Source organism: Pseudomonas sp. BF-R-01 (assembly GCF_019946615.1).
GTDB classification, from domain to species: Bacteria; Pseudomonadota; Gammaproteobacteria; order Pseudomonadales; family Pseudomonadaceae; genus Aquipseudomonas; species Aquipseudomonas migulae.
Map to the genome: position 1 here is coordinate 1 of NZ_JAGYFX010000041.1, position 55,360 is coordinate 55,360.

A 55,360-nucleotide genomic window follows, 5' to 3' on the forward strand; every position below is an offset into this window, starting at 1 on the left:
GTTCGCGGTACACCGAGAAAAACGCCAGTGTCGCAAAACCGAAACGGCCACCGCCGCCCACCAGGCTGCTCTTGATGTAATCCTGCCAGGCCGCCGCGTGGCGACGGTCGTGCATCCACACGCCGAGCCAGAGCACCATGACCGCGGCGAACAACGCCGTCGCACCTTCCAGCAATTCACGCTGCGAGCCGCTGACATCAATCACGTACGCCGCCAGTGCCCAGGTCGCCAGACCGGCCAGCAACGCCAGGCCCCAACCAACGTTGACGCTGCGCACCGCCGATTGCTGGCCGGTGTTGCGCAGGAAGGCAAGGATCGCCGCCAGCACCAAAATCGCTTCCAGACCTTCGCGCAGCAGAATCAGCAGTCCGGAGATGTAACTCAAGGACCAACTCAGGCCATCACTGCCCAACAGGCCGGCAGACTCTTTCAACTTGGCTTTGGCCGCCTCCAGACGCTCTTGGGCCTGGGCCACCGGCAAACCGTCCTGCAAAGACTGACGGTACGCCATCAGCGATTTTTCGGTGTCCTTGCGCACGTTGGCGTCGACGTTGTCCAGCGAGCTTTCGACCAGTTCGAAACCTTCCAGGTACGCCGCCACCGACAGGTCATAGGCTTGGTCGTGATCGCCGGCACGATAGGCCGCGATACTTTTGTCCAGCGTTGCAGCGGTGTAGTCGAGCAACTGCGCCGGGCCACGCTTGACCTGCGGCGGTTGCGCACGCTGCGCACGGAAAGTCGCTGCCGCTTGCGGGCCTTCGGCAGCCAGCACTTCGGCTGGGGTCTGACGGGCCAGGTCGGCGATGTTGTAGGTCTTTTCAGATGCGGCTGCGGCCGGATCGGCACTGAAACCGGCGATGTAGGTCGCCAGGTCCCAGCACTGACGATCGTCCAGCTGGTCGGCGAAGGCCGGCATGTCAGTGCCTTCGACACCCATCCCCAAGGTGTTGTAGATCGCGTACAGGCTCAGGCGATCCAACCGCGCGGCATCGCGCAGATTGGCTGGCGGCGGCGTCAGGCCGACACCGGCTGGGCCATCACCGGCCCCCGCATCGCCATGACAGACCGAGCAATGCTGGGTGTACATCGACGCACCACGGGCTGGATCCGGTGTAATGATTGGCGCCTGACTGACCTCATAGGCCACCGCCAGCTTCGCACCGAGCTGCCGTGCCTGACGGGAAACGTCCGAGCCGTCCTGCCGCGCAGCAATGGATTTGCGCAGTGTGCTGACACCCTGCTCCAGCACCGCTTTTTCCGGCTTGGCCGGCAGGCCGGCGATCAGGCCTTGCAGGACCTTGCTGAATTCCAGCTGCTCGCGGTATTCAGACTCATTGATGACTTTGCCGGCCTCGACCGACTCCGGGTAATCGGCGCCGATGTAATCAAGCAAATGCAGCGCTTGCGGCGCACCTTCTACGGTGTCGGCCAGCAGATTGGAACTGCACAAGGCAAACAGCGGCAATACCAGCCAGGCCAAGAAACGGGACGGGGCAGTCATGAATGAATCTCAATTGGAAATACGAAGTAACACATTGTTCACTTCGAATGAGTTTCGCTCAAGCTTTGTTGTCTGAAACGCCGTCGCAGACCTCGAATGGTGTTTTTGCCAGATGATGGCATCTTTATGTTTAGCAGCAATCAAAAAGCCATTACTGCGCCACCTTCCCTGTCTATAATGACGAGCCTTCAATTGATCGATATGGCACTCAAAGCTCCTCTGCTTATGAGGAATTGGCAGGACGCCCGTCTGCGCCGATAGGTCCAAAAAGCCCGACCAGCAAGCGCGGCTGATCACCATTCACGGAAGAAGTACCTATGGCCTCCCGCGCCCTTGCAGTGATTGCGGTCAGCGCTGTCACGCTCCTCTCCGGCTGTTCGGTGTTTCGCAACTACGACTCGGAGCTCGCACAAACCAACATGCAGCTGGCTTCCGGCAATATCGATGCGGCGCTGACCCTGCTGGAAAAGAACAACTTCGGTGCAGACAAGGACCTCCTCTACTACTTCGAGAAGGGTGAACTGCTGCGCGCCAAGGGCGATCTGTCCGGCAGCCAGAACGCCTGGAACAGCGCCGATGTCGTGGTCGGTCAATGGGAAGAGTCGGTCAAACTCGATGCTGGCAAGTACCTCGCTCAGTTCGGCAGCTTCCTAGTGAACGACAAGGTCCGCCGCTACGAAGGCTACGACTACGAAAAAGTCATGCTGACCACGCAAATGGCCCTGAATCTGCTGGCCGTCAACGACTTCGACGGCGCACGTATCGCGATCAAGAAAACCCACGAACGTGAAGCGGTGATCGCCGACCTGCGCGACAAGGAATACCTCAAGAGCGAAGAGGAAGCCGATAAGGTAGGCATCAAGACCGAGTTAAAAGACTTGTATGGCTATCCCGTCGCCAGCCTCGACGCACCTGAAGTGGTTGGGCTGAAAAACAGCTACCAGAGTGCCTTCAGCCATTACCTGGCCGGCTTCGTCTACGAAGCCCTGGGCGAAAAAGGCCTGGCCGCACCGGGTTACCGCACAGCAGCCGAACTGCGCCCGAACACTCCGCTGCTGGAGCAGGCATTGAAGGATCTGGACCAGAAAAGTGCCGAGGACGAAGACAGCGACATCCTGATCGTCGTGCAAAGCGGGCTGGCGCCGGCCCGGGGCTCGATCCGCTTGCCACTGACTCTGCCGATCAGCAACGGCGTGGTGATCGCTCCGCTGTCCTTCCCGGTCATCAAGCCAGATACCTCCACCGCCCCGCTCACCCAGATTGGCGTGGACGGTCAGCAACTCACCCTGACGCAACTCAACAGCATTACCACCATGTCCCGCCGCGCACTGCGTGACGACATGCCTGGCATCATTGTGCGCACCACTGTTCGTGCGGCTACCCGTGGCGTGGCGCAGGAAAAGATCCAACAAGTCAGCCAGTTGGCGGGCATGGCAGTCGGTTACAGTTCAACCGTGCTCGAAGGTGCCGATACCCGTACGTGGCGCACCCTGCCGGACAACACCCATGTCGTGCGCCTGCGCCTGAAGAAAGGCGAGCACCAGGTCGCGGTTGGAACGACAGTGCTCAAGATCACCGTTGACCAGCGCTATCAAGTCATCAGCCTGCGCGCCGTGGGCAACCAGGTCTTCGCCAGCGGCCTGGCCGTTCACGCGACCCCGAGCGCCAGCCCGACAGCCGTGGCCAGCTTCAAACAACTTTAATTACGGAGTCTTCCCATGCGCTTCAAACTCATCGCTGTCGTCATCCTGGCCTTGTTGGCCGGTTGCGCCACAACAGCCGCCAGCAAGGTCGTGGCCTTGGGCAAGCTAAGGGACATTGAGGTCGACGCCATGCGTGTCGCCCGGGAAAACGGCTTCATTACGGTCAATACACAGCTGAGCAACACCAGCTCCGACAACAAGACCTTCTACTACCGCTTTGCCTGGCTCGACCCTGATGGCTTCCCGGTTGCCGAAGAAGAAACCTGGAAGAGCCAGATGATGTACGGCGAGCAGACCCGCTTCATTCAGGCCATAGCGCCCACCCCCAAGGCCGTGGATTTCCGCCTGGAAATCAATACGCCTTAACACCCTATTCGTTCAGCTTCAGAGAGCATTCCCATGTTTGTACGCTTTTCGATTATTGCCGCTATCGCCCTCCTGGCCAGTGGTTGCGCCAGCAACCACCCACCGACCCTGGGCAGCAAGAACACCAGCTATGGCGACACCAAGGCTGTGGAAACCATCACCAACGAGTTCAGCTCCACCGACCTGCAGATCATCGCCGAGTCCATGACCCGCTCTCTCGCCCAGTCCGGCATTCTGCGTGGACGCCCGGTGGTCCAGGTCTACGACGTGAAGAACAAGACCAGCGAATACATCGACACCCGTGAAATCACCACCACCATCAAGACCCAACTGATGAAATCGGGCACGGCACGCTTCTCCAGCGACAACGCCGACATGCAGAACCAGGTTGATCAGATCCAGCTGCAAAACCAGAGCGGTCTGTACAAGAAAGCCACCGTGTCCAAGATCGGCAACATGATCGCCGCCAAATACCGCCTTGAAGGTTCGATCAGCTCGATCGTCAAGCGCAGCAGCGAGTACAAGGACGTCTTCTACAAATTCAGCCTGCAATTGATCGACGTTGAAAGCGGTCTGGCCGAGTGGATGGACGAAAAAGAGATCCGAAAAACTACGGAGCATTAATCAATGCGCGCATGGATTGGGATGATGGCCCTGGCTTGCACGTTCAGCGTGCAGGCGGCCCCGAAAGTCGCAGTAACCGACCTGGCATACGAGGAGCGCGTGGAGCAGTACATCCACACCGTTTCGTCCAAGGACAATTACCGCGAGGGTGAGTACAGCTCCAGCGGTTCTTCGAGCTACGACTCGTTCGAATCCAAAACCAGTTACATCGAGCAAACCGAGCTGCGCAAATTCACCGGCGACATCAAGGGCCAGATGCTGCGCTCCGGAATGTTCCAGCTGGTGCAAGGCAAGCCGCACACCGCCGAATCCAAAGTCGATATCTATGACGTGATCGAGCGGATCAAGGCCGGCAACTTCGAGGGCGCCGACTATGTACTGTTCGGCACCTTGTCGGACGTAGACTTCAACAGTGATGTCAATGAGATACCCAACACCAACAGCTATTCCTCGGTGCTGGCACTGACCCTGGTGGCGGATTTCAGCCTGATCGACACCAAAACCTTCGAAATCACCTCGGCCTTCACGGCGATGGGCGAAGGCCAGGACACCAAGTTGACGAACCATCGGGACGCGAAGATCTCACAGAGTCGCCCACGGTTGGTACGTGAGGTGTCCAAGTCCCTGGGGGAAGATGTGGCTCGTCAGTTGAGCGAACAACTGGGTGGCAGCGGGAATGAGCAGCAAGAGCAGGCGCCGTTGAGCAATAACCTGCCAGAGGATACAGAGCCGGTCATTTTGCGCTGATCCCTTGAACGAAAAAGGCGACCTCAAGGGTCGCCTTTTTTGTGCCTGGCGGTTTTACACCGCCGCTTTGCGCAGCGTCGCCATAAACGCCGCAGCGCCAATGAACAGCCCGGCAAACGTGCGGTTCATGCGTCTTTGCTGCTTGGGCGTGCGCAACATGCGCAGCACTTTGGACGCCAGCCCGGTGTAACCGGCCATGACGATCAGGTCAACGCAGACCATGGTTACGCCGATGATCAGGTATTGAACCAGTAATGGCGCATGCGGGTCGATAAACTGCGGCAACACCGCCAGCATGAACACCAGGGCCTTGGGGTTGCTGATGTTGACCAGGAAACCGCGGAACACCAGGGCCATCGGCTTGCCGATCTGACGCACCGCCGCGTCATCGCTCATGTCGCTGGGCAGTGCGCGCCATTGCTTGATCGCGAGATAAACCAGGTACGCCACGCCGAACCATTTGATCGCATAAAAAGCGCTGGCCGACGCCGTGAGGATCGCGCCGACACCGGCACCGACAATCGCGATCTGCACCGCCAGGCCCAATTGCAGGCCCAGGGCATTCCAGTAACCGCGCCAGAAACCGTATTGCAGACCGCTGGACATCGACGCAATGGCGCCGGCGCCGGGGGACAGGCTGATCACCCAGCAGGCGGCAAAAAACGCCAGCCATGTTTGAAGCTCCATCGCACACCTCGACTCAGACTCGTAAACAGATGTCTAAGCTAATGCGGCTTTGGGCCGATGACCATCGTTTTTTTTGCAGGATATTGCGGCGACCGACCAGCGTTTGCAGCTTTGAGGGCTTACTTTTCAAACCCGCTGGAAGGGAATACATCCGTACCGCGCCAGCGTCGAACCGAGCGCTGGAAGAACAGGCTGTTAGGCACCTGAACCATCGCACTGCCGGTCCCAAGCTCTTCAGCTTCGATCAACGTGGTGTAAAGCAGATTGATCGCCACCACCCGACCTTTGACGCCAGGCTTGTCAGTGGTGTCCACCAACTCGACCACATCGCCGAGGCGAAACGGGCCGACGGTGAAGATCAGGATCGCGCAGAGCAGATTGGAGAGCACGCTCCACATGGCGAAAAACGCCACCGCCGCGACCGCGACGAAGCCGGACAACGCGGTCCAGAGCACCGTCGCCGACACCCCGAGGCGTTCCAGCACGAAAATCAGCGCACTGCCCATGATCAGCCAGCGCAGGCCGCCCCGCAGCGGCATCAGCAACTGCGGCGGAAACGGGTAGCGCTCGCCCAGGCGTGTCAGGCATTTCGCGACAAAGCGCTGGGTGAAGTAACCGGCCAACAGAATCAGCAGGATTTGCACGACGAGCCAGATCGGCTCGACCCACACCGCCGGCAGCGGCAGCCTGAACGCCTCCATCAGGACAGCGCCTCCAGCTCCGCCTGCATGCTTTCAAGCAATTCCAGGGCTTCCATCCAGGCTTCTTCCAGTTCGGCTTCACGCACTTTCAGCTTGGCTTGCTCGGCCAGCAGATCACGCAGGTCGTTCTTGCGCGCCGGCTCGTAAATGTCGCTGTCGCCGAGGCTGGTATCGATCTTCGCCAGCTTCTCGTGGAGCTTGCCCAGCTCGGCTTCGAGCTTGTCAGCCTCACGCTTGTGCGGTGCCAGTTGCTGACGCAACGCAGCGGCGGCCTGACGCTGGGCCTTCTTGTCAGTCTTGTCCGGATTGACCGGCGTGGTGCTGACCGGGGCGTTGCGCTGACGGTAGTCGACCAGCCAACGGGCGTAGTCTTCCAGGTCGCCATCAAACTCCTCGACCTTGCCGTCCGCCACCAGATAGAAATTGTCGGTGGTGCTTTTGAGCAAATGACGATCGTGGGAGACCACCAGTACCGCACCGCTGAATTCCTGCAAAGCCATGGTCAGCGCCAGGCGCATTTCCAGGTCCAGGTGGTTGGTCGGTTCGTCGAGCAGCAACAGGTTCGGCCGTTCCCAGGCGATCAACGCCAGGGCCAGACGCGCCTTCTCGCCACCGGAGAAGTTCAGCACGGGCTCGTCGATGCGCGCGCCGCGGAAGTCGAAACCACCGAGGAAGTCGCGCAACGTCTGTTCACGCTCGGTTGGCGCCAGACGCTGCAAGTGCAGCAACGGGCTGGCCTTCGAGTCGAGGGAATCGAGCTGATGCTGGGCGAAGTAGCCGACGACGGTGTTCTCGCCACGGGTCAGTCGACCGGCCAGCGGCGAAAGCTCACCGGCGAGGTTTTTGATCAGGGTCGATTTACCGGCGCCGTTGGGGCCGAGCAAACCGATGCGCGCGCCGGGGGTCAGTTGCAGCTTGACCTTCTCCAGCACGGCTTTGTCGCCGTAGCCCAGACGGGCATCGGACAGATCGATCAGCGGGCTGGAAATCTTCGTCGACTCGCGGAAGACGAAGTCGAACGGCGAATCGACGTGGGCGGCGGACAACTCTTCCATCCGCTCCAGCGCCTTGATCCGGCTCTGGGCCTGGCGGGCCTTGGTGGCCTGGGCCTTGAAGCGGGCGATGTAGCTTTCCATGTGCGCACGTTGCGCCTGCTGCTTCTCGTAGGCCTGCTGTTGCTGGGCCAGACGTTCGGCGCGGGCACGTTCGAAAGCGCTGTAACCACCGCGATACAGGGTGATCTTGCGTTGGTCGACGTGGGCCACGTGATCGACCACGGCGTCGAGAAAATCCCGGTCGTGGGAAATCAGCAGCAAGGTGCCGGGATAACTTTTCAGCCATTCTTCGAGCCAGATGATGGCGTCGAGGTCCAAGTGGTTGGTCGGTTCGTCGAGCAGCAGCAAGTCCGAGGGGCACATCAATGCCTGCGCCAGGTTCAGGCGCATCCGCCAGCCACCGGAGAAATCGCCGACCTGGCGATCCATCTGCTCATTGGTGAACCCAAGCCCGGCCAGCAGCTTGCGGGCACGAGCGTCGGCGGTGTAACCGTCGGCGCTGTCGAGTTCCGAGTGCAGGCGGGCCAGAGCGGTGCCGTCATGGGCGGCTTCGGCCGCGGCGAGGTCACGTTGCACCTCGCGCAGGCGCAGGTCGCCATCGAGCACGTAGTCGACCGCCAGGCGTTCGAGCGTCTCGATCTCCTGGCGCATGTGGGCGATGCGCCAGTCGGCCGGCAGGAAGCAATCACCCGAGTCCGGGTGCAGTTCGCCCCGGATCAAGGCGAACAGGCTCGATTTGCCGGCGCCGTTGGCACCGATGAGGCCGGCTTTGTGGCCGGCGTGCAGGGTCAGCTCGGCGTCTTCTAGCAGACGTTGCGGGCCACGCTGTAAAGTCAGGTTCTGAAGTCGAATCATAATGGCGGCGGAGTCTACCAGCTTCGCTCGCAACTGGCGCGAGTAGCACTATGTCCTCTGACCTGTGGAGCTTTTCCCTTGGCACTTACGCCCGTCCCGGCGTTGAAGCCGCGTGCCTGACCCTGCAATCGGCGGGGGTGAATGTGTGCCTGTTGCTGTGCGGGTTGTGGCTGGGCCAGCGCGGGATCGCCTGCAACGAACATCGACTGCGGCAGCTTCGCAACGTGGCGCAGCCTTGGGACGCGGATGTTGTTCAACCGCTACGCGCCTTGCGCATGCGATGGAAAGTCGTCGCGACTGAGGACGCCGAACTGAATGCGTTACGCGAACAAGTAAAAACGCTGGAGCTGGAAGCCGAGCGGCATTTGCTGATGCGGCTGGAGCGAGCGGCGTTGAATTGGCCGCAGTGTGAGGCGACCGATTTATCGGCCTGGCTGGAGGGTGTGGCGGCGGGTGCCGCCCACCTGGACCGCGACGCGCTGCATCAGCTGCGCGTCGCGGCAACCGGCACTTAGGAAGCGCTGGTTGGGGTGGAGCTGGTGCTCGACGGTGCGACAGGCGTTGGCGCCGTGGTGACTGTCGAGGTGGAGGCTGCTGGTGCAGGCGCGGCCGAAGCGGATGGCGCCGGTGTCGCTGGCTTGGCAGCAATTACCGGGGTCGGCTTGGCAACAGCGGCCGGTTTTTTCACGGCTGGTTTGGCTGCTGGCTTGGCAGCTGGTTTTGCAGCCGGCTTGGCAGCGGCAGGTTTGGCTGCTGGTTTCGCTACGGCAGGTTTTGCCGCGGTGGCTGGCTTGGCAGCGGCGGCAGGTTTTGCAGTCGCAGGTTTTGCAGCAGCAGTCCTGGTAGCGGCCGGTTTGGCAGCAGGTTTCGCAGCAGCAGTTTTAGCCACTGGTTTTGCCGCTGGCTTGGCAGCGGTTTTAGCGGCGACTGGCTTGGCAGCAGGCTTCGCAGCAGCAGTTTTAGCGGCTGGTTTTGCAGCCGTTTTAACTGCCGGTTTTGCGGCGGGTTTGGCCGCTGCAGTTTTCGCTACGGCCGGTTTTGCAGCAGTGGTTTTTGCAGCCGGTTTTGCGGCAGCTGTTTTGGCAGCGGCTGGCTTGGCAGCAGGTTTGGCAGCAGCAGTTTTAGCGGCTGGTTTTGCAGCCGGTTTAGCAGCGCTGGCAGCGACTGGTTTTTTCGCCGCAGGTTTAGCTGCAGGTTTAGCCGCCGCTTTCACAGGCGCCTTGGCGGCAGGTTTGGCCGGTGCTTTTGCAGCAGCCGGTTTGGCAGCGGCTTTCTTCGCAGGGGCCGCAGCAGGCTTGGCCGCACGCAAGGACAACGCCTTGGCGACAGCCTCTTGAACACGACCGACGCCCTGGGCCAGTTTCAGGCTTTCCTGGGCATCGCGTTTGAGTTGCAGAATGTAGGCGCGGGTGTCGGACTGACGATCCTTGAGGGCATCGAGCACGTCTTCGAGTTGCTGCACGCCGTCCTTCGCCTTGGCTTGTGCCTTGGCTTTGCCGGCCGCCGCAGCGTCCTGCAATTTGGTGCGGGATTTGTGCAATTTCTCTTGTGCTTTTCCGCGCTGTTTTTCCAGTTTGGCGAGCAGTTTTTCAGCATCAGCCAAGGCTTGGGAACAAGCGGTTTCCAAATGCTCGAGCAAGCTGCCCGACAGTTGTTGGAGTAAGTGCAACGGGGTATTTACAGGCTTCTTGGTGGCCGACATGGTTTACCTCCTGGCTGACGTGGGTGCGGCTCATACTAGACCTCTGCTGCTACCGCCGCTAGGGCATGTTGACAGTATCGAAAGCGTCGCGTTGCAACGGATCGAAAATCTTCTGCGCTTACGCAAAACAAGTTCACTGTCGAACGCATTCACACTGGCATAATCTGCCGCATCTCAGGTCGGAGAGTGCCCATGTCGCGCTACCTTTTTTTATCGCTGTGCGTGTTTTTTTCCATCGCCCAAGCCGCCGAAAAAACCAAGGAAAATGAAGCTCACGATCTCGCTTACAGCCTGGGCGCGAGCCTCGGCGAACGCTTGCGCCTGGAGGTTCCCGACCTGCAACTGCAGGCGCTGGTCGAAGGTTTGCAGCAAGCCTATCAAGGCAAACCCCTGGCCCTGAAAGATGAGCAGATCGAACAGATTCTGACCGAGCACGAAGCGCAGGCAGCCTTGCAGCCGACCCCGCCACAGAGCGAAGCCTCTCTCGAAAAAGAGCATCGATTTCTCGCCGAAGAAAAAACCAGACCCGGCGTTCGCGAACTGGCCGATGGAATATTGCTGACGGAGCTGACACCCGGCACCGGCGCGAAAGCCGGTCCGAATGGCAAGGTTCAGGTGCTGTACGTCGGTCGTCTTCCCGACGGCACCGTGTTCGATCAGAACACCCAACCGCAATGGTTCAGTCTCGACAGCGTGATCAGCGGATGGCGCAGCGCGCTGCAAAACATGCCGGTCGGTGCGAAGTGGCGATTGGTGATTCCATCGGCTCAGGCCTATGGCGCCGACGGTGCCGGCGACTTGATCGAGCCGTTCACGCCGCTGGTATTCGAAGTCGAATTGCGTGGCGCCACCAGCTAAACAGCGGAAACGAAAAACGGCGCGCAAAGCGCACCGTTTTGAGGTGTGGCAGGAAGGGGTTCAGGCCTGAACCGAATCCTCTTCCTTGTGAGCAGTGTGCAGCACTTCGATCAGGCAGTCTTCCAGTTCGAAGCGTTCGTGCAACAAGCCACCCAGCTCTTTGAATTTCTCTGCTACGCATTTGCCTGCGTCACACAGGTCGTTGAACGCGAGCAGCTTCTCGGTGATGACGTCGATGCGCGGGTAGATGGTCTCGGCGAGTTCCAGACCACGCTTGTCGTTGAAAGCCTTGGCCTCCCCCGTCAGCTGTTCGTAGATCTCGAAGTGCCCGGCAGACACGTAATCGACCAGCACGCCGCAGAATTCCTGCAATGGCTTGCGGTTCTCACCCAGCGCCTCAGGCTTGGCGCCGAGATCATCATAGGCCCGAACCAGTTCGTGACGTTCCTGCAACCAGCGATCGATCAGCAGATGCACTCCACCCCAGCGTTCCTGAGCATTCTGACAACTTTCGAGCATGGCGGTCTCTCTTCCCTTGTGGGTCATGCTGCTCTACACCTGTCGCACACTTGAAGATCAAGAGTCGGCCAGGCAGAGCGTCATTCGAGCAACATAATTCCAATGACACGTGCGGGCCAGATTATGCCCGCGCGACTGTGGCTTCAAGGTACGCAGCAGATAAAGTTCATACAAGTGTTTAATCGCCGACCAGCGCCCGGTGCGACGACGTGCCGCTGAGCGGTCGCTGACAAGCGATCCAGACCACGCGCAGCAACTGGTAAACACTCAGGATCGTCATGGCGATGAAGAAGAGCAGACTCCACTCGGGCAGGCTCAGGTCAAACAGCGTCCAGGAAATCTGTGCGCATTCGGCCGTGCCCTTGAACATCTGCTGCACCACATAAACCAAGGGGGTGCTTGCGAACGGGTCCGTCAGGCTGAGCGAGCACGCTGACAGCTGTTGCACCGGATCGCCTTGCAACAACACCTGACGCCACGCCGTCACCGTACCCGCCAGACTGCACAGCAAACCGAGCAGCCAGTACAGGAACGAACCGAAGCGACCGGGGCCATGAACCGAAGCCATCAGGCAGACACCCGTGAGCACCGCCAGGCAAATCCGCTGTAAAAGGCACAGCCCGCAGGGCTTGAGGCCGACTGCATATTCCAGGTAGTAGGAAACGCCCAACGCCAGCGCGCCGGCAATGAAAACCATGAAAAACAAGGAGCGTGAGCAGGCCAACGTCATGGCTTTTCCGTACCAGTAGAGACAAGTGGTTACGGTAGAGGAAAGCGCGGCAGCCTTTCAAGGCAAGCCAGCAAGGACACTTCAGCAGAGGTGTAGGGAATTCCCGACAGAAGCGAGAGGATCAGGTGTAGTCCTCTGTAGGACTTTGCCGTCGAGGCTCTACGAATGTAAGAAAACGTCGCTGCAATACCTACTGCGTGGCGAGGGAGCTTGCCCCCCTCGCCACACAATCAGGCATGAACCGGCGCCGGTAGCGGCGCGGCCAGCAAGCGTTCGTCCAGCAAACCAAGGCCTTCCTGAAACAGCTGGTTGCTGCGCTCGGTGTCGCCCAGTTGCGCCAGCAGCCGAGCCAGCTCGGCACAGGCTTCCGGCTTGCGCTGCACGCGCAGGCTGCTTTCCAGATAGTCCCGGGCCTTGCCCCACAAACTGTTTTGCAGACACAGACGACCAAGGGTCAGCAACAGGCTCGGGTCAGCCGGATGATCCTTGAGCCAGCCCTCGGCGGTCTGCAATTGACGCGCAGAGTCACTGCCGCGAACCAGCCCGTAAAGGCGTGCCAGATGGCTGTCGTAGTTGCGCTTGAGCGCCGTTCGCAGGACCTCTTCGGCCTCAACCTGCGCGCCCAGTTGCCGAAGTTGCTCGGCATACGCCAATACCAGTTGCGGTTCCTGGCGCTGAGCCGAGGTGAGTTGTTGCCAGGCGCGGTTGAGCGATTGCAAACCCACCGTCCCGTCTTCTTCCTGACGCGCAGCCAGGGACAGGTTTTCGCCCCAGGCCCGGCGCTCAAGTTCGGCCAGCTCGGCCGCCGGCAGGACCTTGTCCTTGCGCAGCTCCGGCAGCAGGCGAATCACCGCTGACCAGTCGCCGCGCTGCTGATGCAAGCGTTGCAACTGGCGCAAGGTCTGTACGTTGTGAGGGTGACGCTCATGCATCGCCTGCAACGTCGACAGGGCGCCGTCAGTGTCGCCACGGTCGGTCTGCAATTGGGCATGACTCAGGGCAATCGCCAACTCGGCCTGAGGCTGTCGCTCCAGTGCGCGCTCCAGCAGGTTGTCGCTTTCTTCGTAATGACCTTGTTCGTTCGCCGCGCGGGCAGCGCCGAGGTAGTAAAGCAGCGGCTGGCGCTCGGCTTCGGCGGCACGATGCAGATGACGCTGCGCGCTGGCCCAGCGACCCTCAGCCAAATCCAGCTGACCGTGCTCGATCGCCACTTGCACCCGACGACTGCGATTGCGCCGCGACCATGGGTTGACCACGCCACTGGAGGTCGTCACCAATTCGATCAACGCCTTGATGCCCCAGAACACCAGCCACAGCACCGCCACCAGCGCCAGGGTGGCCCACAGGCTCGATTCGAAACGGAAGCTCTTGTAGGCGATCAGCACGTAGCCGGAATGCTCGGCAATCGCCAGCCCCAACGCGGCGGCAACGGCAATGGCCAGAAACACGATCACATAGAGGCGTTTCATGGCGTGGCCTCCTGCGCGGTGCTTGCGGCAGGTTTGGCCATGGGTTTGATCGAGTCCTCGGCGTTGACATTACGTCGCTCGAGATAGCCCTGAACCGCGCTCAGCGTGCCGGTCAGGTCCGGCGTGACCACGGTGACCGGCTGCTTGCTCAGTTCGCCAACCTGTTCGAGCATCACTTTGCTCTGCGGGTTGTCCGGGTTGAAATTACCCTTGAGCACGTCCCGCGCCTCGGCCAGCGCCTGGGTGTAGACCGCAGCCTGACCATTGAGCGCTGCCCACTGCGCCTGCTCCAGCGCCAGGCTCAAGGCCAGGCGCACCTGACTCAGGCTTTGCCCTGCCAGCAGCGGACGGACATTTTTATCGGCATTGAAATCGATACGGATGTAACGCGAGATCTGATCCCACCACTGCGCCCAACGACTGGCGCCGTCGCCATCGGCGGTCAGACCCAGCAGCGAATCGCCCCGGTCCTTGTACTCAGGAGCCAGCTCGGTGAGGCTGACCACCTGATCACGCAGCGCACCCAGTCGCAGGAACAGGCCGGTGCGATCCGGCTGTTCGGTACTGCGCAAGGCGACCAGGGTTTTCGCCACTTGCTCGCGAGCGGCGAAGGAACCTGGATCGTTCTGTTCGCGAAGAATTTCGTCGGCGCCTTGCACCAGGGCCTGAGCGCTGTTGATGTCCTGCAACGCCGAAAGACGCAGGCTGGCCAGGCGCAGCAAGTGTTCGGCCTCAGCCAGGCGCCAGTCCTTGCGGCTGGCGCCGAGGACGGTTTCCAGGCGTTGATTCAAGCGCTGCTGATCGCCTTGCAGCTGGATCACCAGACGGCTGCGGGCATCGAGTTCTTCGGCGGCAGGCATTTGCTCAAGGCGTGCGCTAAGGCGCTGTTCGTTGAGCTTCAGGCTTTGCGCCTGATCGTTCAACGCCTGCACCTGACTCAACTGCTCCTGCGTATTGGCTTGCAGGTGACGCACCTGCCAGACACCCCAACCGCCCACCGCCACACCGGCGGCGCCCAGCAACAGCGCGACGATTGCCAGCCCATTGCCTCGGCGCTGCTCTGCAGCAGGTGGCGCACTTTCTACCGGTGCATCTACCGGCGCATCGATCAATGGCCGGGAGTCATCTTTAGGCAAGGCTGTTTCGCTCACGTATCCATCCTTTGCATTAGAGAACGGGTTCGGGATGCTCCCGTAACACCGTCAGCAAAGCCGTGGCACTCGCGCCACGACAATCCACAACTGTTTGGGCCCCGGCGGCACGTGCCAGCTCGGCGACCCTGGGGCTTGGTACAAACAACGGCAACTGCGCCAACTGTGGCCAGGCATCGCCGGCCAATTGATGCAGATGCTCAAAACCCTGTCCACTGCTGACCACCAGCCCGTTCAAGCGTTCCGCCTTGATCCGCTCAGGCAGTGTTGCCGGCGGATACTGTGGAAGCTTGCGGCGATACAACTCCAGATACTCGACACTAGCACCAAGCTCGCGCAAACGCTCTGCGAGCAACTCGCGGCCCCCCTCCCCACGCAGGATCAGCACCCGTGGATCAGGCTGCTCGACAGCCTCGCGCAACGACGCAAGCTCCAGCAAGGCTTCGCTGTCATCACCCTCGGCCGGAAAACTCACGTCCAACCCGTGTTCATCAAGGATCTGCGCCGTCGCCGCGCCTACGCTGAACCACTTCAGGCGCGGTGCTTGCGGCCAGTACTGGTCGACCAGATCCACCGCGATTCTGGCGGCGGGCTTGCTGACCACAATCACGGCGCAATAACGATCCAGATCCTGAATCACCAGGCGCATTGTGGCAGAGGCCGGAATCGGTTCAATTTCCAAAAGCGGCAAACTGCTGCTGAAAATCCCCGCTTCGGCCAACACAGCGCTCAGCGCCGCCGACTCATCCGCCGGACGCGTCAGCAGCAGGCGCCAGCCCGTCACTCGTGACCTGCCTCACCGTAGACCGCTTTCAGAATGTCGTTGGCACCCTGGCTCAGAAGGTCTTCGGCCACTCGCACACCCAGTGCTTCGGCATCGGCGCGCGGTGCACGGGCTTCGGCGCTGAGCAGCAGACCGCCGCTCGGATCGCCCACCAGGCCACGCAACCAGATCTGCTCGCCTTCCAGCACGGCGTAGCAGGCGATCGGCACCTGGCAACCGCCATTCAGATGTTTGTTGAGGGCACGTTCGGCGGTGACACGGGTGGCGGTGTCCTGATGGTGCAGCGGCGCGAGCAAGGCGTGAATTTCGCGGTCGGCGGAGCGACATTCGATGCCCACGGCACCCTGGCCACCGGCCGGCAGGCTGTCATCGACGCTGATCGCCGAGGTGATGCGATCCTCGAAGCCCAGTCGAATCAGGCCGGCCGCCGCGAGGATGATGGCGTCGTACTCGCCGGCATCGAGCTTGGCCAGACGCGTGTTGACGTTACCGCGCAGGAAGCGGATTTCCAGGTCCGGGCGACGGGTCAGCAACTGAGCCTGACGGCGCAGGCTGGAGGTGCCGACGATGCTGCCTGACGGCAATTCGTCCAGGCTGGCATAGGTATTGGAGACGAAGGCATCGCGCGGGTCTTCTCGCTCGCAGATGCAGAACAGACCGAGGCCTTCCGGGAAGTCCATCGGGACGTCTTTCATGGAATGCACGGCGATGTCGGCTTCATTTTCCAGCAGCGCGGTTTCCAGTTCTTTGACGAACAGGCCCTTGCCGCCGATTTTCGACAGCGGCGAGTCGAGCAGCTTGTCGCCACGACTGACCATGGGCACCAACGTCACGAGCAGCCCCGGATGGGCCTCTTCCAGACGGGCTTTGACGTATTCGGCCTGCCACAGGGCGAGAGCACTTTTGCGGGTGGCGATGCGGATTTCGCGAGAGGACATGGATCAATCCGTACTGAATAGATACGGCAGATAATAACAGCTCAACCAAATCCGCTTTGACTTGAATCAGGAATTGCCTGGCCTCCCTGGCCCCGGACGTCCGGCAATCGGGTGAGAAGTTCGCCTGCGGGTGGCGAATTAAAGCTGTTGCATCATTTTGCGCACACCGGCCACATGGCGTCGGCTGACGATCAGGGCGTCACCGTTCAGGCCTTTGAGGAACAGCTGAAAATGCCCCAGTGGCGTGCGTTGTAGGCGTTCGATGCGTTCGCGGGCGACCAGGGCGTTGCGGTGGATCCGCACGAAACGGTCGCCGAATTCATCTTCAAGGGCCTTGAGCGGCTCATCCAGCAGCACTTCGCCGCCTTCATGGCGCAAGGTCACGTATTTGTGATCCGCAATGAAGTAGACCACCTGCCCCAACGGGATCAGTTCAATACCTTTACGGGTACGGGCGCTGATATGGCTGCGCGGGCCGCTGCCGGTTTCGGCGGCGGGACGGGTCAAAGCCGCGAGCTGGACGCGATTGGGGCGTTCGGCTTTTTTCAACGCATCATGCAATTGTTCTGTACGCACAGGTTTCACCAGATAGCCTACGGCGCTGGCCTGTAAGGCTTCCACGGCAAATTCATCGGGACCTGTGCAAAACACCACGGCGGGCGGGGTTTCGCGTTCGCACAATCGTGCAGCCACTTGCAGGCCATCGAGGCCCGGCATGCGGATATCGAGCAGCACGATATCCGGTTTGTGGCTGTCGATCAGTGCCAACGCTTCTTCGCCGTTCGTGGCGCTCGGCTCCAGGACACTGTATCCCTCGAGTTCGCCGACCATTCGGCTCAGGCGCTCGCGGGCAAGGGGTTCGTCATCAACGATCAGGACATTCATATTGCGCTGGATTCCTGCGTGAGTCTCGCACAAGGATAGCGTAGACAGGTGAAGTGACGTCTGTCACCGCGATCCACGCTAAGACTAGCGCGAGGGCCAAAAAGTGCCGCCCGTCCGACTGCTAAATTTTTATTTGCCGGGCAATTGGCGGTTGGCGAGGCATCGCCGTAGGGTTTGCTGATACACAATATGAACACCCCCTCTTCTTATCGTCCGCTGCAGCGCCAGGAAGTGCGCTGATCCTACTGTCCAACTGTAGACGGTTGCCGGCACGTTATTGCTCAATTGAAAAATATCGTTGCGCAATTTCCACAATGCCTGCCTTGAGTATGGGTCGACGCATGAGAAAAAAACGTATCGACCAGTGTCAGCGACAGGATTGGCAACCCTGTTATTATCCGCCGCAGCTTTCAACGCCATCTTTCTTCAGCCGATACGAGCGAATTCATGAGCACTGACAAGACCAATCAGTCCTGGGGCGGCCGCTTCAGTGAACCCGTCGACGCCTTCGTCGCCCGCTTCACCGCCTCCGTCACTTTCGACCAGCGCCTGTATCGCCACGACATCATGGGCTCGATCGCCCACGCCACCATGCTGGCCAAGGTCGGCGTGCTGACTGATGCCGAGCGCGACAGCATCACCGATGGCCTGAAGACCATCCAGGGTGAAATCGAGGCCGGCCAGTTCGACTGGCGCATCGACCTCGAAGACGTGCACATGAACATCGAGGCGCGTCTGACCGACCGCATCGGCGTGACCGGTAAAAAGCTGCACACCGGCCGCAGCCGTAACGACCAGGTCGCCACCGACATTCGCCTGTGGCTGCGTGACGAGATCGACCTGATCCTGGGCGAAATCACCCGCCTGCAAAAAGGCCTGCTGGAACAGGCCGAGCGCGAAGCCGGCAGCATCATGCCGGGCTTCACTCACCTGCAAACCGCGCAGCCGGTGACCTTCGGGCACCACATGCTGGCCTGGTTCGAAATGCTCAGCCGCGACTACGAGCGTCTGGTCGACTGCCGCAAGCGCACCAACCGCATGCCGTTGGGCAGTGCCGCGCTGGCGGGCACCACGTACCCGATCGACCGCGAATACACCGCGCAACTGCTGGGCTTCGACGCCGTGGGCGGCAACTCGCTGGACAACGTGTCCGATCGTGACTTCGCCATCGAGTTCTGCTCGGCCGCGAGCATCGCGATGATGCACTTGTCGCGGTTCTCCGAAGAGCTGGTGCTGTGGACCAGCGCCCAGTTCCAGTTCATCGATCTGCCGGACCGTTTCTGCACCGGCAGCTCGATCATGCCGCAAAAGAAAAACCCGGACGTGCCAGAGCTGGTTCGCGGCAAGACCGGCCGCGTATTCGGTGCACTGATGGGCCTGCTGACCCTGATGAAAGGCCAGCCTTTGGCCTACAACAAGGACAACCAGGAAGACAAGGAACCACTGTTCGACGCCGCCGACACCCTGCGCGACTCGCTGCGGGCCTTTGCCGACATGATCCCGGCGATCAAACCCAAGCACGCAATGATGCGCGAAGCGGCGCTGCGCGGTTTCTCCACCGCCACCGACCTGGCCGACTATCTGGTGCGTCGTGGCCTGCCGTTCCGTGACTGCCACGAAATCGTTGGCCATGCCGTGAAGTACGGCGTGGAAAGCGGTAAAGACCTGGCGGAAATGAGCCTGGAAGAGCTGCGCAAGTTCAGCGACCAGATCGATCAGGACGTGTTCGCCGTGCTGACCCTCGAAGGTTCGGTGAACGCCCGTGACCACATCGGCGGGACCGCTCCGGCGCAGGTCAAGCAGGCGGTGGCTCGCGGCCAGGCGTTGCTCGCCAGCCGTTAAACGGTCTCTGTAACACCTGAGCTCGATGGCTGAAAGGCCATCGAGCTTTTTTATGCTCAGGCTGTCGCGCGCCCAACGGCTCCCACCCGCTGCAAAAAGGCAGGCGCCTCGGCCAGCCGGTCAGCGGCGACTTTTTGTACATTCGGGTTATCCGCCAGGCGCTCCAGCAACGCTTTGGCGCCGGGCATGTCGTCGAGGAAATCGACGTTGAACAAACGCTTTCCGACGTCAACAGCCAGATCGACGCTGTAAAGAAAGTACAAATCGGCCAGGGTGAACTGTTCGCCCGCCACGTACGGTGCAAACCGCGCCCGGTGTTTCAGGGCGGCAAATCCCTTGATCAGGTCTCGCTCGGATTTGGCCTTCAGCGCCTCGGGGGTCGGCCTGCCACCAAAGAACACCTCGACATAACAGACTCGCGCCGGCAGTTCGATATACAACTCGATCTCCTTGGCCAAGGCTCGAACGCCTGCCCTTTCAAACGGCGTTTGCGGCAGCAGAGAAATGCCCGGTTGAGTCTCTTCGATGAAATCGAGGATCGCGTCCGTTTCGCTCAAGAACCCTTGTTCGGTTTCCAGTACCGGCACTTTCCCGCGCGGGCTGACCGCCAGGATGTCCGGGTTCTGGCATCCATGAAACGGAACCGTTTCAAACGGCACGCCTTTCTCCAGGAGTGCCAGTTTGACCATGTTGAAATAATTGCTGGCCGCAAAGCCATACAGTTTGAGCATCATCGGGTCTCCTTGACCGTGGAAGTTTCCTGATCGGAAGCGATCGATGCTCAAAGTAACCAATACCCGGGGCCGTGAAAGAACCCGGTTATTACCGCGTAAGACGCAAATGCCTGAACGGCCCGTCGGACAAGGGCGACGACCATATGGGACAAAAGATTGCGAATCTTCTGACACACAATGGCCGCCACTTCTTTATTTCTTGGACGCCACCATCGCCAGGAACGCGGGCATCGCCGCATCCTTGTCCGCCGCAACCCGCTGCACGTTCGGGTTCTGCTCCAGGCGCTCGAGCAATGCCTTGGCCGCTGGCATGTCTGCCAACAGGTCAACACCAAACAGCTTGTGGCCCACCGCACAGGCCAGCGGCACGCTGTACAGGAAGTACAAATCCGCAATGCTCAGGCTATCGCCTGCAACATAAGGGGCAAACTTGCCGTGCCGTTCAAGCGAGGCAAAACCCAGCAGCAACTCGGCTTTGGTCTTGTCCTTGATGGCGTCGGGTAAAGGCGAGCCGAAAAATGCTTCGCCATAACAGGCACGAGCCGGCAGCTCGATGTACAGCTCGATTTCCTTGGCCAGCGCCAGGACCTGTGCGCGCTCGAAGGGATCGATCGGCAGCAGCGGCGTGCCTTTCTGGCTCTGCTCGATGTATTCGAGAATCACCGAGGTTTCGTTGACAAACCCTTGCTCGACGCGCAGCACCGGCACCTTGCCACGCGGGCTGATGGCCAGCGCCTCAGGGCTCTGGCCTGCATAAAACGGCACTTCCTCGAACGGCAGTCCTTTCTCCAGCAGCGCCAGTTTCACCATGTTGTAGTAGTTACTGACGGAAAATCCATAAAGCTTGAGCATCACGAAGCCTCCAGGCCGTGCGGGGTTGGCAGTGCCTGTTTATAGAACGCCCGGGGGTTTCTCGCCAGCAGCATCACAGCGCTGAATGCAGGTAAACTGCCCGCCTTACCTTGAGGAGCCTGCCATGAGCGAGCCAACCGACATCGATAGCGACGAAGAAGAATTCACCGAAAACACCCTGATCGAAGCGATCGAAAACCAGATCGAGAGCGACAACCCGCCAGCCGCCAAGGCGACCTTCAACAAGTTGACCCTGGTGGGTTACGAGCGTGAGGAAATCCTCAACCTGATGGCTCACGTTTTAGCGGTAGAAATCGACGCGATCCTCGAAGAAGACCGCGCGTTCAACACCGAATGGTACGAAGCGGCACTGCGTGCCTTGCCGGAATTGCCGCCGGAAAAGAAGTAATCCCCCGCTTAGTGTAGGAGCGAGGCTTGCCCGCGAAAGCTCCACCGCGGTCCCTCTGAAACACCGCGTTACCGTTCTTCGCGGGCGAGCCTCGCTCCTACAAACAATCCCCAGGCCTTTCCCCCAGACCCTGACTACACTGGTACGCACCCCGCTGTCGGGGAATGCTTCCCGAAGAGAAAAAACCCTGTCGTGAGCACTGGACATGCCGCGCGAGTGGGATCACCTTAGGGGCGCTGTCGTCCAATTCCTAGAAAGTCTGGAGTCCTTATGTCGCTTACCCCTGAGTTGGTTGCCGAACTGGAAATCCTCGCACTCTTCAACCTGGACAGTTCCCAGGAAGGTTTGAAAATTCATCAGACCGCTGCCCCGAAAGCCATAGCTGCCGCTCAACGCCTGTTCGAAAAAGAACTGATTGACCAACCCGATGGCGGTTATCTGACCAGCCTGGGTCGTGATGCCGCGCAAAGTGTGCAAACCGTTCTCACCATTCTGAGCGTCCAGGAAACAGCCTGACCCACCGTATCGCCCACGGAAACCCCCGCTACGGGATTTCCGCGGGCACTCTTCGATACGAACTGTCGCCCAACGATAGAAATCTGACGCCAAAAAAACAAAATCAGCCTGAATATCCCGGGGCCGAGGCGCTAAACTGCCCCTCATCCTGAGATCCTCCACGTCCGAGCCCTGCGAGCCGGTTTGAGCTGACATGACCCGCACCCATGAAATCCGCCCCGATCTGGACGAGGGAATCGACCGCAAGGTTCTCGGTCAGTTGCGCGCACGTTTTCTAAAGCTCAACGAGGGCCGCATGGCGCGGGCCATGGAAGGGCTGTCGACCCGTCAGCAAGGGGTGTTGACCCTGCTGCCGCTGTTTTTCCACGTCAATCATCCGCTGTTGCCGGGTTACGTTTCCGGAAGCACCCCCGCCGGGCTGTCGAACTTCGAGCCTGACGCCAACGCCCTGGCCGAAGCCCAGCGCCTGACCCGCTCGTTTTCATACAAGCCGCGCCACGGCAGCAATCCACCGCGACCGATTCACGGCCTGTTCCTGATGGGCAGCCTCGGCACCCTGGCGCAGGCCGATCAAAGCGACATGGACGTGTGGGTCTGTCACGCACCGGACTTGAGCGAAAGCGAACTCAACGAGCTGCGTAAAAAGTGCCAGTTGCTCGAAACCTGGGCCGCGAGCCAGGGTGCCGAGGCGCATTTTTTCCTGATCGACCCGGCCCGCTTCGTGCTCGGCGAGCGGGACAATCAACTCAGTTCGGAAGACTGCGGCACCACCCAGCATTACCTGCTGCTGGACGAGTTCTACCGCACAGCAATCTGGCTGGCTGGCCGCACGCCCATCTGGTGGCTGGTGCCGGTGTACGAAGAGGCCGCGTACGACCGCTACACCCACACACTGCTGTCCAAACGTTTCATCCGTGCCGACGAAACCCTGGACCTGGGGCATCTGGCGTACATCCCGCCCGGCGAATTCATCGGCGCCGGGCTCTGGCAGTTGTTCAAGGGGATCGAGTCACCCTACAAGTCGGTGCTCAAGCTGTTGCTGACCGAGGTCTACGCCAGCGAACACCCCAAGGTTCAATGCCTGAGCCTGCGCTTCAAGCAAGCGGTGTTCGCCAACCAGCTCGACCTCGATGAGCTGGACCCGTACGTCGTGGTTTACAGGCGAATCGAGGAATACCTCACCGCCCGTGGCGAATCGGAGCGCCTGGAGCTGGTGCGGCGCGCGCTGTACCTGAAGGTCAATCGTAAACTCACCGGCGGCAGCCGCACCCAGAGTTGGCAGCGCTCGTTGCTTGAACGCCTGGCCCACGAATGGCACTGGGATCAGCGTCAACTGGCGCTGCTTGATAGCCGTAGCCAATGGAAAGTCCGTCAGGTCAGTTCCGAACGCCGGGCGTTGGTCAACGAACTGAATTACAGCTACCGCTTCCTGACCGAGTTCGCCCGCAGCGAACAGACCGTCAGCCTGATCAACAAGCGCGACCTCAACGTGCTGGGCCGACGCCTGTACGCAGCGTTCGAGCGCAAGGCCGACAAAGTCGAGTTCATCAATCCGGGCATCGCCCCGGACTTGGCCGAGGACACCCTGACGCTGGTGCATGCGCCAGACAAGAAAGAATCGGGGCAAACCCAGTGGGGCTTGTACAACGGCAGCCTGACCGCCCTCGAGTGGGAGCATTTCGCACCGATCAAGCGCAGCCGCCAATTGCTGGAACTGCTGACCTGGTGCCACCGCAACGGCGTGATCGATAGCAGTACGCGTCTGGCGTTGCATCCCGGCGACAGTGACCTGAGCGAATTCGAACTGTTCAACCTGCTCGGCAGCCTGCAACAGAGCATCGCCCTGCCCCTGCCCACGGTCGCCGAAGAACCGCTGCTGCGCGCCAGTGTGCCGAGCGAGGTGCTGATTCTGGTGAACGTCGGCGTCGATCCGCTCAAGCATCACCGCGACCTGAACATTCTCATGACCACCGAGCGCACTGACTCGCTGAGTTACGCCGGGGTCCGCGAGAACCTGGTGTTGACCCTGGATCAGGTCACGCTCAACAGCTGGAACGAGGTCTCGGTCAATCGCTTCGATGGCCCTCACGCCCTGCTCGACTGCCTGCGCGATTACCTCAACAACCTGCCGAACGGCCCACAGCAACCCAAGTTGCGGGTGCGTTGCTTCTGCCACAACCGCGCGCAGTTCATTGCGCAACGGGTCGAGGAAGTGATCGACACCGCGCAGAACCTGCTGCTGAGCAAGCTCAATCATCGCTACCTGATTCAGGTCCAGCAGCATTATCACGTGCTGGAATTGGTGCCGGGGCAGGTCAATCACGTCGCCCTCGCCACCCTCCCGGCGCTGTTCGACTACCTCGGCGAAGAGCTGGCGAGCTACAGCCCGCTGCACCTGGACCCAATGGCGCTGGAGGATCAGGACCTGGCGCTGATTCTGCCCATGGGTCAGCCCGAGTGCATTCAGGTGTTCTACCGGACTCACGATGACCAGGCCGATCTGTACGTGCTGGATGAGTTCAATGCCTTGTGGCAACAGCGTTTGCCCTATCACGACGAACAAAGCCTGCTGGTGCCGTTGCAACGTTTCCTGCAATCGATCCAGTACCGGCGCGATGCCTTGCTGCCGATGGACGCCGCCCAGCCACTGAGCCTCGATACGTTGTATTACCAACTGCTGCCGTCGGGTCCCGGACGAGCGCGCCGGGTCGAAGCCCGACTCGCGCCGCAAACTCCGGTCAACAAGCCGTTCTACGATGTGCAGGCGATCGTCGGCAAAGCCGCACCGGGCAAGGTGCAAGTCACGTTGTATTGCAATCAGCGGGAATTTTCAGAGCTGGAGCATGGCGACCAACTGTTCAGTGTGGTCGCCCGGGAAATCGTCGAGCAGCGCCGTGAAACCGATCGCTATCGCTGCTACATCACCGACCTGGACCTGTCGGGTCTGCTCGGTGATGGTCAGAGTTCAAGCAATTTGTACCTGCGCTACAAGGCCGATCTGGAGCGCGCATTGAATGACGCGCTCGAGCTGGTCTGAGGCAAGTTATTCCGGGAAGGGGCCGCCATTGGCTGGCTGCGATTCGACTTCAAGCAGGGTCAGCTTGAGGGTTTTGCCGCCCGGAGCGGGCCAATCGATGTGCTGGCCAACCTTCAGGCCCAGCAGTGCGCTACCGACAGGCGCCAGAATGGAGATCTTGCCTTCGTCCGCGTTGGCATCCTTGGGGTACACCAACGTCAGGTGATAGTCCTTGCCGCTGCTTTCTTCGCGGCAATGCACTCTGGAATTCATGGTCACGACATCGGCGGGCACTTCATCGTGACCGACCACGGTATCGGCGCGATCCAGTTCGGTTTGCAGCGCGATAACGCCCGGCAGCGTGTCGTCCAGGCTGTCGATCAGGCGTTCCAGACGTTGAACGTCCAGACGAGTAAGGGTGATGGAAGGTGCGGTCATGATAGAGGCAGACTCCTTTCTTCTGCACAGAAAAAGCAAAACCCCGCCAGAAAAAGGCGGGGTTTTCACGAGCCTCGATGGGTTGAGGCGTTTCTGGACACTATCACAGCTCAAAAAATATACAAGCAGGGCGCGATGGACCCTATTTTTCGGTAACGCCGATGAAACCTGTAGGAGCAGAGCTTGCTCGCGAAGGCGGCGTGTCAGCCAACATGGGTATCGACTGATGCGCCGCCTTCGCGAGCAAGCTCTGCTCCTACAGGTCTGTGCATCAAGCCAAGGATTTGCGTTGTATAGCCTGCGCGCAGATGACCCGCCGGCGCTCATCATCGGCCGAGCGCCATTCGCGGATGTCTTCGACATGGCGAAAACACCCCAGGCAGACCTTCTGCTCATCCAGCCGACACACGCCGCTGCACGGCGAAGGCACCGCCGGGCTGACATTGCTGTAAAGCGGCTTGGGCGGTCGAACAGGGGCCGGCTGGGTCACGATCTCACAGACCTTCGAAATCGAATTCAGCGCCGGCCTGTTGCTGGACGATGCGCTCAAGCATCTCGCCGAGCTGCTCTTCGCTCTTGTCGCACATCCAGCGCTCGCTCTCTTCGTCGTAGTCGAAGTGGAAGCCACCCGACACCGCCGCCAGCCACAGCTGACGCAGGGGTTCCTGGCGGCTGAAGATCAACTGAGTGCCGTTTTCGAACTTGACGGTGAGCACACCGGCCGAGCTCTCCAGATCGATATCCAGGTCGCTGTCGTCAAAGATGTCCTCCAGGGTTTGCTGGGTGGCATCGACCAGATCGTGGAAACGCGCTTCGGACAAACTCATTACGGCAACCTCAAAAAGTGTCTGATCAGGCTCAAGCGCCGCAAGATACGGGCGAGCCCCGGTGATTGCAAAGGATAACGACCAAGGGCCGATTTAGGTACACCTGTGGGAGCGGGCTTGCCCGCGAAAGCGGTGGTCCAGTCAACAAAGATGCTGAATGTGCTGCCCCCTTCGCGAGCAAGCCCGCTCCCACAGGGGTTGCGTGATACCGACCGGCATCTGGCAAGCCCCGCCGGACGGGACCCTGGTCGCATAGGCAAGCTGCCGGGTGGCCGGTATACTCCGGCGCAATTAACGCATTTTCAAGGATTTCGCCATGAAGCGCCTGATCTCTTCCTTTGCTGCGCTCGTCGCGGTTGCTTGTTTATTGTCGGCCTGTGGTCAAAAAGGTCCGCTGTACCTGCCTGACGATTCCCAGGACCCTGCCGAGCAGGCCCAGTCCTCGCAAAAGCAGCCGTCGAAAGCACACAAGCACGACGTCTACCAATAAGGGAACGCCATGGACGCTTTTAACTACCGTGACGGCGAGCTGTTCGCGGAAGGGGTTGCCCTGTCCGCCATCGCCGAACGCTTTGGCACCCCGACTTACGTCTACTCCCGTGCCCACATCGAAGCCCAGTACCTGGCGTATGCCGATGCACTGGCCGGCATGCCGCACCTGGTCTGCTTCGCGGTCAAGGCCAACTCCAACCTGGGTGTGCTGAATGTCCTGGCGCGATTGGGCGCCGGTTTTGACATCGTCTCCCGTGGTGAGCTGGAACGCGTACTGGCCGCCGGCGGCAGCGCCGACAAGATCGTGTTCTCCGGTGTCGGCAAGACCCGTGACGACATGCGTCGCGCCCTGGAAGTCGGCGTGCACTGCTTCAACGTCGAGTCCACCGATGAGCTGGAACGCCTGCAAATCGTCGCCGCCGAGCTGGGCGTTCGCGCACCGATCTCGCTGCGTGTGAACCCGGACGTCGATGCCGGCACGCACCCGTACATTTCCACCGGTCTCAAAGAGAACAAGTTCGGCATCGCCATTGCCGACGCCGAAGACGTGTACGTGCGTGCCGCGCAGCTGCCGAACCTGGAAGTGGTCGGCGTCGATTGCCACATCGGTTCGCAACTGACCACCCTGCCGCCGTTCATCGATGCCCTCGACCGCCTGCTGGGCCTGGTCGACCGCCTCGGCGATTGCGGCATCTACCTGCGCCACATCGATCTCGGTGGTGGCTTGGGCGTGCGTTATCGCGATGAAGAGCCACCATTGGCTGCCGACTACATCAAAGCCGTGCGCGAGCGTCTCGACGGTCGTGACCTGGCGCTGGTGTTCGAGCCGGGCCGCTTCATTGTCGCCAACGCCGGCGTGCTGCTGACTCAGGTCGAATACCTCAAGCACACCGAACACAAAGACTTCGCCATCGTCGACGCGGCCATGAACGACCTGATCCGCCCGGCGCTGTACCAGGCCTGGATGGACGTCACCGCCGTGCGCCCTCGCGCCACCGCCGCTCGTGCCTACGACATCGTCGGGCCGATCTGCGAGACCGGCGACTTCCTGGCCAAGGACCGTCAGCTGGCCCTCGAAGAAGGCGACTTGCTGGCTGTGCATTCGGCCGGCGCCTACGGGTTTGTCATGAGTTCCAACTACAACACCCGCGGCCGCGCCGCTGAAGTGTTGGTGGACGGTGATCAGGCATTTGAAGTGCGTCGCCGTGAGACGGTAGCCGAGTTGTTTGCTGGCGAAAGCCTGCTGCCGGAGTAAAACCATGCTGCTGCGTTTTACCAAGATGCACGGCCTGGGCAATGACTTCATGGTCCTCGACCTGGTCAGCCAGCACGCGCACATCCTGCCCAAGCATGCCAAGCAATGGGGCGATCGGCACACCGGCATCGGTTTCGACCAGTTGCTGATCGTCGAAGCGCCGAGTAACCCGGACGTGGATTTCCGCTATCGGATCTTCAACTCCGACGGCTCCGAAGTGGAACAGTGCGGCAACGGTGCGCGCTGTTTCGCCCGCTTCGTACTCGACAAACGCCTGACCGCAAAACGGCAGATTCGCGTCGAAACCAAAAGTGGCATCATCGAGCTGGATATCCGCAGTGACGGCCAGATCAGCGTCGACATGGGCGCACCGCGCCTGGTGCCGGCCGACATCCCGTTCGTTGCCGACAGTCAGGCGCCGAGCTACTCGCTCGACGTCGACGGCACCACGGTGGAACTTGCCGCTGTGTCGATGGGCAATCCGCACGCCGTGCTGCGTGTCAGCGATATCAACAACGCACCGGTGCATGAACTGGGGCCAAAAATCGAACATCACCCGCGCTTCCCGGCGCGGGTCAATGTCGGTTTTCTCCAGGTCATCGACCGGAACCGCGCGCAGCTGCGCGTCTGGGAACGTGGCGCCGGGGAAACCCAGGCCTGCGGCACCGGCGCCTGCGCTGCTGCAGTGGCCGCGATCAGCCAGGGGTGGATGGATTCGCCGCTATTGATCGACCTGCCCGGCGGGCGTCTGTCCATTGAATGGGCAGGCCCTGGCCAACCGGTGTTGATGACCGGCCCGGCAGTCCGTGTATATGAAGGACAAGTACGTCTTTGAGTGAGTCAAACCCATGACCGACAAGCCCCAGGTTCCCGCCCTACAGCCCGACGAATCCCCTTCCGAAAGCCTTGAGGCGGCGGCGATTGCCGCGTACCTGGAGGCTCATCCGGATTTCTTCGTCGAGCACGAAGAACTGCTCCCGGCCCTGCGCATTCCGCACCAGCGAGGCGACACCATTTCGCTGGTCGAGCGCCAGATGACCATCCTGCGCGACCGCAATATCGAGTTGCGCCATCGCCTCTCGCACTTGATGGACGTGGCCCGTGACAACGACCGTCTCTTCGACAAGACCCGCCGCCTGATTCTCGCGCTGATGGACGCCACCAGCCTGGAAGATGTGGTGATCAGCGTCGAAGACAGTCTGCGCCAGGACTTTCAGGTGCCTTTTGTCAGCCTGATCCTGCTGGGCGACAACCCGATGCCAGTTGGCCGCTGGGTGACCCACGCCGACGCGCAGACGGCCATTGGCGGTTTGCTTTCGGAAGACAAAAGCGTCAGCGGCAGCCTGCGCGAGCATGAACTGGACTTCCTGTTCGGCGAAGAGCAGCGCAAGCAGATCGGCTCGACCGCCGTCGTCGCCATCAGCCATCAAGGCATTCTCGGCGTCCTGGCCATCGCCAGCCGTGATCCGCAGCACTACAAAAGCTCGGTCGGCACGCTGTTCCTCAGCTACATCGCCGAAGTCATGGGCCGCGTGCTGCCACGGGTCAACAGCTCTCTGCGCTCGGTACGCTGATCGTGGAACGGCAACTGGACGCTTACTGCGAACACCTGCGCAGTGAGCGGCAGGTGTCGCCCCACACGCTGTACGCCTACCGCCGCGACCTCGACAAAGTGTTGGGCTTTTGCGTCAAACAGAACATCGGCAGCTGGGCCGCGCTGGACATTCAGCGCCTGCGCAGCCTGATCGCCCGCCTGCATTCCCAGGGTCAATCGTCGCGCAGCCTGGCGCGCCTGCTCTCGGCCGTGCGTGGGCTCTATCATTATCTGAACCGCGAAGGTCTCTGCGATCACGATCCGGCCAATGGCCTGGCACCGCCGAAAGGCGAGCGGCGATTGCCGAAAACCCTCGACACCGACCGAGCCCTGCAACTGCTTGAAGGTGCGGTAGAGGATGACTTTCTGGCGCGTCGGGATCAGGCGATTCTGGAGCTGTTCTATTCCTCGGGTTTGCGGCTTTCGGAACTGACCGGGCTCAATCTCGATCAACTGGACCTGGCTGACGGCATGGTTCAGGTGCTCGGTAAAGGCAGCAAGACGCGCCTGTTGCCGGTCGGCAAAAAGGCCCGCGAAGCCCTGGAGTTGTGGCTGCCATTGCGCGCCATGACCAACCCGGCGGATGACGCCGTGTTTGTCAGCCAGCAAGGCCGGCGCCTCGGCCCTCGGGCGATTCAGGTGCGGGTCAAGGCCGCCGGTGAACGTGAACTGGGGCAAAACCTGCATCCGCACATGTTGCGACACTCCTTCGCCAGCCACCTGCTGGAGTCCTCGCAGGACCTGCGCGCGGTGCAGGAATTACTCGGCCACTCGGACATCAAGACCACCCAGATCTACACCCACCTGGACTTCCAGCATCTGGCGACGGTTTACGACAGCGCCCATCCACGGGCCAAACGCATTAAGGGCGATGATTCATGACGATCCAATTGATCACCTTCGACCTCGACGACACCTTGTGGGATACCGCCCCGGTCATCGTCAGCGCCGAAGCCGTATTGCGTGAATGGCTGACCGAACATGCACCGAATCTGGGCGCGGTGCCGGTGGAGCATTTGTGGGGGATTCGCGAGCGCATTCTGGGCAGCGAACCGGGCCTCAAGCATCGAATCAGTGCCTTGCGTCGACGGGTGCTTTTCCACGCACTGGAAGAAGCCGGTTACGGTCATGAACAGGCGTCAGACCTGGCCGATCAGAGTTTTGAAGTGTTTCTGCATGCCCGGCATCAGCTGGAAATCTTCCCGGAAGTCGAGCCGACACTGGAGACGCTGGCCAAACACTATGCACTCGGCGTCGTCACCAACGGCAATGCCGATGTGCGCCGTTTAGGGCTGGCCGACTACTTCAAGTTTGCGCTGTGCGCCGAAGACATCGGCATCGCCAAACCGGACGCACGCCTGTTTCATGAGGCGCTGAAGCGTGGCGGCGCAACGGCCGCGACGGCGGTGCATATCGGCGACCATCCGGGTGATGACATTGCCGGGGCACAGCAGGCGGGGTTGCGGGCGATCTGGTTTAACCCGCAGGGCAAATTGTGGGAAGCGCAGAAAGCGCCGGACGCCGAGATTCGCAGCCTGACCGAATTGCCGGCGTTGTTGGCGCGGTGGAATATCCATCACTGACCTTGAGTTCACGACCGACCCTGTGGGAGCGAGCCTGCTCGCGATGAGGCCTTAACATTCACAATTGATGTTGACTGAGACACCGCCATCGCGAGCAGGCTCGCTCCCACAGGGGATCTACACAAGTCTCCAGACTTTTTTACAGACATGAAAAAGCCCGCAGCGACGGCGGGCTTTTTCAGCAAGCAAGGGCAGACGCTTAGATAGGCCGGCTGCCGTACTTGTTGTCAGGCTTCTTGGGAGGATCGGCGACCACATTGGCCTCCACTTCCTGCACCTTGCCGCCCTTGGCCAGGAACTCTTCCATGGCCTTGGCCAAGGCATCGCGTTCCTTGTTTTTTGCTTCGACGCTCGGCAGCTCATCGACCGATACCGCTGCCTTGGCTTTGCCTTTGGCGGTCGGAACGGGCGCATCACCGCCGTCGTCTTCAGCGACGTCTTCCGCCGCTGCTTCCAGACCTTCTTCGGTTTCGTCGTCGTCGCCTACTTCGAGGTCGTCGTTTTCCAGATCATCGTCGCTCATGTTCTACCTCATGACTTGCGAAAAGCAGATTAGTTATAGCCCAGCTTTGCCCTCTGTCGAAGGCTGCCGGAAAAATTCAATAACCGCTGGTGACCAGCGGTTCATGCCTCTTCACCGTGCACGGTGGCGAGGACTTTACGGGCACCGCCAAAATCACGGTGCTCGCCCAGATAAACGCCTTGCCAGGTCCCTAACGCCAGTCGGCCCGCCGAAATCGGCAAACTGAGCTGACAGCCAAGCACGCTGGCCTTGAAGTGCGCCGGGAGGTCGTCCAGGCCTTCGTCGTTATGCTCATAGCCGTCTGTTCCTTGTGGGATCAGACGATTGAAAAATCGTTCGAAGTCGCGACGTACCGCCGGATCGGCGTTCTCGTTGATGGTCAACGACGCCGAGGTATGCTGCAGCCACAAATGCAACAGACCGACCCGACACGCCTTGAGTTCAGGCAGGCCGGCGAGTAACTCGTCCGTTACCAGATGAAAGCCCCGGGGCCTCGCCCGCAGGGTAATCAGAGTCTGTTGCCACATACAGTTCTCCGCACGTTCGGGGCGCATTCTAGCGCGCTCTGGGAAAAAACAAAGACCCTAATATTCCTTCAATCATGTAAGCCATTGGCCGCAGAAAAACGCCCGCCGTAAACACCACTAAACGTGTACGAAAAAACCTTTCAGCAGTCCTCACACTGACAAACTCCAGACAAAAAAATGCCCGGCAAGCCGGGCAAGTTTTTTATGCGCGTCTTACAAGTTGTAGCCGCGTTCGTTGTGAAGCGCCAGATCGATGCCGACAGCCTCTTCTTCTTCAGTGATACGCAGACCCATGACAGCGTCCAGCACCTTGAGAATGATGTAGGTGACGATTGCGGTGTAGATCACCGTGAAGCCCACGCCTTTGCACTGAATCCAGACTTGTGCGGCGATGTCGGTGACGGTGCCGAAGCCACCCAGCGACGGAGCGGCGAACACACCGGTCAGGATCGCGCCGAGGATACCGCCGATACCGTGTACACCGAAGGCGTCCAGGGAATCGTCATAACCGAGCTTGCGTTTCAGGGTGGTGGCGCAGAAGAAGCACACCACGCCCGCTGCCAGACCGATCACCAGTGCGCCCATCGGGCCCACGGTGCCAGCGGCCGGGGTGATTGCAACGAGACCGGCGACCACACCAGAGGCGATACCCAGTGCACTTGGCTTCCCGTGGGTGACCCACTCGGCAAACATCCAGCCCAGTGCGGCGGCGGCGGTTGCGATCTGGGTAACCAGCATCGCCATGCCGGCAGTGCCGTTGGCCGCTGCGGCGGAACCGGCGTTGAAGCCGAACCAGCCAACCCACAGCATCGCTGCGCCCATCAGGGTGTAACCGAGGTTGTGCGGTGCCATCGGGGTGGTCGGGAAGCCTTTACGCTTGCCGAGCACGATGCACGCCACCAGACCGGCCACACCGGCGTTGATGTGCACCACGGTGCCGCCAGCGAAATCGAGCACGCCCCAGTCCCACATCAGGCCGCCGTTGCCGGACCAGACCATGTGCGCGATCGGTGCATAAACCAGAGTGAACCAGATGCCCATGAAGATCAGCATCGCGGAGAACTTCATCCGCTCAGCGAAGGCACCGACGATCAGCGCAGGGGTGATGATGGCGAACGTCATCTGGAAGGTGATGAACACCGCCTCAGGGAACAACGCCGCAGGACCCGTCAGGCTGGCGGGGGTGACACCGGCGAGGAAAGCCTTGCCCATGCCGCCGAAGAAGGAGTTGAAGTTGACGACGCCCTGTTCCATGCCGGTGGTGTCGAACGCGATGCTGTAGCCATAAATGACCCACAGGACGCTGATCAGACCGGTAATGGCAAAGCACTGCATCATCACGGAAAGAATGTTTTTGGAGCGAACCATGCCGCCGTAGAACAGCGCGAGGCCGGGAATGGTCATGAACAGCACGAGGGCTGTCGAGGTCAGCATCCAGGCGGTATCGCCGGAATTGAGGACTGGGGCCGCCACTTCGTCTGCCGCCATGGCCAGGCTGGGCATTACGAGGGACAACAGGGCTCCTAGCCCTGCGAATTTACGCAGAGTCATATTGTTTTCTCCTGGGGCGTTGGGGTTTGTGGCGGCTTAAATCGCGTCGGTATCGGTTTCGCCGGTACGGATGCGAATCGCCTGTTCCAGATTGACCACGAAGATCTTGCCGTCACCGATCTTGCCGGTGTTGGCTGCCTTGGTTATCGCCTCGATAACCCGATCAAGATCCTTGTCGTCAATGGCGACATCGATCTTCACCTTGGGCAGGAAATCGACCACGTATTCCGCGCCGCGATACAGCTCGGTGTGACCCTTCTGCCGTCCGAAGCCTTTGACTTCGGTAACGGTAATGCCCTGCACGCCGATCTCGGACAGCGATTCGCGCACGTCGTCCAACTTGAACGGCTTGATGATGGCAGTGACTAGCTTCATGAAAACTCTCTCCCGAATTGGTGGACTTGCCCCAGGAAAACAAACCCGGCTCAAGTCTAAGCGCAGTGCCTGGCTTTGTAACGCATCGTCGGCCTTACCTGCCCGTCCGACGCCAGCTAACCGCTCCGCACGAAACTCTTCCCCCGTTTCGCTTGGCGCACTGCATTCGTCACATCGACTGCATCAGTGCATGGGTCACTACCGTCTAAGCAGAAAGCTTGCCATCTCCACAAAACCCTCAGTTTTCAAGCTCTTGGCCGTAGATGCCCACCACATCGCTGCAACACCGGACGCGTTACGCACAACAACGGTGCGGCACCGTCCGTCCGCATGCGCGAAAAGCGTGCATCCCTGCGGTCGGGATTGACTATAGACACTGCGTGATACACTGCCCGCCATTGTTTCCAGGACCTTTCCCATGCTCGCGCCCAAAGATTTCCTCGACGCCTTGACCGGCACAGCCTCCCGCCTCTTCAGCGGCGACACCCCACTGCCGAAAAGCGAAATCGAAAGCCAGTTCAAGGCGTTGCTGCAAAGCGGCTTCAGCAAACTGGATCTGGTGAGCCGGGAAGAGTTTGATAGTCAGATGGTTGTGCTGGCACGTACGCGGGCACGCCTGGAAAGCCTGGAAGCGAAGGTTGCCGAGCTGGAAGCAAAGCTCAATCCCCCAACCGAGTAACCCCGCAAATCCCACTTTGAAACCCGATCCACTGTGGGAGCGAGCCTGCTCGCGATTGAAGGTCGGAACGACCTTCAGATGCATCTGTAGGAAATGGTGCCATGGGCGATCTCAAGCCCTCAAAAATCCCGGCACCTTCCTACAACAAAACCACCGCCGTCCGATTGCGCCGCAAAGCCCCGGTTCCTAAGCTCGCCCAATGCTGAATGTTCAGCACCGGGTTTGGCGACCTGGAAGCTTAAGGAGCATGACGACCATCGACACAAGTCATGGCGGTTGTGCGTGGGAGGCCTTCGGGTCTGCCGGGTTCCTTTTGCTCCGGTTCGCCAACCCGCGTACAACTGCCACCCAATTGTTTGGCGACGATTGCGGGCAGCCCTTTTAGCAAGAGGAGCTGTATCAATGAATAGCGATGATGCTTATCTGATCCCCCACGTCTTCACCCGCCACAAACTCCACCTCCACGCCCTCCTCCTCCAAAACCAACCCTGGTTCAGCGCCCGCGACCTCGGCCGCTTCCTGCGCCTCTACCTCGACGACCGCGCCGTCCGAAAACTCGACCCCGACCAACACCAGTCCGCACAAATGCTCATCCACGGCAGAATCGAAAATACCCTGCTGATCAGCGAATCCGGCGTCTACGCCTTACTGATCTACCACTACTGCCCCGAATACCGGGCCCTGCGCGAATGGCTGACCCACGACGTAGTGCCTGCCCTAAGGGATGCCCAGCAACCCATATCTATCGACCGGCCGATCCTGAGCCTGCTGCACTGGCCGGAGATGTCGCTGAACTTGTTGCACTGGAATAACCAGCCGTGGATTCGTCTGCAGGATGTGCCGCAGATGCTGCCTGATCAGGAGTCTTCAAGGTCTGCTATCAGTGCACCTTGGTGGAAAAGAGCCGCGAAAATGCTTCACGCATTCTGAATAAAAAACCCCACGCTTTTTGCGTGGGGTTCGGTAAATCCAAGACAACAATCAGGCGCAGTGTGCAAGCCGCTCGACCTGATCCCGAATCGCGGCCCCTCGCTCAATCTCGGCTTTACGCAAATCGTAGGTCGATTGAAGGTTGAGCCAAAATTCCGGGGTCGTGTCCAGACAGATAGATAGCCGTAGAGCCATATCAGCACTGACACCCCGACGCTGAAGCACAATATCGTTGACCGTAGGTGTCGACACGTTCAACGCTCTGGCCAGAGCGGCAGCCGTCAGGCTCAGAGGCTCCAGGTATTCCTCTTTGAGGATCTCGCCAGGGTGCACCGGGCGCATACCATTTTTAGTCATTACTCACCTCAGTGATAATCGACGATTTCTACATTCTCCGGCCCGTTGCAGCCCCAGACAAAGCAAATTCGCCATTGAGCGTTGATGCGGATGCTGTGCTGACCTTTTCGATTTCCCTCCAACGCCTCCAGGCGATTGCCCGGCGGAGATCGAAGGTCTTTCAGCACGACAGCATCATCAAGCATCGTCAGCTTTCGTTCCGCGACACTCAGAATGGCTGACCACAAACGGGTCTTACCGTTGCAAAACAGGTACTCGGTCTCAGAACACTTAAAGCTAACGATCATAATTTAAAGCTTAACGTTATGCATTAATCTTGAGTGTATAAGGCAAATTCATGAATGCAAACTCGCTGCTATGAGTATTTCCCCCTCTTTCAAAACTCTAGGAAAAGGACTACCCACGCCCTTCAGAAGGCCCCAAAAACCAAGCTTGGTCCTACAAAAATATGGGTCAATTCTGATTGCATCAAAACTGTCTTCGGCGCTTAAGTTGACTGGCCTAACAACTAAACCATCAATCAAAGGCAGGTCGCTGTGAAGCCCAAAAAACGGCAAGCAAAACTGTTACTCATCGCTGAGCTTCATGCCGAGGCGCTCCGTTTAGCCGGAAGCGTTTCTGCCAGCCAACATCGTTTTTTTAAAGTGGCAGCAATGTATGGCAAAGAGCTCGAACCTGATGGCTGGCTTGCAGGCACGAGTCGGACCAGGCTCCCCGAATAAACCGCCCAAGTGGCGGTTTTTTTCGCATCCAAAGCAGCGCAACAAAGCTCGCAACATCCTGCGAAAGTTTCGCGGCTCAGCCGCCGCACCAAATCATCACCTCCCGACTACCCTTCAAAAACCCGCAGGAAGCGGCCCCCGTAAAGCTCAAGGAACGACCATGTCCCTCTCCATCGTCCACAGCCGCGCCCAAATCGGCGTGGATGCGCCCGCCGTCACCGTCGAAGTCCACCTGGCCAACGGTCTGCCATCGCTGACCATGGTCGGTTTACCCGAAGCAGCGGTGAAGGAAAGCAAGGATCGGGTGCGCAGTGCGATCATCAACTCAGGCCTGCAATTCCCGGCGCGGCGCATCACGCTGAATCTCGCCCCCGCTGATTTGCCGAAGGACGGCGGACGGTTCGATCTGGCGATTGCCCTGGGGATTCTGTCCGCCAGCGTGCAGGTGCCAACGCTGACACTGGATGATGTGGAATGTCTGGGAGAACTGGCGCTATCAGGCGCGGTACGTGCCGTGCGGGGCGTGTTGCCGGCCGCACTGGCGGCACGCAAGGCCGGACGCTCGCTGATGGTGCCGCGAGCGAATGCCGAGGAGGCTTGCCTGGCGTCGGGGTTGAAGGTGATCGCGGTGGATCATTTGCTGGAAGCGGTCGCGCACTTCAATGGGCACACACCGGTCGAGCCTTACGTTTCCAACGGTTTGCTCTATGCCAGCAAACCCTATCCAGACTTGAACGAAGTACAGGGCCAACTTTCGGCCAAACGCGCATTGCTGATTGCGGCGGCGGGCGCTCATAACCTGCTGTTCAGCGGACCACCGGGCACCGGAAAAACCCTTCTGGCGAGTCGCTTGCCGGGACTGCTTCCACCCCTGGCCGAACATGAAGCGCTGGAAGTCGCCGCCATCCAATCCGTCACCAGTTGCGTGCCCTTGAGCCACTGGCCGCAAAGGCCCTTCCGCCAACCCCATCACTCCGCCTCCGGCCCGGCGCTGGTGGGCGGCGGTTCGAAGCCGCAACCGGGTGAAATTACCCTCGCCCATCATGGCGTTCTATTCCTCGATGAACTGCCGGAGTTCGACCGCAAGGTGCTGGAGGTTTTGCGAGAGCCGCTGGAGTCCGGCCATATCGTGATTTCCCGCGCCAAGGATCGCGTGAGGTTTCCGGCCCGCTTTCAATTGGTGGCCGCGATGAACCCGTGTCCCTGTGGATATCTTGGCGAACCCAGTGGTAAATGCAGCTGTACACCGGACATGGTCCAGCGCTACCGCAATAAATTATCGGGGCCACTGCTGGACCGCATTGACCTGCACCTGACCGTCGCCCGGGAAGCCACGGCGCTGAATCCGGCACTCAAACCCGGCGATGACACCGCCACTGCCGCATTGCTGGTCGCCGACGCCAGAGAGCGTCAACACAAACGCCAGGGCTGCGCGAACGCTTTCCTTGATCTGCCGGGCCTGCGCAAACACTGCACGTTATCCACAATCGACGAAACCTGGCTGGAAACAGCGTGCGAACGACTGACCCTATCGTTGAGGTCTGCGCATCGACTGCTCAAGGTCGCACGAACCCTCGCAGACCTTGAGCAGGTCGATGGCATCACCCGTGGTCATCTGGCTGAAGCGCTGCAATACCGGCCAACCTCCAGCTGATGGAATCACTCCTTCGTCAGATCCACCAACGGCGTCTGCCGAACCTCGGTTTCCCGCCCGTCCTGAATGTCACTCACCCGCTTCAGCGCCTGGTCCACAGCGCCTTTGTCCGCCAACAAGCTGTAACTGATCTGAAACTGCTTGTGCTCCTTCGGCGCAATCGTCGGCACCAGCCCCAGCGGCCGCTGATAGCGCCGGTTATAGGAAAAGCTGGTCCCCGGCTCGAGACCGGTGACATAGCCCTGGCCTTGGGTATCGGTGTTTTTCCACAGCGAAAACACGGGCAGCGTTTTAGTGTTAAAGCCGACCGAAACGCCCAGGCTACCTGCCTTGTTATGCAACACCGTCAACGTGTCACCCTTGTCATCGCCATACGGCACCACGTTGTAAACCGTCTCGTCATAGTCCTTGGTCGGCGCGCGGTAAGTCTGCCAGTCCGGCAGATCACCTTTGGCCTTGTCGTTGAACGGCGACACCTGTTTGACCGGCGCAACGAAACGGGCGCCCTGCTCCAGGAATGGCGTGCTGAAATTACTGTGGTACAGCGCCTGATATTCCTTCGGATAGTCGCCGTTGTTGGTCAGGGTATCGTTGAGCGTGAACGCTGCGCTGCCGGGCTCGGTGACCAGTTCGGTGATCACCGAGAAGTCGACTTTCTTGAAGGCCTGTTCTTTCAGCTCGCCGCGCAGGCTGATGGCATAAGGCGGTTTTTCGTCGATGTGCAGCGTGACTGTGCTGGCCGGAATGTTGGCAGCGCGGCCATGCAGGGTCAGGAGTTCGCCGTTGTCGACGCCGGGGTGGCCGACCCATTCGTAGCCGCAACGGGTGACCAGCTCATTGAAACCTTCGAGCCAGCCGAGTCCGCCGCGACCGTTGAGCTCAATGAAGGACGGATTGACCACGTCCTTGACCGGCGAATCCCAGCCCATGCGCACATTGCCGACCGATGCCTGCAAAACGTTCATCCCGCGAGTCGGCACCACCGAGAGTTTCATCGTGCCGTTATCGATGTCGACGATGCTGACGCCCTCCTGCCGACCGCCGTGCAAGTTACGAAGGGTCACGGAGAAGGGTTTGTCGGTTTTCACACCGAGTTGCTGGCTGGTGATCTGCCAGTTTTGAGCAGCCTTGTCGCTGTCGAGCAGGACGTAATCCCAAGCCATGGCGTGGGAGGCGGACAGAGCGCCAAAGGCAACGACGAATTTGAGCGGAGTCATGGGGAGGCCTTTCTTGGAGTTGTGCATTTTTTATAGCGCTGATGAAACGATTCAGCAAGCTTAAAAAGCTTACACCCAAGCCTTCCCAAGCCAATTTAAATTGACCCCATGCAACCTCCGCACGCTTACGCTAGTCTCATACGGTTTTGGACCTCCGGATGATTGACGGCGACATCATTATGACATTAAGGTCGCCAGCTAATTGCAGGAGCAAGAACAGACACCTTTGTCTGTCATTTTTGCGCAACAGAACATATGGAGTTTGAATGCGCGGGGCACTATTACGCAGCGGTAAGAGCGGGTCATTCACAGCCTTGGGCGAAACAGGTCAACCGGTATACCGGGCGGCCCTGCAATTGCGCGAAGCCATTCGCCGCAAGAACCCCGAAATGGTCGATCATCTGGCCATCCCTCAAAGCGATGAGCTCGGTAACCAGATCGATTGGTACAGCGGCCTCGACGGCGATGTGATCCCGTGGAGCAGTGCGACCGAAGAAGAACGCGTCCCTGCCCGCCGCCAACTTGAAGCGCTGAAAACCGCGCTCGAGGAATTGAGCCAGCGTTTCCTGGGCACTGAATCCGGCGAACAGCAGCAAGGCGACAAAGCCGTGTTCGGCAAGCTGCTCAAGCGCGTGATTCATTTCCCCGATGAGAATTTCGTCTACCTGGTGCAAGGCAAGCCGGTGCTGACCTTTTGGGGTTTCGAGCATGCCGGTACCGGTAATCGCGATCCCCTGCACTGCCTCTATCAGGTTCCGCCCGCGTTTACGCTGCCCCCGGTGGTCGAAGCCGCGCCTGTCGTTGCGCCCGTCGTTGCGCCCGTCGTGCCGGTGGTTGCTCGTCCGTGGTGGCGTCGCTGGTGGTGGCTGTTGCTGCTGCCGTTCCTGCTACTGCTTTTGTGGCTGTTGCTTGGTCTGCGTGGTTGCGTGCCGATTCCGTTGGTGGCGGTAGACCTGCTGCCTGAGGGCATCGTGCCGGTGGAAAAACAGCTGGAAGAACCGCAACTGACCGGCAATGCCACGACGCTGAACGGCGTTCCGGTGACGGGCACCGTTGTAGGCTCTACCACTGGAACCGGCACCGGTACCGCCGTGACCGAAACCCAAGGAGTGGAAGCGCCGGCGGTCGAGGGCAACGAGGCAGATGCAGCGCCGGCCGACCTGGCCAAAGACCCAGCCAAAGACCCGGCCAAAGACCCGGCAGCCGAATCGCCCGCCACCCCGCCCGAAAACAAAACCGCGCCGCCGGATATCACTTCGCCCGAGGCCGAAAAATCCGCCGCCGCAAAACCCGGCCCTCCCCTGAGCATTCCACCGGACGCCGCCGACGGTGCCGCCAAGTTCCTCGACGGTCAGTTCCGCGCCGGCGCCGGTATTCAGGACCGCCGGACCGGCAAACCGCTGCGTCTGGAATACCAGCTCAAGGACGGTAAGGGCGAAGTCACCGTACACCAGGCCGACGGCACGAAATGCACCGGGCCGGTGAGCGCTACTATGAAGGGTGGCAGCTTGGCCATCGACAGTCAGGGCCAGGCCGTGTGTGGCGATGGCAGCACTTACGACATGCCCAAGGTCAACTGCCGCAAAGGGGCGACCACAGTCGCAGACTGCACCGGCGGTTACGGCAAAGAACAATTCCCCATGTCCATGCGGCACGTGGCCGAATAAAAACGGAATAACCCGACATGTTGCCTGAAGTCACCCAATTCGAAGACACCGTCACGCTGGTCAGCGACACCGGCATCCAGTTCATGGATTTCGCCCTGCGCCTGGACCCTCGCAAAGAACCGGCGGGCGAGTTCGCGCCGATGATCAGCGGGTTGATCTGCCGCCTGTCATACAACGAAGAGAAAGACTTCTTTTTCTACGAGCCGGAGCCGGAAAAGGTCGAAAAGGCCAAACCGGCGTTCAGCGTCGACATGAAAAGCAGCCTCGAACTGCTCGACGGTGTCTGGCTGCCGACCCCGTTTTTCCGCTTCATGCCGCCGCACCGCTTCGACGAAGGCCCGACCAACTGGTCGCGCATGCGCCTGGTCAAACTGGCGACGCCCGACATCGACGGCAACACCCACCGCCTGACGATGGCCTTCGACAGCCGCGTGATGCCCAAGCGTGACGGCACCGCTTACCTGGCGCCGAACGAAGAAGACATCAGCTCCGGCGTGTCCTTCAAATTGGCGACCAAGGCCAGCGAAACCCGCTGGTTCCTGGCCCAGCCGTGGGTCAACGAATGGCTGCTGGAAGTATTCAACGAGGGCAATGCCCACCGTTCGCGCGCAGAGCTGGACACCGACATCCGCGCCAACTATCACTTGGCGCACTACCTCAACTTGCTGAGCCTTCTGAGCAAGCCATCGGCGGCGGAACAGTCGACTGCCCGGCCGAAAGTTGAAATCCCTGAATTGAAGGTGGTTGCCAACGACAGCAATGGCCTGGTCAAACCGATTCCGGTGGACCTGGTGCTGGACGTCGGCAACTCGCGCACCTGCGGCATTCTGATCGAGAACCACGGTCAGGCCGGTTCCGGGTTGAAACAGAACTACGTGCTGGAACTGCGCGACCTGATCACCCCCGAACACACTTACAACCTGCCGTTCGAAAGCCGTGTGGAATTCGCCCAGGCATACTTCGGCAAGGACCACTGCTCGGTCAAAAGCGGCCGGCACGATGCGTTCCAATGGGCAACGATTGCCCGCGTCGGCAACGAGGCCAGCCGTCTGGCCAGCCGTCGTCGCGGCACCGAAGGCTCGACCGGGCTGTCCAGCCCGAAACGCTACCTGTGGGACGAAAACGCCTACGGCCACGGCTGGCGCTTCAACTGCTCGTACATCAAGACCGACAGCGAGCCGTACGCCACTGCCGCGCCGTTCTCGCACCTGATCAACGAAACCGGCGAAGCGCTTTACAGCCTCGAAGAAGATGATCGTCTGCCGGTGTTCATGCCGCGTTATTCGCGCAGCTCGCTGATGACGTTCATGCTCGCCGAGGTCCTGGCCCAGGCGCTGTCGCAAATCAACAGCCCGGCCCAGCGCTCGCGCCAGGGTCACACCCGTGTGCCGCGCCAGCTCAACAGCATCACCCTGACCGTGCCGCCGGGCATGCCGCAGGCCGAGCGCAGCATCCTCAACGAACGCATGCAGCAAGCCATCGGCCTGGTGTGGAAAAGCCTCGGCTGGCATGCCGGCGAGGAAGACCCGCATCAGGACCAGGCCGTCAGCCCGCGCACGCCGATCCCGAGCATCCGCGTCGAATGGGACGAAGCCTCCTGCGGCCAGTTGGTGTACCTGTACACCGAGGTCAACGAGAACTTCGCCGGGCACCCGGAAGAGTTTTTCGACACCCTCGCCCGGCCGGACAAAACCGACCGTGAACGCATCACCCTGGCGACCATCGACATCGGCGGTGGCACCACCGACCTGGTGATCACCGACTATCGCCTCGACCGCGCCGGCAACACCGGCAGCGGCAGCAACGTGCACATCGTGCCCGAGCAGCGTTTTCGCGATGGCTTCAAAGTGGCCGGCGACGACATTCTGCTGGACGTGATTCAGGACTTCGTCCTGCCGAGCTTCGAAAAAGCCTTGCAGATCTCAGGCGTCAAATCGCCCGTCTCGCTGATGTCGCGGCTGTGTGGCGATGAATCGGTCAGCGCCCAGGACATGATCCTGCGCCAGCAACTGAACCTGCAGGTTTTTGCCCCGCTGGGCCTGGCGCTGCTCAAGGCCTACGAGCATTACGACCCGCAAGACCAGCAGGAAGTGAGCACCCAGACGTACCGCCAATTGCTGGGTGACAACGCAATCAGCCAGACCGTGCTCGATTACGTCAATGCCGCCGTGCGTCGTGATGTCGGCAGCCAAAGCGCCTTTGACCTGTACGAATCGTTGATCAGCTTCGACCTGCAAAAGCTCCATGCCGCATTCCTCAACGATCAGATCAACATCACCAAGATCCTCGGTGCGCTGTGTGAAGTGGTCGCGCATTACCCGTGCGACGTCCTGCTGCTGACCGGCCGCCCTTCGCGCCTGCCCGGCATTCAGGCGTTCATCCGCAAGGTGTTGCCGCTGCCACCGGGGCGCATCCTGGCGTTGCAGAACTACCGCACTGGCGGCTGGTACCCGTTCCACAAGAACGGCCTGATCGACGACCCGAAAAGCACCGCTTCGGTCGGCGCGATGCTGTGCCTGTTGTGCGCCAACCACAGTGTGCCGAACTTCTACTTCCGCGCTTCGGCACTCAAACCGTATTCGACGGTCAAAAACATCGGCGTTATCGACCTGAACAACGTGATCAAGGATGCCGACGTGCTGTACCGCGACATTCAGTCCGAAGACTACAAAATCAAGCTGCCGGAAATCGGCACGGGCGACGCCGCCGACACGCCTCAGCTGGAAATGCGCGGCGATCTGCGCCTCGGTTTCCGTCAGCTGGCCGCCGACCGCTGGGCCGCTTCGCCGCTGTACACCTTGCGCTTCACCAAGGCCGGTCGGGAGAAGTTCTCCCGTGCGATCGGTGAAAACGGCAGCGCGCCGCTGCTCAAGGTGCGCTTCGAGGTCAAACCGGCGGACAAGTACACACGCAAGCAGGATCTGGTCAGCGACCGCCTCTCGGTACGCAACATCGAATCCAACTGCAGCAACGTCAACTTCAACCCGCGCAGCGACCTCGAGCTGGAACTCAACACCATGCTCGACGCCGGCCTGAGCGAGACCAAGTACTGGCTCGACAGTGGAAGTGTGAAACGCAAATGAATGACCTGACCCCCGATCAACATCAGCTCTCTACCCGCTGGGCCGCTGTTTATGAAGGTGCCGGTCAGGCGCTGGAATGGATTGGCCAGACCCGTGTCAACGCGCCACGTCTGGACAGCGAAGCCGACAACCTGAACATCCGCCTGCATCGCGCCCGCAACCTGGCCCACAGCCTCGGTCGCGTGGCCTGCACGCCGATGACCATCGGCTTTTTCGGTTTGTCCCAGGCGGGCAAGTCCTACCTGATCTCGGCCCTCGCGGCCGGGCAGAACGGCAAACTGGAAACCGATTTCGGCGGCCAGCGCCTGGACTTCATCAAGCACATCAACCCGGTGGGTGGCGGCAAGGAAGCCACCGGCCTGGTGACGCGCTTCAGCCGGCGGGCCACACCGAGCCAGGACCCGGATTTCCCGGTGGAGCTGACGCTGTTCAAGGAAATCGAGCTGGCGAAGATTCTCGCCAACTCCTGGTTCAAGGATTTCGACCTTGAACGGATCTCCTACGAAATTGACGAGGAACGCATCCAGCGAGTCCTCAAGCCGTTCGAAGGCCGCGAGACCGGGCCGATGCAGCCGGGTGTCAGCGCCGACGATCTGGTGTCGCTGTGGGATTACCTGCGGGACAACTTCCGCAACTCGGTGAAAAAACTCGAGCACCTGTATTGGCCGAAAGCCTTGCAGCTCGCGCCGCGCCTGAATTTCCAGGAACGTGCCGAGCTGTTCGCCATTCTTTGGGGTGAGCAAAGCGAACTGACGCGCGTGTATCAGCAACTGGCCGGCGCGCTGCACAAGCTGGGCCTGCCCGAGACGGTATTCGCGCCGTTGAAGGCCTTGGTGAGTTTCGAAAACGACAATTACACCCAGCGCGACAGCATCATGAACGTCGACATCCTCGAGCGCTTCGGCAGCCCGCGGGACTTGCCGATCGACGTGCGGCCACGCATCGACGGTCGCCTGCAAAACAGCCAGGGCATTCCTGTCGCGCAACTGGCGGCACTCACGGCGGAAATGACGTTCGGCCTGATCGAAGCCCCGGCCGATGACATCGTCAACCAGGTCGATCTGCTCGACTTCCCCGGCTATCGCGGACGCAAGAAGCTGCACGAGATCGCCAACTCCAACGACCCGGAATCCGCCACCAAGGACAACTCCGTCTCGCAGCTGATTCTGCGTGGCAAGGTCGCGTACCTGTTTGAGCGCTACACCGACAACCAGGAAATGAACGCGCTGGTGGTGTGCACCGGCTCGACCAAACAAAGCGACGTCAACGACGTTGGCCCGGTGCTGACGCGCTGGATCGAAAAAACCCAGGGCGCCGACGCGGCCGCTCGCAGCAAACGCGACACCGGTCTGATCTGGGCATTGACCATGCTCGACCTGCGCATCACCAACTCCCTGAGCCTGACACCCGATCAGTACGACGAGAGCTGGAACGGCATGGTCAAGCTGACCATGCTGGAGCGCTTCGGCAGCTTGAGCTGGATGAACGACTGGGCCGGCACGCCGTTCCAGAACACCTTCCTGGTGCGTAAACCGCGCATGGACGCGGCATTCATCGTCCAGGACGCCAGCGGCGCCGAAACCGGGATCAACGCCAGTTACCAGGAACGCGTCGATGCGCTGGGCGAAAGCTTTGCGAGCAACGCGCTGGTGTGCAAACACGTCAACAATCCTGCCAACACCTGGAAAGAAATGCTGCGCAACGATGACGGTGGCATCAGTCACTTCAGCGGCAGTTTCAAGGGCGTGGCCAACATCGAATTCAAACTGCAGCGCATCCGTGAGCAGCTGGACGAATGCCTTGAAGGCCTGACCACGCATGGTCTGAGCACCTGGTATCACGCCGACGGTGACGGCGCCGCCGCTGCCAAGAAAGCCCAGGCGCAGATGATTCTGTCGACCCTGGGCCGTCGTCCGGCGGTGCTGGGCGAACTCATCGATCAACTCGACATGCCGAGCGAAGAGGTGCGCGACCTGTACCTCAGCGGCGTGTACGAAACCGATGACGAGCCAGCGGTCAGCGATGAGCCGGTCGCCCTGACACCGAGCCAGAGCCTGTACGGCAACGACGCCGGTTTCGATTTCGATTTCGGCGATGACGCCAGCCCCGACAGCACACCGGCCAGCAGCAAGCCCCACACGCCGGTCCCGGAACTGCAAAGCAACGAACACCGTTTTGCCAAAGCGGCCTTCAAGGCCTGGGTCGCGCACTTGCGCGAACTGACCACCCGGCAAAGCCTGCTCAACCTGCTGGGACTGGAAAAGGCCTTGCTCGAAGCGGTGGTCGACGAGCTGATCACTGCCGGTTATCGCCAGGATTTGCCGGGGCAACTGAGCCGCGCCGTCCTCAAGCGTGCCCAGAGCGGTGCGCGTCGCGATCAACTGGTTGAGCGCCAGGTACTGGAAGTACAACGCGTGCTGCGCGATTTCGTGTCCTGGTTCGGCTACCTCCAGAAACCCGTGAGCGAGCGCCCACCTAGCCGGACCGGTGCCAAAGCGCCCTTGTTCTCGTTCTATACCGACATCGGTCCGGGACAAGTACCGGAGCTGCCGCCGCAACCGGCGAACCAGGCGCAACGGTATCTCGGCGACTGGCTTTCGGGCCTGGCCTGTATCACGCAGGACAATGCCGGCCATGGTGCCGGTCGCGAAATCACCCCTGAACAGAACGAACGGCTGGGCCAAGTGCTCACAGCCTTCGCAGCGAGATAAGCAATGCCAATTCGTGTCGACCTGCTCGCCTTAGAGCCCAATGTGCCTGGCCGGGCCTGCCTTACTGTGAAGAAATGGCAGGGTGGCGAAGAACAGCTGGAATTTTCCATTCAGCGTAACCAGGACGGTTTCTACCTCCAGGACCAACAGGCCTGGAGCAACAACCCGTTCTGGTTCAAGGTTTCGCGCTTCACTGTCGCCGCCAGTGGCGAAGCTCTTGAAGCCCAGGTCGGCCCGGAAGTGGTCGACCCGCTGCTGGAAGGCAGCGCCAACTCGCAATTCCAGATCGAACTGCGCGAACAGAGCCTGGGGCATGCCGACAAAGGCGTGGTCCGGCCAGGCGTCGGGCTGTTGCCGTCCACGGCGGGTGGTCAGACGCGCTCGACGTATGGCGGCGCAGATTTGACCGCGCCAGCTGCACCAGCACCTGAGATTCCGGAAATCCCGGAAATCCCGGAACTGCCGGAACTGATCTTGCCCACCGCCGAGCCAGAAATCGAACTGGAATCGGTGCCCAACGAACGCGAATACACGCCTGCTCCGCCACCGGTGAAGAAGAGCAACAAAGGCCTGCTCGGCCTCGCGCTTGTGCTGGTATTGCTGCTGGCAGCAGCGGCCGGGTTCTGGTTCTACAAACGCACGCCGGCGCCTGCCCCGACGGTCGCGGCCGCCGCACCGGCCGGTGCCGACGCACAAGCCTGCACGCTGGAAAGCATGAACAGTCTGCCCGAGCTGACCTTCGTCCAGACCTGCATCAAGGCGGCACCCGACAGCGCCAAGCTGCTGGAAATCATCAACGAAGCCAAGGCTGGCAAACACTGCGGTGTCGCCCAGCGCCTGTACGCCAACCGTGCCCAGGCCGGTGACGCGCTGATCGCCAACGCCTATGCCCGCGAATACGACCCGAAATACCTGAAGGCCAGCGAGTGCTTCCCGGTAGCGGATAACGCCACCGCGGCCTACTGGTACGAAACGATCCTCACCCAGGACCCGAACAACGCCGAAGCCAAGCAGCGTTTCGAGGAGTTGCAGAAGTGATGCGTTCACCCGTGAGTCGTTTCCTGCTGAGCAGCGCTGCGTTGTTGGCGCTGTGCATCAGCCCGTTGTCCCAGGCTGATGACAAACCGCTGATCCAGGCCGGTAAAAAGACCTTGTTCCAACGCGTATTGACCACCCCGGGCTGCAAGATCAGCCCGACGGCGGGCGGTGCGGCAGGCGAGGCGCAACCGGTGTTCAGCCGTTTCTACGTGTACGAACGCGCCCAGGCGGCAAACGCCGAGTGGCTGAAAGTCGGCCCCGACAGTTATGGCAAAACCATTGGCTGGCTGCCTGCAAGCTGCACCACCGACTGGAAAATGCAACTGACCCTGGCCTTCACCAACCCAGCCAACCGCGACCGGCTGCTGTTCTTCAAGGAACGCACCACGGTCGAAGGCATTCTCAATGCACCGGACCCGGTGAGCAAAGTCGCCCCGCTGCGCGCCACGTTGAAAAAGGGCAAGCAAGCACCCGGCGTGCTGGCCGAAGAACCTGAATACTTCGTCGACCTGCAAAAGCAGTTCTACCTGCTGCCCGTGCTCAGCGGCGAAGAAGTCATGACCGAAGCCGGTTTCCGCACGCGCCTGCTCAATGTCGCATCGGTCAGCAAGCCCGACGAAAAAGACACCAAGGGCGCGGCTGGCAAAAATGCGTCCGGAGGCAAAGAGGCCGAAGACAAGGCCGCCAGCCAACTGAAGGAATTCAGCGCGGCGGTGGTGTTTGTCATCGACTCGACGATTTCGATGGACCCGTACATCGACCGTACCCGCGAAGCGATTCGCAAGGTTTATCAGCAGATCGAATCGCAGAACCTCGGCAAGCAGGTCAAGTTCGGCATGGTGGCTTTCCGTTCCAATACCCAGGCAGTGCCTGGACTGGAATACACCACCAAGATGTACGCCGACCCTACCAAGGTGAAAGACAGCGCCGACTTTTTCGCCAAGATCGCCGACCTCAAACAGGCCAAAGTGTCGAGCAGCAGCTTCGATGAGGATGCCTTTGCCGGCGTCATGGAGAGTATCGACAAGGTCGACTGGAGCCAATTCGGTGCGCGCTACGTGGTGTTGATCACCGACGCGGGCGCCATCGAAGGTGACGACAAACTGTCGAAAACCGGTTTGAGCGCTGCACAGGTGCGCATTGAAGCGGCCAACCCGGGCGTAGCGATTTACACCCTGCACTTGAAAACCCCGGCCGGGGTCAAGGATCACGCCAAGGCCGAGGCGCAGTACCAGAACCTGTCGACTTACCCGGGCACCAACACCTCGTTGTACTACCCGGTGAATGCGGGTGATGTGCAGGAGTTCGGGCGCAAGGTCGACGCACTGGCCACCGCGATCACTACACAGGTGAAAGCCGCCTACATGGGCGAAGACGCCATCGGCAGTGCGGCGAACGCCAAGCAGGACCCGGCCGAGAAGAAAATGCTCGAGGACGCCGCGCTGATCGGCCACGCCATGCAACTGGCCTATCTGGGCGAGAAGAACAACAGCAAGTCCCCGCCGGTGTTCAAGGCGTGGATCACCGACCGTGACCTGATCAAGCAGAACATCCCCACCACCGACGTGCGGGTGTTGCTGACCAAGTCCCAGCTCAGCGACTTGAGCGACGTGATGAAGAAGATTCTCGACGCTGCCAACGAAGGCCTGATTTCGCCGACGGAAATGTTCGACCGCCTGCGCTCGGTGGCCGCGACCATGGGCGCCGATCCGAACCAGCTCAAGCAGAACAACAACGCCAAACTGGCGGACATGGGCGTGCTCGGCGAGTACATCGAAGACCTGCCGTACCAGAGCGAAGTGCTGAACCTGGATGAAGAGACCTGGAAGAGCTGGGACGGTCTGGCACAGGAGAAATTCATCCGTACGCTTAACACCAAACTGCGGCACTACCAGCGTTACAACGCTGACGTCGACCGTTGGGTGGCGTTGGCCAAGGACAGCGATGCGCGGGACAACGTGTACCCGGTGCCTCTGGAAATGATGCCTTAACGAGACGCCCATGCTCGATATCAGGAACTTGCTGGTGCGCCGTGGTGAAGGCGCGCTGGCCCATCACGTGCGCCTGCCGCACTTGCAGATCGGCGGCGGGGAAATCCTCGCCATCACCGGCGAGAGCGGCAGCGGCAAAAGCACATTGCTTGAGGCCATCGGCCTGCTGCTGGCGCCGGTCGAGCTTGAGCGCTTTCGCCTGGGCGCAACGCAGGATCAGGACATCGCCCGATTGCTGGCCACGGATGATCAACCGGCTTTGGCGGCGGTACGTTCGCGGCATCTGGGGTTCATTTTGCAAAGTGGCGGCCTGCTGCCGTTTCTGAGCGTGCGCGACAACATCAGCCTGCCGCGCCGTTTGCTCGGCATGTCGGCACACAGCGCGCACATCGACCACGCGGTTGAGGTATTGCGCCTGCAAGGATTGCTGGATAAAAAGCCGCAGGCGCTGTCGATCGGCGAACGCCAGCGCGTGGCCTGCGTTCGCGCCATTGCCCATGAACCGCTGCTGCTGTTGGCGGACGAACCGACCGCCGCGCTCGACCCGCACAGCGCCCGGCGCCTGTTTGAATTGCTGCTGAGCCTGGTGTCGAGCATGGGCCTGAGTGCGCTCGTGGTATCCCATGACTGGGCCTTGTTGAAGGATTTCGGCTTGCCGCGACTCGGCGCTATCAGCCGCCAGGGAGAGACTCTGTTTGAACCGATGGACTGACCGACTGCGCCTGCTGGGCACCCTGGCCCTGCAAGACCTGTGGCACGACCGCAAGGTGTCGCTGTGCATCGCCGCGTCATTGGTGGCGGTGATCGCGCCGTTGCTGTTGCTGTTCGGCCTCAAGCACGGGGTGGTCAGCCAGTTGCAGGACGAACTGCTGCGCGACCCTCGCAACCTTGAAGTGAAGATGCTCAGCAACGGCAACTACGACAGTGCCTGGATCGAGCGTCTGCGCCAGCGTCCCGAGACCGGTTTTGCCCTCGGCCAGACCCGTTCGCTCAACACCCAGGCGGATTTGCTGATCGGCATGCAGCGCTTCGTCGAAGGCGCGGAAATCATCGCCACCGAACCCGGCGACCCGCAACTGAACCTGCCGCAACTCAACCCCACCGGCGATCAAGTGATCCTCAGTGCGCGCGCCGCGCAACGCTTGCAGGCCAAGGTCGGCGATCGCGTGCAACTGCGCGTGCTGCGCCGTCTGGAAGGCGTGAATGAGCGCGGCGAGATGTCGCTGAGCGTGCTGGCGATTCTCGATGGCGCCCGTTTCGGCCGCGCCGCCGGGTTTGTCGCCCCGCCGTTGCTGCTGGACCTGGAGCGCTTTCGCGATGGCTATCAGGTCAGTGCGTTCGGCATCACCACCGGCAAGCCTCTGGGTGATCTGCAACCGCTGTATGCCCGCGCTCGCGTGTATGCACACGACATCGACCAAGTGGCGCCGCTGGAGCGCTGGCTCAACGAACAACACATCGAGACGTCGAGCCGACTGGCCGACATCGACAACGTCAAAGCCATCAACCATGTGCTGGGGCTGATCTTCGGTGTTATTGCCCTGGCGGCATTGATTGGCTGTGTGGCGTCGATGGTCGGCGCGTTCCTGGCCAACATCGACCGCAAGCGCAAAAGCCTCGCGGTCCTGCGCCTGCTGGGGTTCAAGCGCACGGCGGTCGCCGGTTTCGTGGTCGTGCAAGCGCTGCTGCTGAGCCTGGCCGGCTACCTCGGCGGATTGGGGTTTTACGCTGTCGGCAGTCATCTGTTCGACTACTTGCTCGGCAGCAGCCAGGCCACCGGCACCTTTGTCTGCCACATCACACTCTGGCATGGCCTCGCCGCCCTGCTTCTGACCTTTCTGGTCGCTACACTGGTGGCCGTGATCGGCGCCGTGCGCGCCATCAGCATCCAACCTGCGGAGAGTCTGCGTGAGCTATAAACGTTTTGGCTTGCTGTTGCCCCTGAGCCTGGGCTACTTGCTCGACGCTTCGGCGGCGGGCTGGGAAGAGAAGTATTACAACCCGATGCCCGAAGCCAGCGACGTCGTTTTGCCGATGCCGTGTGAAGGCTCGATGGTGTTTCGCAAGGTGTTCATTCCGGTCACCGGACCGCTCGACGACTACCCGATCAACATCGGTCAGGACGGCGCGGAATACGGCTATGTCGAACAGACTCGACCGACGTTTATCGCTGGCAGTTTCACCGGCGCCAAGAACGACAAATCCCGCTACTACCTGATGGCCAAGTACGAGATGAGTCAGTTGCAGTACGCTGCCCTGACCGACGAAACCTGCCCCACCGCCGCGACCAAGATGCGCTTGCCGCAAGTGGCCGTGAGCTGGGTGCAAGCCGTCGAAGCGGCTGACAAGTACAACCTGTGGCTGCGCAAGAACGCCGCCGGCAAGCTGCCGAAAGAAGACGGCGCCCTGGGCTTCCTGCGTTTACCGACGGAAGTCGAGTGGGAGTTCGCCGCGCGCGGTGGCCTGGAAGTCGGTGCGGCGGAATTCCGCGATACACGCTACCCGATGCCCGACGGCATCAACGCTTACGAGTGGTTCGCCGGGGCGCAATCGTCCAACGGCAAACTGCAGTTGTCCGGCCTGCAAAAGCCCAATCCGCTGGGCCTTCACGACATGCTCGGCAACGTCGACGAAATGATGTTCGAGCCGTTTCGCCTGAACAAACTCGACCGCCAGCATGGCCAGGCCGGTGGCTACGTCGTGCGCGGCGGCAATTACCTGACCGCCCAGGCTGACCTGCGCACCGCGTTGCGCAAGGAAGAGCCGTACTACAACGCCGAAGGCCAGGTAAAAAACAAAACCACCGGCCTGCGCCTGGTATTGGTCTCGCCGACCCTGACCTCTCGCGAACGCGTGGCCAGCATCGAAAACAGCTGGAAGAAACTCGGCACCGGCAGCAAGGAAACCGAATCCGCCGACAAAGGCACGGTTCAGTCGCTGAACACGCTGGCCTCGGGTGTTGAAGATAAAGCGCTGAAGGAAAAACTCCAGGCCTTGGAAAACCAGCTGCGCGCCAGCAACCAGCAGCAGGAAGAAACCCGCGACCAGGCGATTCGCGCCAGCCTCAATCTGGGTGCGTTCCTGTGCACCAAGATGCTCGACGACGGCCAGTACGTGGATTTCCTGCAGAAAAACTACAAGCTCAATTGCGAAGCCGCCGAAAAAGACGCCAGTTGCGACATGCGCAAGGGCAAGCTCGACGAGCAGAAGGATCGCCTGCACAAACTCAGCCGTTACTACGCCAGCAGCCTGGTGGAGTCGGCGACGTTGTACGGTCAGCCGCTGCTCGAGGCACAGGTTCCGGTGATGGAAGAAATCATTACTCGCAACAAACAGCTTCAGGACCTCAAACCCTACTTGCGCACGCACTGGGCGAATCAGAAGACCTTCCTGCAAAAACAGAAGATCGACACTGACGCCTGGCTGACCAGCTGCAAGACCGTCACTCAATAACAACACGTCAACACCGTCATCGAGGAGTTTCACCATGTCGCGCAGCCTTTGGACTCGCTTCAAACTACAGATCGCATTCGTCGTTGCCGGCAGCCTGTTGCTGACTGGTTGCGCCAACACCGGCAGTTCGATGCTCGGCGGCAGCGACGGCGCAGACCCGCGCCTGACCCAGGGCAATGACGCGGAGTTCTTCAGCAAGTCCGGTTACCAGGCCTGCGCCGTCGGCGCCGGTGTCGGCATCCTCGGTTGCGCGCTGTCCAACAGCAGCAACAAGGCTGTCTGCGCCATCGCCGCCGGTATTACCGCGTGTGGCGTGGCCATGGGCGCGAACTATTATCTGGATCAACGTCGCAGCGAATACGCCGACACCTCCACCCGTCTGGCGAAGATGAACAGCGAAGTCGAGCAAGACACGCGCAATGTGATTGCCCGCACCGAGACCGCTCAGCAAGTGATCAAGGATGACCAGGCGCGTATCGCCAGGATCAAACAGGACATCGCCAGCAAAAAGGTCGACAAGACCAAAGCCCAGACGCAAATCGCCGAGATCGACAACAACATCGCAATCTTGCGCAAAGACCTCAGCAACATGCGCAAAAAAGTCACCGAGTACAGCAAAGTGGCCGATGCCGAACGCGCCCAAGGCTCCAGCGCCGAGATGAAGCAGGTGGATGTGAGCATTCTGAAAATGAACGAGAAAGTCGCTGCCTTGCAGAAGGAAGTCGACGGTCTCTACAGCCAGCGCTCCGCAATCACTCTGGGTTAAGCACATGACGTTACGACAACTGGCGGTCCTGACCGCCGTCCTCGCCTTGAGCGGTTGCGCGACCCAGCCGGGCGAATGCGATGCGACCAATCGCGACAGCAGCATGCTGACCAAGATGAACTGCGACTACTCTGGTGGTTACAGCGATCAGGTCAAACAAAAGGAACAGGCCCTGGCCGAGTCCCGCCAGCAAAACGCGATGTTCCGTCAGGTGTACGAGAACATTCAGGCCCAGCAGCTCAGCACCAAAACCGATTTGGCCAGCCAGCAGAAATCCCAGGCTGAACTGAACCAGTCGCTGGGCAAGTTGCTGACCTCACTGAAGGCGCGCCATGGCAATGAAAGCCAGGTGCAAAAGCAGATCGCCGGGCTCGAACAGCAGCTCAAGGACTCGCAGACTGCACCGGTGGCCAAGCCTTCAAAGGCGGCCCTGGCCGCCAAGCAGGAACAACTGAAGGCGCTGCAGAAAAAGGTCAATCAACTGCAATTCAGCCTCGGTTACGAAGAGTAACTTTTCACCCGCAGGCCTCCCGCCGGAGGCCTGCAGCCTTTTCAGGAATCGACGTCATGCAGCGGGTCATCAGGGATGCGCAAGCCACACCAGAGGGGATGAGTGCGCTGCAAGCCAAAGTCGCCCTCATCCAGAAACACTTTCCGCCGACCGTCTCCAGCCTCTTCGCCATCCCGCGAATGGGCAGCGGCGAGGTGCTGGAATGGTGGACCGAACTGGGTGGCCAACCCACGCCCTATGCCGACCTCAACGAGGACGCTCAACGGCGATTGCTGGAAACCTATGAAGTGCGTCAGACGTCCCTTGGACAGTTGGCGGACGAACTGCAAAAACGCGGTCAGCCCACGGAAGCGGATGACCTGCGCAGCCTGCTCGGCGCTCCCGAGCTGGACAAACTCTACAGCCTCAACGGTGAGCCGTTGGTGGTGCGCTGGAACCAGCGCCCGCCAAAACCGGTGGTGCCACCGGTGGTTCCGCTGGCTCCGGTGGCCGCCGTGGCGCCTTCGCGCCGTGGATGGTGGATCGCCGCGGCATTGCTGGCACTGCTGTTGTTGCTCCTGGCGCTCTGGGCTTACTGGTGGTTTATGCACCGGGAAAAAGTTGTCCCGGTCGAACCGGTCGCCCCGGTGGTGACACCGATCGAGAAACCGGTTGAGCCTGTTCCCGAGCCGGTAGTGGAGCCGGAGCCTGTAGTGGAACCGAAACCGGAACCCGTACCGGTTCCAGAGCCAGAACCAGTACCCGCCCCCAAACCGGTCCCGCCGCCAAAACC

General features: G+C 60.5%; 53 protein-coding genes and 2 pseudogenes. 30 read left to right on the forward strand and 25 right to left on the reverse strand.

Annotated features, from left to right (window positions below; all coding sequences use genetic code 11):
• Positions 1-1,501: cytochrome c/FTR1 family iron permease (locus tag KGB27_RS16550; RefSeq protein ID WP_223555372.1), on the reverse strand; the 1,501-nt coding region annotated here is incomplete at its 3' end.
• Between the two features lie 317 nt (positions 1,502-1,818).
• Between KGB27_RS16550 and KGB27_RS16555 the strand changes: the two genes are divergently transcribed.
• The 4 genes from KGB27_RS16555 to KGB27_RS16570 are packed head-to-tail and all read left to right on the forward strand — an operon-like array spanning position 1,819 to position 4,941.
• Positions 1,819-3,204, forward strand: a complete 1,386-nt coding sequence (locus KGB27_RS16555) for a COG3014 family protein (protein ID WP_223434015.1) — start codon at positions 1,819-1,821, stop codon at positions 3,202-3,204.
• Between the two features lie 15 nt (positions 3,205-3,219).
• Complete coding sequence (locus tag KGB27_RS16560) at positions 3,220-3,570, forward strand: YcfL family protein (protein ID WP_192416648.1); 351 nt, start codon at positions 3,220-3,222, stop codon at positions 3,568-3,570.
• 33 nt (positions 3,571-3,603) lie between these two features.
• Positions 3,604-4,194, forward strand: coding sequence for a penicillin-binding protein activator LpoB (lpoB, locus tag KGB27_RS16565; RefSeq protein WP_207284919.1), 591 nt, complete (start codon positions 3,604-3,606; stop codon positions 4,192-4,194).
• Positions 4,195-4,197: 3 nt separating this feature from the next.
• Positions 4,198-4,941: a hypothetical protein gene (locus tag KGB27_RS16570; protein ID WP_008040655.1), complete on the forward strand. Its 744-nt coding sequence runs from the start codon at positions 4,198-4,200 to the stop codon at positions 4,939-4,941.
• A gap of 54 nt (positions 4,942-4,995) precedes the next feature.
• On the opposite strand, the gene KGB27_RS16575 is transcribed toward KGB27_RS16570, so the two are convergent.
• The 3 genes from KGB27_RS16575 to KGB27_RS16585 form a co-directional block, all read right to left on the reverse strand.
• Positions 4,996-5,628 carry a LysE family transporter gene (locus KGB27_RS16575; protein WP_008024319.1) on the reverse strand — a complete coding sequence of 211 codons (633 nt, stop codon included), beginning with the start codon at positions 5,626-5,628 and terminating at the stop codon, positions 4,996-4,998.
• A gap of 119 nt (positions 5,629-5,747) precedes the next feature.
• A complete protein-coding gene (locus KGB27_RS16580; RefSeq protein WP_223555374.1) occupies positions 5,748-6,329 on the reverse strand; it encodes a mechanosensitive ion channel family protein in 582 nt (193 codons plus the stop codon).
• Positions 6,329-8,239 carry an ATP-binding cassette domain-containing protein gene (locus KGB27_RS16585; protein WP_192227485.1) on the reverse strand — a complete coding sequence of 637 codons (1,911 nt, stop codon included), beginning with the start codon at positions 8,237-8,239 and terminating at the stop codon, positions 6,329-6,331. Before KGB27_RS16585 ends, KGB27_RS16580 begins: the two co-directional genes overlap by 1 nt.
• 50 nt (positions 8,240-8,289) lie before the next feature.
• On the opposite strand from KGB27_RS16585, the gene KGB27_RS16590 reads away from it, so the two are divergent.
• Entirely contained in the window at positions 8,290-8,754 is a 465-nt protein-coding gene (locus tag KGB27_RS16590; protein ID WP_223555376.1) for a TIGR02444 family protein, read from the forward strand.
• Here KGB27_RS16590 and KGB27_RS16595 read toward each other — a convergent pair.
• Positions 8,751-9,941, reverse strand: a complete 1,191-nt coding sequence (locus KGB27_RS16595) for an AlgP family protein (RefSeq protein WP_223555378.1) — start codon at positions 9,939-9,941, stop codon at positions 8,751-8,753. The genes KGB27_RS16590 and KGB27_RS16595 overlap by 4 nt on opposite strands.
• Before the next feature lie 192 nt (positions 9,942-10,133).
• On the opposite strand from KGB27_RS16595, the gene KGB27_RS16600 reads away from it, so the two are divergent.
• Positions 10,134-10,799, forward strand: a complete 666-nt coding sequence (locus KGB27_RS16600) for an FKBP-type peptidyl-prolyl cis-trans isomerase (protein ID WP_008040643.1) — start codon at positions 10,134-10,136, stop codon at positions 10,797-10,799.
• 60 nt (positions 10,800-10,859) lie between these two features.
• Here the strand turns inward: KGB27_RS16600 and rsd are convergent, their stop codons facing one another.
• The 8 genes and pseudogenes from rsd to KGB27_RS31600 form a co-directional block, all read right to left on the reverse strand.
• On the reverse strand, positions 10,860-11,318 hold the full coding sequence (rsd, locus tag KGB27_RS16605; protein ID WP_150631439.1) for a sigma D regulator: 459 nt from the start codon (positions 11,316-11,318) through the stop codon (positions 10,860-10,862).
• A gap of 178 nt (positions 11,319-11,496) precedes the next feature.
• Positions 11,497-12,048: a disulfide bond formation protein B gene (locus KGB27_RS16610; RefSeq protein WP_008040642.1), complete on the reverse strand. Its 552-nt coding sequence runs from the start codon at positions 12,046-12,048 to the stop codon at positions 11,497-11,499.
• Positions 12,049-12,278: 230 nt separating this feature from the next.
• Entirely contained in the window at positions 12,279-13,517 is a 1,239-nt protein-coding gene (locus tag KGB27_RS16615; protein WP_223555380.1) for a heme biosynthesis protein HemY, read from the reverse strand.
• Positions 13,514-14,668 (reverse strand): uroporphyrinogen-III C-methyltransferase, encoded by a 1,155-nt coding sequence (locus KGB27_RS16620; RefSeq protein ID WP_192227479.1) that lies wholly within the window; start codon positions 14,666-14,668, stop codon positions 13,514-13,516. The genes KGB27_RS16615 and KGB27_RS16620 overlap by 4 nt, the downstream gene beginning before the upstream one ends.
• A 16-nt stretch (positions 14,669-14,684) precedes the next feature.
• Positions 14,685-15,452 carry a uroporphyrinogen-III synthase gene (locus KGB27_RS16625; RefSeq protein ID WP_223555382.1) on the reverse strand — a complete coding sequence of 256 codons (768 nt, stop codon included), beginning with the start codon at positions 15,450-15,452 and terminating at the stop codon, positions 14,685-14,687.
• Positions 15,449-16,390 carry a hydroxymethylbilane synthase gene (hemC, locus tag KGB27_RS16630; RefSeq protein WP_008040638.1) on the reverse strand — a complete coding sequence of 314 codons (942 nt, stop codon included), beginning with the start codon at positions 16,388-16,390 and terminating at the stop codon, positions 15,449-15,451. The genes KGB27_RS16625 and hemC overlap by 4 nt, the downstream gene beginning before the upstream one ends.
• A gap of 138 nt (positions 16,391-16,528) precedes the next feature.
• Complete coding sequence (locus KGB27_RS16635) at positions 16,529-17,275, reverse strand: LytR/AlgR family response regulator transcription factor (protein WP_008024350.1); 747 nt, start codon at positions 17,273-17,275, stop codon at positions 16,529-16,531.
• A pseudogene (locus KGB27_RS31600) lies at positions 17,272-17,481 on the reverse strand (sensor histidine kinase); the annotation flags it as partial. The pseudogene KGB27_RS31600 and the gene KGB27_RS16635, both read right to left, overlap by 4 nt.
• A 241-nt stretch (positions 17,482-17,722) precedes the next feature.
• Between KGB27_RS31600 and argH the strand changes: the two are divergent.
• On the forward strand, positions 17,723-19,117 hold the full coding sequence (gene argH, locus KGB27_RS16640; protein ID WP_008040637.1) for an argininosuccinate lyase: 1,395 nt from the start codon (positions 17,723-17,725) through the stop codon (positions 19,115-19,117).
• Between the two features lie 56 nt (positions 19,118-19,173).
• Here argH and KGB27_RS16645 read toward each other — a convergent pair whose 3' ends face one another.
• The gene (locus KGB27_RS16645; RefSeq protein WP_032832560.1) at positions 19,174-19,848 is read right to left on the reverse strand and encodes a glutathione S-transferase family protein; all 675 of its coding nucleotides are present in this window, start codon (positions 19,846-19,848) and stop codon (positions 19,174-19,176) included.
• Between the two features lie 195 nt (positions 19,849-20,043).
• Positions 20,044-20,703, reverse strand: coding sequence for a glutathione S-transferase family protein (locus tag KGB27_RS16650; protein ID WP_223555384.1), 660 nt, complete (start codon positions 20,701-20,703; stop codon positions 20,044-20,046).
• Positions 20,704-20,827: 124 nt separating this feature from the next.
• Between KGB27_RS16650 and KGB27_RS16655 the strand changes: the two genes are divergently transcribed.
• The 3 genes from KGB27_RS16655 to KGB27_RS16665 all read left to right on the forward strand — a co-directional run bounded on the left by KGB27_RS16655 (position 20,828) and on the right by KGB27_RS16665 (position 24,665).
• Positions 20,828-21,112: a hypothetical protein gene (locus KGB27_RS16655; protein ID WP_008024357.1), complete on the forward strand. Its 285-nt coding sequence runs from the start codon at positions 20,828-20,830 to the stop codon at positions 21,110-21,112.
• Between the two features lie 270 nt (positions 21,113-21,382).
• Positions 21,383-21,628, forward strand: coding sequence for a TIGR02647 family protein (locus KGB27_RS16660; RefSeq protein WP_008024358.1), 246 nt, complete (start codon positions 21,383-21,385; stop codon positions 21,626-21,628).
• A 193-nt stretch (positions 21,629-21,821) separates the two neighbouring features.
• Complete coding sequence (locus KGB27_RS16665) at positions 21,822-24,665, forward strand: class I adenylate cyclase (RefSeq protein ID WP_223555386.1); 2,844 nt, start codon at positions 21,822-21,824, stop codon at positions 24,663-24,665.
• Between the two features lie 6 nt (positions 24,666-24,671).
• On the opposite strand, the gene rnk is transcribed toward KGB27_RS16665, so the two are convergent.
• The 3 genes from rnk to cyaY all read right to left on the reverse strand — a co-directional run bounded on the left by rnk (position 24,672) and on the right by cyaY (position 25,909).
• Positions 24,672-25,082: a nucleoside diphosphate kinase regulator gene (rnk, locus tag KGB27_RS16670; protein WP_008024364.1), complete on the reverse strand. Its 411-nt coding sequence runs from the start codon at positions 25,080-25,082 to the stop codon at positions 24,672-24,674.
• A 271-nt stretch (positions 25,083-25,353) separates the two neighbouring features.
• Entirely contained in the window at positions 25,354-25,572 is a 219-nt protein-coding gene (locus tag KGB27_RS16675; protein WP_081500210.1) for a DUF1289 domain-containing protein, read from the reverse strand.
• 4 nt (positions 25,573-25,576) lie between these two features.
• Positions 25,577-25,909, reverse strand: coding sequence for an iron donor protein CyaY (gene cyaY / locus KGB27_RS16680; protein WP_008024366.1), 333 nt, complete (start codon positions 25,907-25,909; stop codon positions 25,577-25,579).
• 316 nt (positions 25,910-26,225) lie between these two features.
• Here cyaY and lptM point away from each other — a divergent pair, with 316 nt between their 5' ends.
• Genes lptM through KGB27_RS16710 form a run of 6 tightly spaced genes read left to right on the forward strand, consistent with a single transcriptional unit; the run spans position 26,226 to position 30,833 of the window.
• Entirely contained in the window at positions 26,226-26,399 is a 174-nt protein-coding gene (gene lptM, locus KGB27_RS16685) for an LPS translocon maturation chaperone LptM (protein WP_008040632.1), read from the forward strand.
• Positions 26,400-26,408: 9 nt separating this feature from the next.
• Complete coding sequence (gene lysA, locus KGB27_RS16690) at positions 26,409-27,656, forward strand: diaminopimelate decarboxylase (protein ID WP_008040631.1); 1,248 nt, start codon at positions 26,409-26,411, stop codon at positions 27,654-27,656.
• A 4-nt stretch (positions 27,657-27,660) separates the two neighbouring features.
• A complete protein-coding gene (gene dapF / locus KGB27_RS16695) occupies positions 27,661-28,491 on the forward strand; it encodes a diaminopimelate epimerase (RefSeq protein WP_192227475.1) in 831 nt (276 codons plus the stop codon).
• Positions 28,492-28,504: 13 nt separating this feature from the next.
• On the forward strand, positions 28,505-29,230 hold the full coding sequence (locus KGB27_RS16700) for a DUF484 family protein (RefSeq protein WP_008024376.1): 726 nt from the start codon (positions 28,505-28,507) through the stop codon (positions 29,228-29,230).
• 2 nt (positions 29,231-29,232) lie between these two features.
• Positions 29,233-30,132 (forward strand): tyrosine recombinase XerC, encoded by a 900-nt coding sequence (xerC, locus tag KGB27_RS16705; RefSeq protein ID WP_008040629.1) that lies wholly within the window; start codon positions 29,233-29,235, stop codon positions 30,130-30,132.
• Positions 30,129-30,833 (forward strand): HAD family hydrolase, encoded by a 705-nt coding sequence (locus tag KGB27_RS16710; protein ID WP_223555388.1) that lies wholly within the window; start codon positions 30,129-30,131, stop codon positions 30,831-30,833. Before xerC ends, KGB27_RS16710 begins: the two co-directional genes overlap by 4 nt.
• Before the next feature lie 199 nt (positions 30,834-31,032).
• On the opposite strand, the gene sutA is transcribed toward KGB27_RS16710, so the two are convergent.
• The 4 genes from sutA to glnK all read right to left on the reverse strand — a co-directional run bounded on the left by sutA (position 31,033) and on the right by glnK (position 33,809).
• Positions 31,033-31,356 carry a transcriptional regulator SutA gene (gene sutA, locus KGB27_RS16715; RefSeq protein WP_008030496.1) on the reverse strand — a complete coding sequence of 108 codons (324 nt, stop codon included), beginning with the start codon at positions 31,354-31,356 and terminating at the stop codon, positions 31,033-31,035.
• A 101-nt stretch (positions 31,357-31,457) separates the two neighbouring features.
• Positions 31,458-31,883, reverse strand: coding sequence for a secondary thiamine-phosphate synthase enzyme YjbQ (locus KGB27_RS16720; RefSeq protein WP_008030499.1), 426 nt, complete (start codon positions 31,881-31,883; stop codon positions 31,458-31,460).
• Between the two features lie 213 nt (positions 31,884-32,096).
• On the reverse strand, positions 32,097-33,434 hold the full coding sequence (locus tag KGB27_RS16725; protein WP_008030500.1) for an ammonium transporter: 1,338 nt from the start codon (positions 33,432-33,434) through the stop codon (positions 32,097-32,099).
• A 36-nt stretch (positions 33,435-33,470) separates the two neighbouring features.
• Entirely contained in the window at positions 33,471-33,809 is a 339-nt protein-coding gene (gene glnK / locus KGB27_RS16730; RefSeq protein WP_002555808.1) for a P-II family nitrogen regulator, read from the reverse strand.
• A 418-nt stretch (positions 33,810-34,227) separates the two neighbouring features.
• Between glnK and KGB27_RS16735 the strand changes: the two genes are divergently transcribed.
• The gene (locus KGB27_RS16735) at positions 34,228-34,488 is read left to right on the forward strand and encodes an accessory factor UbiK family protein (RefSeq protein WP_008030504.1); all 261 of its coding nucleotides are present in this window, start codon (positions 34,228-34,230) and stop codon (positions 34,486-34,488) included.
• Positions 34,489-34,890: 402 nt separating this feature from the next.
• Positions 34,891-35,418, forward strand: a complete 528-nt coding sequence (locus KGB27_RS16740) for a Bro-N domain-containing protein (RefSeq protein WP_223555390.1) — start codon at positions 34,891-34,893, stop codon at positions 35,416-35,418.
• A 51-nt stretch (positions 35,419-35,469) separates the two neighbouring features.
• Here the strand turns inward: KGB27_RS16740 and KGB27_RS16745 are convergent, their stop codons facing one another.
• Together KGB27_RS16745 and KGB27_RS16750 are read right to left on the reverse strand one after the other, a co-directional pair.
• Complete coding sequence (locus KGB27_RS16745; protein WP_007980826.1) at positions 35,470-35,775, reverse strand: HigA family addiction module antitoxin; 306 nt, start codon at positions 35,773-35,775, stop codon at positions 35,470-35,472.
• Positions 35,776-35,783: 8 nt separating this feature from the next.
• A complete protein-coding gene (locus KGB27_RS16750) occupies positions 35,784-36,062 on the reverse strand; it encodes a type II toxin-antitoxin system RelE/ParE family toxin (protein ID WP_084320214.1) in 279 nt (92 codons plus the stop codon).
• Between the two features lie 595 nt (positions 36,063-36,657).
• Here KGB27_RS16750 and KGB27_RS16755 point away from each other — a divergent pair.
• Positions 36,658-38,151, forward strand: coding sequence for a YifB family Mg chelatase-like AAA ATPase (locus KGB27_RS16755; protein ID WP_008037951.1), 1,494 nt, complete (start codon positions 36,658-36,660; stop codon positions 38,149-38,151).
• 5 nt (positions 38,152-38,156) lie between these two features.
• Here KGB27_RS16755 and KGB27_RS16760 read toward each other — a convergent pair whose 3' ends face one another.
• Positions 38,157-39,368 (reverse strand): aldose 1-epimerase family protein, encoded by a 1,212-nt coding sequence (locus tag KGB27_RS16760; protein ID WP_223555392.1) that lies wholly within the window; start codon positions 39,366-39,368, stop codon positions 38,157-38,159.
• A 266-nt stretch (positions 39,369-39,634) separates the two neighbouring features.
• On the opposite strand from KGB27_RS16760, the gene KGB27_RS16765 reads away from it, so the two are divergent.
• The 11 genes and pseudogenes from KGB27_RS16765 to KGB27_RS16815 all read left to right on the forward strand — a co-directional run.
• Positions 39,635-41,035, forward strand: a complete 1,401-nt coding sequence (locus tag KGB27_RS16765; RefSeq protein WP_223555394.1) for an SrfA family protein — start codon at positions 39,635-39,637, stop codon at positions 41,033-41,035.
• A 17-nt stretch (positions 41,036-41,052) separates the two neighbouring features.
• Positions 41,053-44,118, forward strand: coding sequence for a virulence factor SrfB (locus tag KGB27_RS16770; protein ID WP_008030519.1), 3,066 nt, complete (start codon positions 41,053-41,055; stop codon positions 44,116-44,118).
• The gene (locus KGB27_RS16775; RefSeq protein WP_223555396.1) at positions 44,115-46,829 is read left to right on the forward strand and encodes a putative virulence factor; all 2,715 of its coding nucleotides are present in this window, start codon (positions 44,115-44,117) and stop codon (positions 46,827-46,829) included. Before KGB27_RS16770 ends, KGB27_RS16775 begins: the two co-directional genes overlap by 4 nt.
• Before the next feature lie 3 nt (positions 46,830-46,832).
• A complete protein-coding gene (locus KGB27_RS16780; RefSeq protein ID WP_223555397.1) occupies positions 46,833-47,867 on the forward strand; it encodes a hypothetical protein in 1,035 nt (344 codons plus the stop codon).
• Positions 47,867-49,858 (forward strand): vWA domain-containing protein, encoded by a 1,992-nt coding sequence (locus KGB27_RS16785; RefSeq protein WP_223450135.1) that lies wholly within the window; start codon positions 47,867-47,869, stop codon positions 49,856-49,858. Before KGB27_RS16780 ends, KGB27_RS16785 begins: the two co-directional genes overlap by 1 nt.
• A gap of 10 nt (positions 49,859-49,868) precedes the next feature.
• Positions 49,869-50,570 carry an ABC transporter ATP-binding protein gene (locus tag KGB27_RS16790; protein ID WP_008030527.1) on the forward strand — a complete coding sequence of 234 codons (702 nt, stop codon included), beginning with the start codon at positions 49,869-49,871 and terminating at the stop codon, positions 50,568-50,570.
• Entirely contained in the window at positions 50,554-51,777 is a 1,224-nt protein-coding gene (locus KGB27_RS16795) for an ABC transporter permease (RefSeq protein ID WP_223555399.1), read from the forward strand. Before KGB27_RS16790 ends, KGB27_RS16795 begins: the two co-directional genes overlap by 17 nt.
• Positions 51,767-53,311: an SUMF1/EgtB/PvdO family nonheme iron enzyme gene (locus tag KGB27_RS16800; RefSeq protein ID WP_008037965.1), complete on the forward strand. Its 1,545-nt coding sequence runs from the start codon at positions 51,767-51,769 to the stop codon at positions 53,309-53,311. The genes KGB27_RS16795 and KGB27_RS16800 overlap by 11 nt, the downstream gene beginning before the upstream one ends.
• Positions 53,312-53,345: 34 nt before the next feature.
• Complete coding sequence (locus KGB27_RS16805; protein WP_207284938.1) at positions 53,346-54,077, forward strand: hypothetical protein; 732 nt, start codon at positions 53,346-53,348, stop codon at positions 54,075-54,077.
• Positions 54,078-54,081: 4 nt separating this feature from the next.
• The gene (locus KGB27_RS16810) at positions 54,082-54,588 is read left to right on the forward strand and encodes a hypothetical protein (protein ID WP_008030533.1); all 507 of its coding nucleotides are present in this window, start codon (positions 54,082-54,084) and stop codon (positions 54,586-54,588) included.
• Between the two features lie 56 nt (positions 54,589-54,644).
• A pseudogene (locus tag KGB27_RS16815) lies at positions 54,645-55,360 on the forward strand (hypothetical protein); the annotation flags it as partial.

Excerpts from the sequence above, each read along its gene's own strand:
- KGB27_RS16555 (WP_223434015.1), top strand. The coding sequence starts at position 1,819 with ATGGCCTCCCGCGCCCTTGCAGTGATTGCGGTCAGCGCTGTCACGCTC.
- KGB27_RS16560 (WP_192416648.1), top strand. The coding sequence starts at position 3,220 with ATGCGCTTCAAACTCATCGCTGTCGTCATCCTGGCCTTGTTGGCCGGT.
- lpoB (WP_207284919.1), top strand. The coding sequence starts at position 3,604 with ATGTTTGTACGCTTTTCGATTATTGCCGCTATCGCCCTCCTGGCCAGT.
- KGB27_RS16570 (WP_008040655.1), top strand. The coding sequence starts at position 4,198 with ATGCGCGCATGGATTGGGATGATGGCCCTGGCTTGCACGTTCAGCGTG.
- KGB27_RS16575 (WP_008024319.1), bottom strand. The coding sequence starts at position 5,628 with ATGGAGCTTCAAACATGGCTGGCGTTTTTTGCCGCCTGCTGGGTGATC.
- KGB27_RS16580 (WP_223555374.1), bottom strand. The coding sequence starts at position 6,329 with ATGGAGGCGTTCAGGCTGCCGCTGCCGGCGGTGTGGGTCGAGCCGATC.
- KGB27_RS16585 (WP_192227485.1), bottom strand. The coding sequence starts at position 8,239 with ATGATTCGACTTCAGAACCTGACTTTACAGCGTGGCCCGCAACGTCTG.
- KGB27_RS16590 (WP_223555376.1), top strand. The coding sequence starts at position 8,290 with ATGTCCTCTGACCTGTGGAGCTTTTCCCTTGGCACTTACGCCCGTCCC.
- KGB27_RS16595 (WP_223555378.1), bottom strand. The coding sequence starts at position 9,941 with ATGTCGGCCACCAAGAAGCCTGTAAATACCCCGTTGCACTTACTCCAA.
- KGB27_RS16600 (WP_008040643.1), top strand. The coding sequence starts at position 10,134 with ATGTCGCGCTACCTTTTTTTATCGCTGTGCGTGTTTTTTTCCATCGCC.
- rsd (WP_150631439.1), bottom strand. The coding sequence starts at position 11,318 with ATGCTCGAAAGTTGTCAGAATGCTCAGGAACGCTGGGGTGGAGTGCAT.
- KGB27_RS16610 (WP_008040642.1), bottom strand. The coding sequence starts at position 12,048 with ATGACGTTGGCCTGCTCACGCTCCTTGTTTTTCATGGTTTTCATTGCC.
- KGB27_RS16615 (WP_223555380.1), bottom strand. The coding sequence starts at position 13,517 with ATGAAACGCCTCTATGTGATCGTGTTTCTGGCCATTGCCGTTGCCGCC.
- hemC (WP_008040638.1), bottom strand. The coding sequence starts at position 16,390 with ATGTCCTCTCGCGAAATCCGCATCGCCACCCGCAAAAGTGCTCTCGCC.
- KGB27_RS16635 (WP_008024350.1), bottom strand. The coding sequence starts at position 17,275 with ATGAATGTCCTGATCGTTGATGACGAACCCCTTGCCCGCGAGCGCCTG.
- argH (WP_008040637.1), top strand. The coding sequence starts at position 17,723 with ATGAGCACTGACAAGACCAATCAGTCCTGGGGCGGCCGCTTCAGTGAA.
- KGB27_RS16645 (WP_032832560.1), bottom strand. The coding sequence starts at position 19,848 with ATGCTCAAACTGTATGGCTTTGCGGCCAGCAATTATTTCAACATGGTC.
- KGB27_RS16650 (WP_223555384.1), bottom strand. The coding sequence starts at position 20,703 with ATGCTCAAGCTTTATGGATTTTCCGTCAGTAACTACTACAACATGGTG.
- KGB27_RS16655 (WP_008024357.1), top strand. The coding sequence starts at position 20,828 with ATGAGCGAGCCAACCGACATCGATAGCGACGAAGAAGAATTCACCGAA.
- KGB27_RS16660 (WP_008024358.1), top strand. The coding sequence starts at position 21,383 with ATGTCGCTTACCCCTGAGTTGGTTGCCGAACTGGAAATCCTCGCACTC.
- KGB27_RS16665 (WP_223555386.1), top strand. The coding sequence starts at position 21,822 with ATGACCCGCACCCATGAAATCCGCCCCGATCTGGACGAGGGAATCGAC.
- rnk (WP_008024364.1), bottom strand. The coding sequence starts at position 25,082 with ATGACCGCACCTTCCATCACCCTTACTCGTCTGGACGTTCAACGTCTG.
- cyaY (WP_008024366.1), bottom strand. The coding sequence starts at position 25,909 with ATGAGTTTGTCCGAAGCGCGTTTCCACGATCTGGTCGATGCCACCCAG.
- lptM (WP_008040632.1), top strand. The coding sequence starts at position 26,226 with ATGAAGCGCCTGATCTCTTCCTTTGCTGCGCTCGTCGCGGTTGCTTGT.
- lysA (WP_008040631.1), top strand. The coding sequence starts at position 26,409 with ATGGACGCTTTTAACTACCGTGACGGCGAGCTGTTCGCGGAAGGGGTT.
- dapF (WP_192227475.1), top strand. The coding sequence starts at position 27,661 with ATGCTGCTGCGTTTTACCAAGATGCACGGCCTGGGCAATGACTTCATG.
- KGB27_RS16700 (WP_008024376.1), top strand. The coding sequence starts at position 28,505 with ATGACCGACAAGCCCCAGGTTCCCGCCCTACAGCCCGACGAATCCCCT.
- KGB27_RS16710 (WP_223555388.1), top strand. The coding sequence starts at position 30,129 with ATGACGATCCAATTGATCACCTTCGACCTCGACGACACCTTGTGGGAT.
- sutA (WP_008030496.1), bottom strand. The coding sequence starts at position 31,356 with ATGAGCGACGATGATCTGGAAAACGACGACCTCGAAGTAGGCGACGAC.
- KGB27_RS16720 (WP_008030499.1), bottom strand. The coding sequence starts at position 31,883 with ATGTGGCAACAGACTCTGATTACCCTGCGGGCGAGGCCCCGGGGCTTT.
- KGB27_RS16725 (WP_008030500.1), bottom strand. The coding sequence starts at position 33,434 with ATGACTCTGCGTAAATTCGCAGGGCTAGGAGCCCTGTTGTCCCTCGTA.
- glnK (WP_002555808.1), bottom strand. The coding sequence starts at position 33,809 with ATGAAGCTAGTCACTGCCATCATCAAGCCGTTCAAGTTGGACGACGTG.
- KGB27_RS16735 (WP_008030504.1), top strand. The coding sequence starts at position 34,228 with ATGCTCGCGCCCAAAGATTTCCTCGACGCCTTGACCGGCACAGCCTCC.
- KGB27_RS16740 (WP_223555390.1), top strand. The coding sequence starts at position 34,891 with ATGAATAGCGATGATGCTTATCTGATCCCCCACGTCTTCACCCGCCAC.
- KGB27_RS16745 (WP_007980826.1), bottom strand. The coding sequence starts at position 35,775 with ATGACTAAAAATGGTATGCGCCCGGTGCACCCTGGCGAGATCCTCAAA.
- KGB27_RS16750 (WP_084320214.1), bottom strand. The coding sequence starts at position 36,062 with ATGATCGTTAGCTTTAAGTGTTCTGAGACCGAGTACCTGTTTTGCAAC.
- KGB27_RS16755 (WP_008037951.1), top strand. The coding sequence starts at position 36,658 with ATGTCCCTCTCCATCGTCCACAGCCGCGCCCAAATCGGCGTGGATGCG.
- KGB27_RS16760 (WP_223555392.1), bottom strand. The coding sequence starts at position 39,368 with ATGACTCCGCTCAAATTCGTCGTTGCCTTTGGCGCTCTGTCCGCCTCC.
- KGB27_RS16765 (WP_223555394.1), top strand. The coding sequence starts at position 39,635 with ATGCGCGGGGCACTATTACGCAGCGGTAAGAGCGGGTCATTCACAGCC.
- KGB27_RS16770 (WP_008030519.1), top strand. The coding sequence starts at position 41,053 with ATGTTGCCTGAAGTCACCCAATTCGAAGACACCGTCACGCTGGTCAGC.
- KGB27_RS16775 (WP_223555396.1), top strand. The coding sequence starts at position 44,115 with ATGAATGACCTGACCCCCGATCAACATCAGCTCTCTACCCGCTGGGCC.
- KGB27_RS16780 (WP_223555397.1), top strand. The coding sequence starts at position 46,833 with ATGCCAATTCGTGTCGACCTGCTCGCCTTAGAGCCCAATGTGCCTGGC.
- KGB27_RS16785 (WP_223450135.1), top strand. The coding sequence starts at position 47,867 with ATGCGTTCACCCGTGAGTCGTTTCCTGCTGAGCAGCGCTGCGTTGTTG.
- KGB27_RS16790 (WP_008030527.1), top strand. The coding sequence starts at position 49,869 with ATGCTCGATATCAGGAACTTGCTGGTGCGCCGTGGTGAAGGCGCGCTG.
- KGB27_RS16805 (WP_207284938.1), top strand. The coding sequence starts at position 53,346 with ATGTCGCGCAGCCTTTGGACTCGCTTCAAACTACAGATCGCATTCGTC.
- KGB27_RS16810 (WP_008030533.1), top strand. The coding sequence starts at position 54,082 with ATGACGTTACGACAACTGGCGGTCCTGACCGCCGTCCTCGCCTTGAGC.